The 46,520-nt window shown below is 71.6% G+C and carries 49 protein-coding genes and 3 tRNA genes (1 of these 52 only partly in view); 29 read left to right on the forward strand and 23 right to left on the reverse strand.

Annotation, left to right across the window (positions count from 1 at the left end; all coding sequences use genetic code 11):
* A protein-coding gene (locus MUE36_13730) for a bifunctional glycosyltransferase/class I SAM-dependent methyltransferase (GenBank protein MCU0311992.1) crosses the window boundary here: on the reverse strand, positions 1-549 show its beginning. It extends 978 nt beyond the left edge of the window; 549 of the gene's 1,527 nt are visible here — the first part of the coding sequence; the start codon lies at positions 547-549; its stop codon lies beyond the left edge, outside the window.
* Positions 550-713: 164 nt separating this feature from the next.
* Between MUE36_13730 and MUE36_13735 the strand changes: the two genes are divergently transcribed.
* The 5 genes from MUE36_13735 (at position 714) to MUE36_13755 (ending at position 6,854) form a co-directional block, all read left to right on the forward strand.
* Complete coding sequence (locus MUE36_13735) at positions 714-1,994, forward strand: adenylosuccinate synthase (GenBank protein ID MCU0311993.1); 1,281 nt, start codon at positions 714-716, stop codon at positions 1,992-1,994.
* Between the two features lie 61 nt (positions 1,995-2,055).
* Entirely contained in the window at positions 2,056-3,267 is a 1,212-nt protein-coding gene (gene purD / locus MUE36_13740) for a phosphoribosylamine--glycine ligase (GenBank protein MCU0311994.1), read from the forward strand.
* A gap of 58 nt (positions 3,268-3,325) precedes the next feature.
* Positions 3,326-4,702 (forward strand): glycosyltransferase family 39 protein, encoded by a 1,377-nt coding sequence (locus MUE36_13745; GenBank protein ID MCU0311995.1) that lies wholly within the window; start codon positions 3,326-3,328, stop codon positions 4,700-4,702.
* Positions 4,699-6,108 (forward strand): glycosyltransferase family 39 protein, encoded by a 1,410-nt coding sequence (locus MUE36_13750; GenBank protein ID MCU0311996.1) that lies wholly within the window; start codon positions 4,699-4,701, stop codon positions 6,106-6,108. The genes MUE36_13745 and MUE36_13750 overlap by 4 nt, the downstream gene beginning before the upstream one ends.
* Positions 6,109-6,110: 2 nt before the next feature.
* On the forward strand, positions 6,111-6,854 hold the full coding sequence (locus MUE36_13755; GenBank protein MCU0311997.1) for a glycosyltransferase family 2 protein: 744 nt from the start codon (positions 6,111-6,113) through the stop codon (positions 6,852-6,854).
* 8 nt (positions 6,855-6,862) lie between these two features.
* Here MUE36_13755 and MUE36_13760 read toward each other — a convergent pair whose 3' ends face one another.
* The 6 genes from MUE36_13760 to MUE36_13785 form a co-directional block, all read right to left on the reverse strand.
* A complete protein-coding gene (locus MUE36_13760; GenBank protein MCU0311998.1) occupies positions 6,863-7,747 on the reverse strand; it encodes an NAD(P)-dependent oxidoreductase in 885 nt (294 codons plus the stop codon).
* Positions 7,748-7,749: 2 nt separating this feature from the next.
* Positions 7,750-8,307: a dTDP-4-dehydrorhamnose 3,5-epimerase family protein gene (locus tag MUE36_13765; GenBank protein MCU0311999.1), complete on the reverse strand. Its 558-nt coding sequence runs from the start codon at positions 8,305-8,307 to the stop codon at positions 7,750-7,752.
* Entirely contained in the window at positions 8,304-9,650 is a 1,347-nt protein-coding gene (gene rfbH, locus MUE36_13770) for a lipopolysaccharide biosynthesis protein RfbH (GenBank protein MCU0312000.1), read from the reverse strand. The genes MUE36_13765 and rfbH overlap by 4 nt, the downstream gene beginning before the upstream one ends.
* Positions 9,650-10,630 (reverse strand): GDP-mannose 4,6-dehydratase, encoded by a 981-nt coding sequence (locus tag MUE36_13775; GenBank protein ID MCU0312001.1) that lies wholly within the window; start codon positions 10,628-10,630, stop codon positions 9,650-9,652. Before MUE36_13775 ends, rfbH begins: the two co-directional genes overlap by 1 nt.
* Positions 10,627-11,400, reverse strand: a complete 774-nt coding sequence (gene rfbF, locus MUE36_13780; protein MCU0312002.1) for a glucose-1-phosphate cytidylyltransferase — start codon at positions 11,398-11,400, stop codon at positions 10,627-10,629. Before rfbF ends, MUE36_13775 begins: the two co-directional genes overlap by 4 nt.
* A 136-nt stretch (positions 11,401-11,536) precedes the next feature.
* Positions 11,537-11,962 carry a hypothetical protein gene (locus tag MUE36_13785; protein MCU0312003.1) on the reverse strand — a complete coding sequence of 142 codons (426 nt, stop codon included), beginning with the start codon at positions 11,960-11,962 and terminating at the stop codon, positions 11,537-11,539.
* A gap of 161 nt (positions 11,963-12,123) precedes the next feature.
* On the opposite strand from MUE36_13785, the gene purB reads away from it, so the two are divergent.
* Genes purB through purQ form a run of 4 tightly spaced genes read left to right on the forward strand, consistent with a single transcriptional unit; the run spans position 12,124 to position 15,390 of the window.
* Positions 12,124-13,551 (forward strand): adenylosuccinate lyase, encoded by a 1,428-nt coding sequence (gene purB, locus MUE36_13790; GenBank protein ID MCU0312004.1) that lies wholly within the window; start codon positions 12,124-12,126, stop codon positions 13,549-13,551.
* Positions 13,552-13,567: 16 nt separating this feature from the next.
* The gene (locus MUE36_13795; GenBank protein ID MCU0312005.1) at positions 13,568-14,446 is read left to right on the forward strand and encodes a phosphoribosylaminoimidazolesuccinocarboxamide synthase; all 879 of its coding nucleotides are present in this window, start codon (positions 13,568-13,570) and stop codon (positions 14,444-14,446) included.
* 18 nt (positions 14,447-14,464) lie between these two features.
* Complete coding sequence (gene purS / locus MUE36_13800; GenBank protein ID MCU0312006.1) at positions 14,465-14,737, forward strand: phosphoribosylformylglycinamidine synthase subunit PurS; 273 nt, start codon at positions 14,465-14,467, stop codon at positions 14,735-14,737.
* Positions 14,734-15,390, forward strand: coding sequence for a phosphoribosylformylglycinamidine synthase subunit PurQ (purQ, locus tag MUE36_13805; protein ID MCU0312007.1), 657 nt, complete (start codon positions 14,734-14,736; stop codon positions 15,388-15,390). Before purS ends, purQ begins: the two co-directional genes overlap by 4 nt.
* 3 nt (positions 15,391-15,393) lie before the next feature.
* Here purQ and MUE36_13810 read toward each other — a convergent pair whose 3' ends face one another.
* Complete coding sequence (locus MUE36_13810) at positions 15,394-15,807, reverse strand: hypothetical protein (GenBank protein MCU0312008.1); 414 nt, start codon at positions 15,805-15,807, stop codon at positions 15,394-15,396.
* A gap of 154 nt (positions 15,808-15,961) precedes the next feature.
* Here MUE36_13810 and purL point away from each other — a divergent pair, with 154 nt between their 5' ends.
* From purL to MUE36_13840, 6 genes are all read left to right on the forward strand, one after another.
* Entirely contained in the window at positions 15,962-18,205 is a 2,244-nt protein-coding gene (gene purL, locus MUE36_13815) for a phosphoribosylformylglycinamidine synthase subunit PurL (protein MCU0312009.1), read from the forward strand.
* A gap of 52 nt (positions 18,206-18,257) precedes the next feature.
* Positions 18,258-19,886, forward strand: coding sequence for an amidophosphoribosyltransferase (purF, locus tag MUE36_13820; protein ID MCU0312010.1), 1,629 nt, complete (start codon positions 18,258-18,260; stop codon positions 19,884-19,886).
* Positions 19,879-20,931, forward strand: a complete 1,053-nt coding sequence (gene purM / locus MUE36_13825) for a phosphoribosylformylglycinamidine cyclo-ligase (GenBank protein MCU0312011.1) — start codon at positions 19,879-19,881, stop codon at positions 20,929-20,931. Before purF ends, purM begins: the two co-directional genes overlap by 8 nt.
* Positions 20,932-20,933: 2 nt before the next feature.
* Positions 20,934-21,497 (forward strand): orotate phosphoribosyltransferase, encoded by a 564-nt coding sequence (pyrE, locus tag MUE36_13830; protein MCU0312012.1) that lies wholly within the window; start codon positions 20,934-20,936, stop codon positions 21,495-21,497.
* Positions 21,498-21,557: 60 nt separating this feature from the next.
* Positions 21,558-22,961, forward strand: a complete 1,404-nt coding sequence (locus MUE36_13835) for an NAD-dependent malic enzyme (GenBank protein ID MCU0312013.1) — start codon at positions 21,558-21,560, stop codon at positions 22,959-22,961.
* Positions 22,962-23,070: 109 nt separating this feature from the next.
* Positions 23,071-23,991, forward strand: coding sequence for an alpha/beta hydrolase (locus MUE36_13840; protein ID MCU0312014.1), 921 nt, complete (start codon positions 23,071-23,073; stop codon positions 23,989-23,991).
* A 27-nt stretch (positions 23,992-24,018) separates the two neighbouring features.
* Here MUE36_13840 and MUE36_13845 read toward each other — a convergent pair whose 3' ends face one another.
* The 4 genes from MUE36_13845 to MUE36_13860 form a co-directional block, all read right to left on the reverse strand.
* Complete coding sequence (locus MUE36_13845) at positions 24,019-24,273, reverse strand: hypothetical protein (protein ID MCU0312015.1); 255 nt, start codon at positions 24,271-24,273, stop codon at positions 24,019-24,021.
* Positions 24,274-24,401: 128 nt separating this feature from the next.
* Positions 24,402-24,477, reverse strand: a tRNA-Phe gene (locus MUE36_13850).
* 30 nt (positions 24,478-24,507) lie between these two features.
* A tRNA-Asp gene (locus MUE36_13855) sits at positions 24,508-24,585 on the reverse strand.
* 36 nt (positions 24,586-24,621) lie between these two features.
* Positions 24,622-24,694, reverse strand: a tRNA-Glu gene (locus tag MUE36_13860).
* 106 nt (positions 24,695-24,800) lie between these two features.
* Between MUE36_13860 and MUE36_13865 the strand changes: the two genes are divergently transcribed.
* A complete protein-coding gene (locus tag MUE36_13865) occupies positions 24,801-26,327 on the forward strand; it encodes a hypothetical protein (GenBank protein MCU0312016.1) in 1,527 nt (508 codons plus the stop codon).
* A gap of 39 nt (positions 26,328-26,366) precedes the next feature.
* Here MUE36_13865 and MUE36_13870 read toward each other — a convergent pair whose 3' ends face one another.
* From MUE36_13870 to MUE36_13880, 3 genes are read right to left on the reverse strand one after another with little or no spacing between them, the layout of a single operon-like run.
* On the reverse strand, positions 26,367-26,846 hold the full coding sequence (locus tag MUE36_13870; protein MCU0312017.1) for a DUF2017 domain-containing protein: 480 nt from the start codon (positions 26,844-26,846) through the stop codon (positions 26,367-26,369).
* 2 nt (positions 26,847-26,848) lie between these two features.
* The gene (clpS, locus tag MUE36_13875; protein MCU0312018.1) at positions 26,849-27,175 is read right to left on the reverse strand and encodes an ATP-dependent Clp protease adapter ClpS; all 327 of its coding nucleotides are present in this window, start codon (positions 27,173-27,175) and stop codon (positions 26,849-26,851) included.
* A gap of 41 nt (positions 27,176-27,216) precedes the next feature.
* On the reverse strand, positions 27,217-28,164 hold the full coding sequence (locus MUE36_13880; protein MCU0312019.1) for a COX15/CtaA family protein: 948 nt from the start codon (positions 28,162-28,164) through the stop codon (positions 27,217-27,219).
* Between the two features lie 127 nt (positions 28,165-28,291).
* Between MUE36_13880 and MUE36_13885 the strand changes: the two genes are divergently transcribed.
* From MUE36_13885 to MUE36_13920, 8 genes are all read left to right on the forward strand, one after another.
* Entirely contained in the window at positions 28,292-29,188 is an 897-nt protein-coding gene (locus tag MUE36_13885; GenBank protein ID MCU0312020.1) for a heme o synthase, read from the forward strand.
* A gap of 141 nt (positions 29,189-29,329) precedes the next feature.
* A complete protein-coding gene (locus tag MUE36_13890) occupies positions 29,330-30,904 on the forward strand; it encodes a cbb3-type cytochrome c oxidase subunit I (GenBank protein ID MCU0312021.1) in 1,575 nt (524 codons plus the stop codon).
* A 2-nt stretch (positions 30,905-30,906) separates the two neighbouring features.
* Entirely contained in the window at positions 30,907-31,503 is a 597-nt protein-coding gene (locus MUE36_13895) for a cytochrome c oxidase subunit 3 (protein MCU0312022.1), read from the forward strand.
* A gap of 7 nt (positions 31,504-31,510) precedes the next feature.
* On the forward strand, positions 31,511-32,365 hold the full coding sequence (locus MUE36_13900; GenBank protein MCU0312023.1) for a hypothetical protein: 855 nt from the start codon (positions 31,511-31,513) through the stop codon (positions 32,363-32,365).
* Between the two features lie 188 nt (positions 32,366-32,553).
* Complete coding sequence (gene coxB / locus MUE36_13905; protein MCU0312024.1) at positions 32,554-33,756, forward strand: cytochrome c oxidase subunit II; 1,203 nt, start codon at positions 32,554-32,556, stop codon at positions 33,754-33,756.
* Between the two features lie 134 nt (positions 33,757-33,890).
* Entirely contained in the window at positions 33,891-35,861 is a 1,971-nt protein-coding gene (ctaD, locus tag MUE36_13910) for a cytochrome c oxidase subunit I (GenBank protein ID MCU0312025.1), read from the forward strand.
* Positions 35,854-36,486: a heme-copper oxidase subunit III gene (locus tag MUE36_13915; protein MCU0312026.1), complete on the forward strand. Its 633-nt coding sequence runs from the start codon at positions 35,854-35,856 to the stop codon at positions 36,484-36,486. The genes ctaD and MUE36_13915 overlap by 8 nt, the downstream gene beginning before the upstream one ends.
* Positions 36,487-36,494: 8 nt before the next feature.
* A complete protein-coding gene (locus MUE36_13920) occupies positions 36,495-36,869 on the forward strand; it encodes a cytochrome C oxidase subunit IV family protein (protein ID MCU0312027.1) in 375 nt (124 codons plus the stop codon).
* On the opposite strand, the gene MUE36_13925 is transcribed toward MUE36_13920, so the two are convergent.
* On the reverse strand, positions 36,870-37,601 hold the full coding sequence (locus MUE36_13925) for an ABC transporter permease (protein ID MCU0312028.1): 732 nt from the start codon (positions 37,599-37,601) through the stop codon (positions 36,870-36,872). It abuts the gene before it with no gap.
* Positions 37,598-38,581 carry an ABC transporter ATP-binding protein gene (locus tag MUE36_13930; GenBank protein MCU0312029.1) on the reverse strand — a complete coding sequence of 328 codons (984 nt, stop codon included), beginning with the start codon at positions 38,579-38,581 and terminating at the stop codon, positions 37,598-37,600. The genes MUE36_13925 and MUE36_13930 overlap by 4 nt, the downstream gene beginning before the upstream one ends.
* 92 nt (positions 38,582-38,673) lie before the next feature.
* Between MUE36_13930 and serS the strand changes: the two genes are divergently transcribed.
* The 4 genes from serS to pdxH are packed head-to-tail and all read left to right on the forward strand — an operon-like array spanning position 38,674 to position 41,439.
* Positions 38,674-39,960 (forward strand): serine--tRNA ligase, encoded by a 1,287-nt coding sequence (serS, locus tag MUE36_13935; GenBank protein ID MCU0312030.1) that lies wholly within the window; start codon positions 38,674-38,676, stop codon positions 39,958-39,960.
* A gap of 6 nt (positions 39,961-39,966) precedes the next feature.
* Positions 39,967-40,365: a fluoride efflux transporter CrcB gene (crcB, locus tag MUE36_13940; GenBank protein ID MCU0312031.1), complete on the forward strand. Its 399-nt coding sequence runs from the start codon at positions 39,967-39,969 to the stop codon at positions 40,363-40,365.
* Entirely contained in the window at positions 40,362-40,748 is a 387-nt protein-coding gene (locus tag MUE36_13945) for a CrcB family protein (protein ID MCU0312032.1), read from the forward strand. The genes crcB and MUE36_13945 overlap by 4 nt, the downstream gene beginning before the upstream one ends.
* 49 nt (positions 40,749-40,797) lie before the next feature.
* Positions 40,798-41,439: a pyridoxamine 5'-phosphate oxidase gene (gene pdxH, locus MUE36_13950; protein ID MCU0312033.1), complete on the forward strand. Its 642-nt coding sequence runs from the start codon at positions 40,798-40,800 to the stop codon at positions 41,437-41,439.
* Positions 41,440-41,607: 168 nt separating this feature from the next.
* Here the strand turns inward: pdxH and MUE36_13955 are convergent, their stop codons facing one another.
* The 5 genes from MUE36_13955 to MUE36_13975 all read right to left on the reverse strand — a co-directional run bounded on the left by MUE36_13955 (position 41,608) and on the right by MUE36_13975 (position 45,007).
* A complete protein-coding gene (locus tag MUE36_13955; protein MCU0312034.1) occupies positions 41,608-42,528 on the reverse strand; it encodes an LLM class F420-dependent oxidoreductase in 921 nt (306 codons plus the stop codon).
* Between the two features lie 76 nt (positions 42,529-42,604).
* Complete coding sequence (locus tag MUE36_13960) at positions 42,605-43,522, reverse strand: cytochrome c biogenesis CcdA family protein (protein ID MCU0312035.1); 918 nt, start codon at positions 43,520-43,522, stop codon at positions 42,605-42,607.
* 2 nt (positions 43,523-43,524) lie between these two features.
* Entirely contained in the window at positions 43,525-44,160 is a 636-nt protein-coding gene (locus MUE36_13965; GenBank protein ID MCU0312036.1) for a TlpA family protein disulfide reductase, read from the reverse strand.
* Positions 44,161-44,365: 205 nt separating this feature from the next.
* A complete protein-coding gene (locus tag MUE36_13970; protein ID MCU0312037.1) occupies positions 44,366-44,704 on the reverse strand; it encodes a WhiB family transcriptional regulator in 339 nt (112 codons plus the stop codon).
* Between the two features lie 117 nt (positions 44,705-44,821).
* Positions 44,822-45,007, reverse strand: a complete 186-nt coding sequence (locus MUE36_13975) for a hypothetical protein (protein MCU0312038.1) — start codon at positions 45,005-45,007, stop codon at positions 44,822-44,824.
* Positions 45,008-45,078: 71 nt separating this feature from the next.
* Between MUE36_13975 and MUE36_13980 the strand changes: the two genes are divergently transcribed.
* A complete protein-coding gene (locus tag MUE36_13980) occupies positions 45,079-45,942 on the forward strand; it encodes a thioesterase (protein MCU0312039.1) in 864 nt (287 codons plus the stop codon).
* Here the strand turns inward: MUE36_13980 and MUE36_13985 are convergent.
* A partial coding sequence (locus MUE36_13985) for a hypothetical protein (GenBank protein ID MCU0312040.1) occupies positions 45,912-46,520 on the reverse strand: 609 nt, incomplete at its 5' end. The genes MUE36_13980 and MUE36_13985 overlap by 31 nt on opposite strands.

Genomic DNA, 46,520 nt, shown 5'->3' on the forward strand with positions numbered 1-46,520 from the left:
GCGCGCCAGGGCCTTGACCGAGAACGCGCGATACCCGGAGTGCCACTCCGACAGGTCGAGGCCGCTGACGGCGTTCTGGTAGCGGGTCAGGATGCGATTGCCGACGAACTTGTAGAGAGGCATGCCGCCGGCCCGGGCCCCGCCGGCGGTGAGCATGCGGGACCCCATGACCACGTCGGCATCGTCGGCGAGGAGCGGAGCCACCATCGCGGGGAGCAGCTCGGGTGCGTACTGGCCGTCGCCGTGGACCATGACCACGATGTCGAGGCCCTGGTCGATGGCCCAGCGGTACCCCACCTTCTGGTTGCCGCCGTACCCGAGGTTGCGGGACTGGCGGACCACGGTGATGGGGAGTTCGGGGTATCGGTTCGAGTAGGCCACACCCACGTCGTAGGTGTCGTCCTCGGAGTGGTTGTCACTCACCAGCACGGCCGACAACCCGGCGATGTCGGAGGGGATGCGGTCGAGCACCCCGGCGAGCGTGGCCGCCGTGTTGTAGGCGACGATCAGGATGCCGATGCGGGGGTGGGCTTGGTGCTCGGGGTCCACGGCAGTCCTTTCGGCAGATCGGACGTGACCTGCGGGTGCGATCCGGGTCGCGTCGCCGGCTCGAGCCGGCAGAACCCCACGCAGCGCTAAGGTTATCTGTTCGCCGCGGCGGGGAACCGGACGTGACCGACGTTCCCGGGCCCCGCCCCGTAGAGGAGTTCGCCGTGCCAGCCACCGTGGTCGTGGGCACCCAGTGGGGTGACGAGGGGAAGGGCAAGTTCACCGACCTCGTCGCCAAGGAGATGGCGCTGGTCGTGCGCTACCAGGGCGGTCACAACGCCGGCCACACGATCGTGGTCGACGGCGAGAGCTTCGCGCTCCAGCTCGTGCCCAGCGGCATCCTCTACGACCACATCGTCCCGGTCATCGGCAACGGGGTGGTGGTCGACCCCCGGGTGCTGATCGCCGAGCTCGACGTGCTGGCCGCCAAGGGGGTCGACACGAGCCGCCTGCGGATCAGCGGCAACGCCCATCTGATCCTCCCGTACCACCAGGAGCTCGACAAGCTCACCGAGCGCCACCTGGGCCGCAACAAGGTCGGGACCACGAAGAGGGGCATCGGCCCCGCCTACGCCGACAAGGCCACCCGTGTCGGCCTGCGCGTACAGGACCTGCTCGACCCGAAGATCTTCCGGGAGAAGCTCGACGCGGTCCTCAAGGAGAAGAACGCCGTCCTGGCCAAGGTGTTCAACCAGCTCCCCCTCTCGGCCGACGACATCGCCGACGTGTACCTCGGGCAGTGCGCCCCGCGGCTGGCGCCGATGATCGCCGACACGGTCAACCTGGTGCACGAGTCGCTCGACGCCGGCCAGGAGGTGCTCCTCGAGGGCGCCCAGGCCACGTTCCTCGACCTCGACCACGGCACCTATCCGTTCGTGACGTCCTCCAACCCGGTGGCGGGAGGGGCCTGCACCGGGGCGGGCGTGGGGCCGCGTCACATCGACCGCGTGATCGGCATCGCCAAGGCCTACGTCACACGGGTGGGAGCGGGACCCTTCCCCACCGAACTGCACGACGAGGTCGGCGAGCTCCTCGTCGACCGGGGCCACGAGTACGGCACCAACACCGGGCGCCGCCGTCGCACCGGCTGGTTCGACGCGGTGATGCTGCGCCACGCGGTGCGCCTCAACTCGCTCTCCGACCTCGCCGTCACGAAGCTCGACGTGCTCGACACGCTCGACACGGTGAAGGTCTGCGTGGCCTACGAGGTCGACGGCGAGCGTGTCGAACACCTCCCCTACCACCAGTCGGTGCTGCACAAGGCGACGCCGGTCTACGCGGAGCTCCCCGGGTGGACGACCGACCTCAGCTCGGTCACGCGCCGCGACCAGCTCCCCGGCGAGGCCCTCGACTACATGATCTTCCTGCAGGAGCAGGTCGGGGTCCCGATCTCGCTCGTCGGTGTCGGTCCCGGCCGCGAGCAGTTCCTCCACTTCGACGGCTGATGCGGGCACTTCGACGGCTGATGCGGGCCGGGGTCCGACAGGTCGACGGGAGGCGGGGTCGGTGAGGATCTGCGTCGTCGGCGCCGGTGGGCGTGAGCACGCGTTGGCCGAGGTGCTCGGGCGCCATCACGACGTCGTCGTGACCCCCGGGAACCCGGGCATCCCCGGATCGGTGCCCACCGCGCCGGAGGATCTCGACGCCGACCTCTACGTGATCGGGCCCGAGGCCCCGCTCGTCGACGGGCTGGCCGACCGCCTGCGGGCCGCCGGGCGGCTCGTCTTCGGGCCCGGAGCCGACGGCGCCCGCCTCGAGGGCTCGAAGGCGTGGATGAAGGAGGTGCTCGTCGACGCAGGGGTGGCCACCGCGGCGCACGGCGCTTTCGTCGACGAGGCCGCGGCCTTCGCTTTCCTCGACACGATGCGCCCGCCGTACGTCGTCAAGACCGATGGCCTCGCCGCCGGGAAGGGCGTGCTCGTCACCGACTCCCTCGCCGATGCCCGGGCCGCCGTCACCGACTACCTGTCGGGGTCGGCCTTCGGCGACGCCGGGCGCACCGTGGTCATCGAGGAGGGCCTCACCGGTCCCGAGCTGTCCGTCCTGGCGGTGTGCGACGGTACCCGGGCGGTGGCGCTGGCCCCCGCCCAGGACTACAAGCGCCTCGCCGACGGCGATCAGGGCCCCAACACGGGTGGCATGGGGGCGTACTCGCCGGTGCCGGCGGCCGACACCGAGCTCGTCGACCGGGTGATGCGCGAGGCGGTCGAGCCCACCCTCGCCGCGCTCCGGGGCCGGGGGATCGACTACCGCGGTGTGCTCTACGCAGGACTCATGCTCACCCCCGACGGGCCCAAGGTGCTCGAGTACAACGTGCGCTTCGGCGACCCCGAGACCCAGGTGGTGCTCCCCCGACTCACCAGCGACCTGGGTGAGCTGCTGGCGTCGGCGGCGCGCGGCCACCTCGGGCCCGCCCCGACCTTCGACGACGGTGCCGCCGTCACCGTCGTCTGCGCCAGCGAGGGGTACCCCCGCCAGGTGCGCGACGGCGACCGGATCGACGGGCTCGCCGACGCCGCCGCCGTCGAGGGGGTCAGCATCTTCTGCGCCGGTGTGGCCGCCGGGTCCGACGGGGGTCTCGTCACCGCGGGCGGCCGCGTGCTCGCGGTCACCGGGCGGGGACCCACGACGGCGGAGGCCCGGCGGCGGGCCTACACGGCGGCCGCCTGCATCTCCTGGCCGGGGCGCCAGATGCGCACCGACATCGCCGCCGGCTGAGGTCGCCCGACGGCCCGATCGGCGGGCACGGCCCCACTACCCTGAGGCGGTGGTCGGCGTGAGCGAGCCCGGGGACACGACGGTCCGAGACGACACCGAGGGGGCGCCCGGTCCCGCGGCGACGACGCCCTCGCCGGGTCCTCCCACCCGAGGTTTCGTGATCGCCGTGGGCCTGGCGGCGGTACTCGCCGCCGTGGTCCGCCTCGTCTACATCTGGTTCGACCGGCGGGACTTCGTCTTCGGAGGCGACGCGTACTACTACCACCAGGGCGCGAACCTGCTGGCCGACGGCGAGGGCTTCATCCACCCCTTCGGCTGGCTCGAGGGCAAGTCGGTCGAGTCCGCCGACCACCCGCCGCTCTACATCGTCTACCTGGCCGGCTGGTCGCTGATGGGGGTGCGCACCACCACCGGGCACATGGTCGCCAGCGCCCTGATCGGGGTGGCGTCGGTGGTGGTGGCGGCGCTGGTGGGGCGCCGCGTCGGCGGCGAGCGGGTGGGCGTCGTGGCCGCCGTGCTGCTCGCGCTGGCGCCGAACGTGTGGCGCTACGACGGCATGTTGATGTCGGAGACCATGGTGATCCTCGTCGTGCTCGTCACCGTGTTCCTGGCCTATCGATTCTGGGACCGCCGGACGCCGGGCCGACTCGTCGTCCTGGGTGTGGCGGTCGGCGTCGCGACCCTGGCCCGCTCGGAGCTGCTGCTCCTGGGGCCGCTGCTGGTCCTGCCGCTCGCGTTGTTGACGAAGGAGCGCTCGTGGGGGTGGCGCATCGGCTGGCTGGCGGCATCTGCGGGAGCGGTGGTGGCTGTCCTGACGCCCTGGCTGGTGCTGAACCAGACCCGCTTCGACGAGCCCGTGTACCTGTCCCAGAACCTCGGTGGGACGATCACGGTGTCCTACTGCGACACCGTCTTCGAGGGGCCGTTGCTCGGCTACTGGGACTTCAACTGCGGGCCCCGGGTCCTCGCCCCGCTCGGGCTCCTCGAGCTCGGTTCACCGGGTGTCGACGCGGCCATGCGCGAGGCCGGCCTGGAGTTCGCCTCCGAGAACCTCGACCGGCTCCCGGTCGTCGTGGCGGCCCGCCTCGGTCGGATCGTGGGGGTCTTCCGCCCGCAGCAGCAGCGCGACCTCGACGTGTTCATGGAGAGCACCACCCGTACGGTGGCCACCGCGGGGATGATCACGCTGCCGTTCTCGATCGTGGGTGCCGTCGCCGGCGCGGTGGTGCTGCGGCGCCGCCGGGTACCGGTGATCCCCCTCCTCGCGCCCATCGCCTGCGTGGTCGTCACGGTGGCGCTGTTCTATGCGGCCACCCGCTTCCGGGCCACCGCCGAGGGGCCGATCTACGTCCTGTCCGCCGTCGCGCTCGTCGCGCTGTGGGACCAGGGGCGCCGCTGGTTGCGGAGATCGCCGGCCGCCCACGACGGGGGTTGACCGCCGAGATGCCCGCCGCGGTGGTGCAGCAGGGCGGACGACGCAGCGAGACGGGCGAGGACCGGCCGACGAGGGGTTTCGTCATCGCCGTGGCAGTGGTCGTGGCGGCGGCGGCGGCGGTGCGGCTGGCCGCCATCCTGGGTGACCGGGCCGGCGTGGAGATCGGCGGCGACCCGTTCTACTACCACGGCGCCGGGCGCCTCCTCGCCGACGGCGAGGGCTTCGTGAACCCCTTCGCAGCCATGGGCGGTGAGTCCATCGAGTCCGCCGACCACCCGCCGCTGTACATCGTCTACCTGGCCGGATGGTCGTTGCTCGGCGTCCGCTCGACCACCGGGCACCTGCTGGTGAGCGCCGTCCTTGGTCTGGTCTCGGTGGTGCTGGCTGCCGTGGTGGGTCGGCGGGTCGGCGGTGAGCGGGTGGGGGTCGTGGCCGCCGGCATCGTGGCGATCAGCCCGAACGTGTGGCGCTACGACACCATGTTGCTCTCCGAGACCGTCGTCATCGTCGTCGTCCTGGCGACGGTGTGGCTCTCGTACCGCTTCTGGGACCGTCCCGGTCCGCTCGGACTGGTCCTGTTGGGTGCGGCGGTCGGCCTCGCCGGCTTGGCCCGGTCCGAGCTCTTGTTGCTCGGGCCGTTCCTCGTCCTCCCGCTGGCGCTGCTCGTGCCGGGACGCTCATGGGGGTGGCGGGTCGGTTGGCTCGCGGCCGCCGGTGGGGCGGCGGTTGCGGTGCTGACCCCGTGGCTCGTGCTGAACCAGGTCCGCTTCGACGAGCCCGTGTACCTGTCCCAGAACCTCGGCGGCACCCTGGCCGTGTCCTACTGCGAGCCGGTGTTCGACGGTCCGCTCGTCGGCTACTGGGACTTCGCGTGCGGAGTCCGGGCGCTCGACGACGCCGGCATCACCGGCCTCGGCCAGCCGGGGTACGAAGCGGCGATGCGCGAGGCGGGCCTCGAGTTCGCGTCGGAGAACCTCGGCCGTCTCCCGACGGTGGTGTCGGCGCGGGTCGGCCGGATCCTCGGGCTGTACCGGCCCGACCAGCAGCGGGACCTCGACGTCGACGTGGAGGGCATGACGCCCTGGGTCGCGACCGCCGGCGCGATCGCGTTCCCCCTCACCGCCGTCGCGGCGGTGGCCGGCACCGTGGTGCTCCGCCGGCGCCGTGTCCTCCTCCTCCCTCTCCTCGCCCCGCTGGCCTGTGTGCTGGTCACCGTCGCCGTCTTCTACGCGGCGACGCGCTTCCGGGCCACTGCCGAGGGACCGCTGGCGGTCCTGGCCGCGGTCGGCGTCGTCGCCGGCTGGGACGTGCTGCGGCGTCGCCACCCGCCGGGCGGCCGCAGACCGGCGAGCGAGGGGTCGCCCCCGGTGCCGGTACAGTCGCCCGGTCCGCCGGTGAGGAGGTGAGCATGGCGTCGGGAGAAGGGTCGCAGGCGACCGATCAGGCCTGCCTGAGCGTGGTCATGCCCTGCTACAACGAGCTGGCCACGGTGCGCGAGTGCGTGGCTGCGGTCCTGGCGAGTCCGTACACGGCGGAGCTGGTCATCGTCGACGACGGCTCGACGGACGGCACGCGCGACGTGCTGGCGGAGCTCGAGACCGGCGACCCCCGGATCCGGGTGCTGCTCCAGGCCCGCAACCAGGGCAAGGGGGCGGCGCTGCGTCGGGGCTTCGCCGAGGCCTCTGCACCGTTCGTGATCGTCCAGGACGCCGACCTCGAGTACGACCCCTCCGAGTACCCGGTGCTCATGGCCCCGTTGCTCGACGGGCGGGCCGACGTCGTGTTCGGGTCGCGGTTCGTCGGTGGTGACGCCCACCGCGTCCTCTACTTCTGGCACACCGTCGGCAACCGGTTCCTCACGGTGCTCTCGAACGCGTTCACCGACCTGAACCTCACGGACATGGAGACCTGCTACAAGGCGTTCCGGCGCGAGGTCCTGGAGTCCTTCGAGCTCCAGGAGGACCGCTTCGGCATCGAGCCCGAGCTCACCGCGAAGGTGGCCGCCGGGCGGTGGCGGCTCTACGAGGTGGGCATCTCCTACTCGGGTCGCACCTACGACGAGGGCAAGAAGATCGGCTGGCGCGACGGCATCCGTGCCGTGGTGTGCATCGTGCGGTACTCGCCCGTCGGACGCCGCGTCCGGCGGTCCTGAGCCGTCGGTCAGCGCCCGCCGAGGGCTGCGGCGAGGCGGGCCAGGCCGTCTCCTCGGTCCGTCGCGGGTCGCCATCCGGCGAGGTCTGGCGCCGTCGCCCACGGCGTGAACATCTCCTTCGGCCGGTACGGGAGGGCCCCGAAGTCGACCGGGGCCCGGCGCCCGACGACCTCGGCCACCTCCTCGGCGAGTGCCCGCAGGGTGACCGGGTCGTTCGACCGGACCGAGGCCTCCGACCACCCCGGGCCGGGCGCGTCGGCCGCGGCCACGAGGAGGGCGTCGACGACGTCGTCCACGTAGACCAGGTCGAGCAGCTGCTCGCCGGGGGAGAGCTCCACCGGGCGCTGTTCGAGGGCGCTCGTGACGAGCAGGGAGGTGATCCGCGACGCGGGCTCGCCGGGCCCGTAGCTGCTGAACAGCGTCAGGGCGGTGACGGGGACCCCGGCGCAGTCGGCGTGGTAGCGCAGGACGTCGGCACCGGCCTGCTTGGTGGCGGCGTACAGGCTGGTCGGTGCGTAGGCCGCTCCGTCGTGGTGCTGCCAGTACGAACCGGTGTAGACGACGTGACACCCCGCCACCGCGGCGGCGCCCTCTCCGACCAGCGCGGCGAGCGTCACGTTGCCCTCCACGAGCGCGACGACGTCCTCGGGGCGGTGGGAGGGCTGGAACCGGGTGGCGAGGTGGAAGCACACCTCCGGTCGGATCTCCGCGAACCGCTCCACCGCTTCGGAGCCGGTGCGCGGCCACGCGACGGTCGGGCAGGGTGCCTCCGCACCAGGGTCGCGGACGAACGCCACGACCTCCCATCCCTCGTCGACGAGTCGGCGGACGAGACGACCCGACACGAAGCCGGTCGCCGCGGTGACCACCGCCCGGCGGGGGGGCGTCACCACCGTCACGACCGCCAGGGGCGGGGATCGTCCACGGCGAACGCGGCGAGCCCCGGCAGCGACCGGTCGCGGTCGGAGACCGACGTCGGCGGCAGCGGCCAGCGGCAGCCGAAGGAGTCGTACCGCACGCCGCCGTCCGCCTCCGGGGCGTGGATCGAGGACACCAGGTACAGCATGACCGTGTCGTCGGTGAGGGCCTGGAACCCGTGCGCACAGCCCGGGGGGACCACCACCACGGTCGGCTCGGCCTCGTCGAGCTCGATCACGGCATGGCGACCGTGGGTCGGTGAACCGGCCCGCAGGTCGACCACCACGTCGGCGGCCCGTCCCTTCAGGCAGTGGACGGCCTTGTGGTGGTCGTGCGGAGGGAGCTGGAGGTGCATGCCTCGGACGACCCCCTTCGACGAGGTCGAGTAGTAGACCTCGTCCCACGCCACCCCGCCGGCGGCACCGCTGCCCGCCGAGTGGATCTTGACGAACCTCCCCCGGTCGTCGTCGGCGCGGAAGGCGCGGTCGACGGTGAGGCCGGGCACCTCGGCGGGGTCGACCACACCCTGGTTCATCGCGCCGGGCGTGGCAGCGCGACGCCCGACTCCGGGCCGACGAGCGCCGCTTCGAGGGTGGCGGCGACGAAGTCGAGCATGTCCTCGGTGAGCCCCGGCCACACCCCGAGCCAGAAGCTGCGCTCGCTCACGACGTCGGCGTTGGCGAGGGTCCCGGCCACCCGGTGGGGGATGTCGGCGTACGCCGGCTGGCGCAGGAGGTTGCTGCCGAACAGCAGGCGGGTGCCGATCCGAGCGGCCTCGAGCCGGGCGAGGACGTCGGCTCGGGTGACGGGGGCCTCGGGGCGGAGCGTCACTGCGAAGCCGAACCAGCTCGGCTCCGAGCGGGGCGTGGCTTCGGGCAGGACCAGGAGGTCCTCGAGGTGGGCGAGCCGCTCGCGCAGGTCGTTCCAGTTGCGGGTCCGGGCGGCCACGAAGCCGTCGAGCTTGTCGAGCTGGGAGAGGCCGACCGCGGCCTGCATGTCGGTGAGCTTCAGGTTGTACCCGATGTGGGAGTACACGTACTTGTGGTCGTAGCCGTGGGGCAGGTCGCCGAGCTGCCAGTCGAACCGGCGTCCGCAGGTGTTGTCGAGACCCGGCTCGCACCAGCAGTCCCGCCCCCAGTCCCGGAACGACTCGACCAGCTTCTTGAGCGGGCCCCGGTCGGTGAGGACGCAGCCGCCCTCGCCCATGGTGATGTGGTGGGCGGGGTAGAAGCTGACGGTGGCGAGGTCGCCGAAGGTGCCGGTGAGGCGTCCGTCGTAGCGCGACCCGAGCGCGTCGCAGTTGTCCTCGATCAACCACAGGTCGTGCTCGTCGGCGAGGGCGCCGACGCCACCGAGGTCGAAGGGGTTCCCCAGCGTGTGGGCCATCATGATCGCCCTCGTGCGGGGACCGACGGCGGCGCGGAGTTGGTCGGCCGGGGTGTCGTACGTCGCCAGGTCGATGTCGACGAACACCGGCACCAGACCGTTCTGCAGGATCGGGTTCACGGTCGTCGGGAACCCCACGGCGGCGGTCAGCACCTCGTCGCCCGGTTGCAGTCGGCGGTCGCCCAGGCTGGGCGACGTGAGCGCGCTGAGGGCGAGGAGGTTGGCGCTCGACCCGGAGTTGCAGAGCATGGCGTGGCGCAGCCCCACCCACTCGGCGAAGCGCTCCTCGAAGGCGGCGGCGAACCGGCCGGTGGTGAGCCAGAAGTCGAGGGCCGACTCGGTCAGCGAGACCATGTCGGCGGCGTCGAACACCTTGCCCGACACGGGGATCGGCGTGGTGCCCGGCGTGAACGCCTGCCGCGGGAACGCCTCGGCGTGGTACTCCCGCACGAGGGCGGCGATGCGGTCCCGGAGATCGTCGGCGGGCGCCATCAGCCGACCGCCGCGAAGTGGTCGCGGTACCACCCGACGGTCCGGGCCAGGCCGTCCTCCAGACCGGTGCGCGGCGCCCATCCGAGGACCTCGCGGGCCTTGGTGGCGTCGAGGTACTGGTCGCGGATCTCCCCGACGGCCTCGTCCAGGACGAGCGGCTCGACGTGGGCGCCGAACGCCGCGCAGGTGGCCTCGTAGATCTCGAGCACGGTGCGCGGCGCCTCGTCGCTGAAGTTGAAGGCCTCGCCGCGCAGGGCCGGGTCGGTGACGGCCTCGGCGAGCGTGAGGTAGGCGTCGACCACGTCGTCGACGTGCAGGTAGTCGCGCACGAACGTCCCGTCGCTGCGCAGGACCGGCTGCTCGTCGCGGCTGAGCGAGCGGAGGGTGCCGGGGACGATGCGGCTCCAGTTGAGGTCGCCGCCGCCGAAGATGTTCCCGCACCGGGCGATGGCCACGGGGAGGTCGTAGGTGAGGGCGTAGGACCGGCTCACCAGGTCGGCGCAGCTCTTCGAGGCCTCGTAGGGCGCGATCCCGTCGAGGGGCATGCCTTCGCGGTAGGGGAGGTCGGGGCTGGTCCCGTACGCCTTGTCGCTCGACGCCACGACGACCCGTTCGACGAGGTCGCGGTGGAGACGGCAGGACTCCAGCAGGTTCCAGGTCCCGGCGACGTTGGTGGCGAAGGTGGCGGCGGGCGAGCGGCGGGCGGCACCGACGATCGTCTGGGCGCCGAGGTGGACGACGGTGTCGGCTTCGAAGCCGACCACGGCCCGGTCCACGGCGTCGGCGTCGGCCAGGTCGCCGTTCATCACGCGGAGCCGGTCCACCGTCCCGCTCCGGTAGAGCTCGGACTGCGGGTCGGCGTCGAGGACGAGGGCGCCCACGTCGGCACCCTCGTCGAGGAGACGGCGGCACAGCCACGAACCGACCATCCCGGTGGCCCCCGTGACGAGGACCCGTCGCCCGGACCACCCGCCCGTCACGCCCACACCTTCCACGGTGCCGCCCCGGACGACCAGAGGTCGTTGAGCATCTGGAACTCCCGGTAGGTGTCCATCGGCTGCCAGAACCCGTCGTGGCGGTAGGCGTGGAGCTCTCCGGCGGCCGCCAGCGCGGCGAGCGGTTCCTGTTCGAGCACCGAGTCCTCGCCGATGTACGCGAACGCGCCCGGCTCGAACACGAAGAAGCCGGCGTTGACGTACCCGTCGCTCTGCGGCTTCTCGCGGAACCGCTCGACCCGCCCGTCGGCGTGGATGTCCATCACACCGAACCGGCTCGTGGGCCGCACGGTGGTGACGGTGGCCAGGCCGCCGTGGGCCCGGTGGAAGGCGAGGAGGGCGCCGAGGTCGACGTCGGCGAGGCCGTCGCCGTAGGTCACCAGGCAGCGTTCGTCCCCGAGGTGGCGCTCGACGCGCTTCACGCGGCCGCCGGTCTGGGTGGCCTGGCCCGTGTCGACGACGGTCACGGTCCAGTCGCTCTCGTCGTGCTCCCCGTGGTAGGTGATCTCGGCCTTCGAGCCGAGGTGGACGGTGAAGTCCTGGTTCTGCGCCTCGTAGTTGAGGAAGTAGTCCTTGATCACCTCGCCGCGGTAGCCGGTGCAGACCACGAACTCTTCGATCCCGCCGTGGCCCATGATCTTCATGAGGTGCCAGAGGATCGGCTTGCCGCCGATCTCGACCATCGGCTTGGGGCGGAACTCGGTCTCCTCCCGGAGCCGGGTGCCGAGACCGCCCGCGAGGATGACCGCCTTCACGAGCCGCCGATCCGGCCGAGGTCGCCGACGGCGGGGCGGACGGGGCCGGCGGTCGGGTTCGCGGTCATGACGGCTGGGAGTCTAGGGCTGGACCCTCCCCACCGGAGTCGACGCACGGGGGCGCCGCCCCGTGGTCTCAGAAGGTGACGATGCTCCCGGACCGGGAGCCGAGGTCGTCGTGCCCCAGCCAGGTGTCGTGGGGGTCGCCGGGAACCGAGGCCGGCGCGATCTGTTCCTCGGTCACCGGCTCCGGCCAGTCGGCGGGGTACGGCGGCGGCGGCAGGGCCGCCTGGCGGGCGGCCTCCCTGGCTTCCTTCTCCCGACGTCGCACCTCTCGTCGCGACACCCTGGTGGGTCGGGCTCCCTTCACCCGGACGCCCGACGCCGCGAGGGCGCAGTTCAGGCAGAACGGAGGCTGCGCCGCGCCGAAGGCGTAGAGCAGGCACTCCCCGCAGAACGGCTCGTCGCACTTCCGGCACCGGTCGATCGCCGACTCGAACTGGTGCCGGACACAGTTGGTGGCGAACGACGATGATTGGTTCGGGATCGTGGGCGAGGTCATCGGTGCAGCGTGTCCCCTGCGGTCGTGGTCCGGACCATCTCTCAACGGCCGATCCGGCTCCGTGCTTTACCCTTTGGTGACGAAGAGGGCCCAGGATGAGCCGCGCGACCTAGTGCGTGGCGACCCACGCCCCCAGCCGGATCGTTTCGAGTCGGAGACCGATGCCCTCACCCGTTCCCAACGTGCTCGCCGCCCGCTACGCCAGCGCGGAGATGGCCGGTCTGTGGTCGCCGGAGCACAAGGTCGTGCTCGAGCGGGAGCTCTGGCTGGCGGTGCTCGAGGCGCAGGCCGATCTCGGCCTCGCCGTCCCGGACGGCGTCGTCGAGGACTACCGGTCGGTGCTCCACGAGGTCGACCTCGACGCCATCGACGCCCGCGAGCGGGTCACCCGCCACGACGTGAAGGCCCGGATCGACGAGTTCTGCGCGCTCGCCGGCCACCAGCACATCCACAAGGGGATGACCTCGCGTGACCTGACCGAGAACGTCGAGCAGCTGCAGGTGCGGCGGGCGCTGCTCGTCGTCAGGGTGCGGATGGTCGCCGCGCTCGCCCGGTTGGCCGAGCGCGCCGCGGAGCAGTCCCTCGTGGTGATCACCGGTCGGACGCACAACGTCCCCGCCCAGGCGACCACCCTCGGCAAGCGCTTCGCCAGCACCGCCGAGGAGCTGTTGTGCGCCCTCGACCGTCTCGACGATCTCCTGGCGCGGTACCCGCTGCGGGGGATCAAGGGCCCGGTGGGCACCCAACAGGACATGCTCGACCTCTTCGACGGCGACCGCGAGCGCCTCGCCGCGCTCGAGGGCCGGGTGGCGTCCCACCTCGGGTTCGCCCGGCTCCTCACGAGCGTGGGGCAGGTCTACCCCCGGTCGCTCGACCTCGACGTGGTGGCGGCGCTGGTCCAGGCGGCGTCGGGACCCGCCAGCCTGGCCCTCACCGTCCGGCTCATGGCCGGTCAGGAGCTCGCCACCGAGGGCTTCCGGCCGGGCCAGGTCGGCTCCTCGGCGATGCCCCACAAGATGAACAGCCGGAGCTGTGAGCGCATCGGCGGCCTGCTCGTCGTGCTGCGCGGTCACCTGGCCATGGTCGCCTCCCTGGCCGGCGACCAGTGGAACGAGGGGGACGTGAGCTGCTCGGTGGTGCGGCGCGTGGCGCTGCCCGACGCGTTCCTCGCCGTCGACGGGCTGTTCGAGACGTTCCTGACCGTGCTCGACGACTTCGGCGCCTATCCGGCGGTCATCGAGCGCGAGCTCGACCGTTACCTGCCGTTCCTGGCCACGACGAAGGTCCTGATCGCGGCCGTCCGCCACGGCGTGGGCCGGGAGGAGGCCCACGAGGTCGTCAAGGAGCACGCCGTCGCCGCCGCGCTGCGGCTCCGGGAGGAGGCCCCCGAGGAGAACGATCTGCTCGCCCGGCTGGCCGGCGACCCCCGTCTCGGCCTCGACCCGAGCGAGTTGGCCGGCGTGCTGGCCGATCCGCTCGACTTCGTCGGCGCCGCGCCCGATCAGGTCCGGGCCGTGGTGGGGCGCATCGAGCGGATCGTGGCCGACGACCCGGTCGCCGCCGCCTACCGTCCCGGCGACATCCTCTAGTGCAGGCGGCTGCCCCGTGAGCGACTCCGAGCTGCGTCCCGTCTACTCGGGCAAGGTGCGCGACATCTACGCCGTCGGCGACGACCGGCTCCTCCTCGTCACCTCCGATCGCCTGTCGGCCTTCGACGTCGTGATGGACGAGCCGATCACCGACAAGGGCCGGGTGCTCACCGCGATGTCGGCCTTCTGGTTCGACCACCTCGGGGACGTGGCGGGCAACCACCTCCTGTCCACCGATCTCGACGACCTCCCCCCGGCGGCCCGGCGGCCCGAGTGGGCCGGTCGGGTGATGCTGTGCCGGCGCGCCGAGATGCTCCCGGTGGAGTGCATCGTCCGGGGGTACCTCACCGGTTCGGCGTGGAAGGAGTACGCCACCGCCGGCACGATGCACGGCGAGGCGCTGCCCGCCGGGCTGCGGGAGGCCAGCCGGCTCGACGCACCCACCTTCACGCCGTCGACGAAGGCCGACGAGGGCCACGACGTGAACATCTCCTTCGAGGCGGCCTGCGAGATCGTCGGGACCGAGCGCATGGAGGAGGCCCGTCGCATCTCCCTGGAGCTCTACTCCGAGGGGGCCGCGTGGGCCGCGGCGCGGGGGATCCTCATCGCCGACACGAAGTTCGAGCTCGGCGTGGTCGGCGGCGAGCTCGTGGTGGCCGACGAGGTCCTCACCCCCGACTCGTCGCGGTTCTGGCCCGCCGACGCATGGAGCCCCGGCACCACCCCCCCGTCGTTCGACAAGCAGCCGGTGCGTGACTTCCTCGACGGCCTCGACTGGGACAAGCGTCCGCCGCCGCCGCCGCTGCCCCCGGAGGTCGTGGCCGCCACGTCGCAGCGCTACGTCGCCGCCTACGAGATGATCACCGGGCAGCGCCTGTCGGACTGGCCGGGCTGAGCGGGTACGGTGCCGCTCATGGTCTTCTCGGTGCACGTCGAGGTCCGGTTGCGACCCGGGATCGCCGATCCGCAGGGCTCCACCGTCGAACGGGCCCTGCCCCACCTGGGCTTCGACGGTGTGAGCGGCGTGAGGGTCGGCAAGAGCATCCGCTTCGCGATCGAGGCCGCCGACGAGGACGCGGCTCGGGCCGAGGTCGACGACATCTGCGCCCGCTTCCTCACCAACCCGGTGATCGAGGACGCCGTCGTCGACGTTCGGCCCGAGGCCACCGCCGGAGCGTCGGCGTGAGTCGACGGGTCGGGGTGGTGCTGTTCCCCGGCTCGAACTGCGAGCAGGACATGGTGGAGGCCGTCGGGCTCGTCGGGGGCACCGCCGAGATCCTCTGGCACGGCGACGCCACGGTGAACGGTGTCGACGTGGTGGTCGTACCGGGCGGCTTCGCCCACGGCGACTACCTGCGCCCGGGGGCCATCGCCCGGTTCTCCCCGGTCATGGCGGCGGTCACCGAGATGGCTCGCGACGGCGGCCCGGTGGTCGGCGTGTGCAATGGCTTCCAGGTGCTGACCGAGGCCGGACTCCTGCCGGGTGCGCTGCAGAAGAACCGGGGCATGAAGTTCCTGTGCGACACCGTGGAGCTCCGTGTGGAGCGGACCGGAACGGCGTTGACGACCGGTGTCGAGCCCGGCTCGGTGCTGCGCATCCCGATCAACCACTTCGAGGGGAATTACACCTGTGATCCGGAGACGCTCGCCGAGTTGCGCGCCGAGGACCGGGTCGTCCTTCGCTATGTGGACAACCCGAACGGTTCGGTCGACGACATCGCCGGCATCTGCTCTCCGCAGGGCAACGTCGTCGGCCTGATGCCCCATCCCGAGCGGGCGACGAGTGCGTTGCTGGGCAGCGACGACGGGCTGGCGCTGCTCGCCTCGTTGGTGGCCTGAGGGTCAGCTCCCCCGGCCGATGCCGGCCGCCTTCAGGGCAGAGGCCGGAACGCCGAGCTCCCGCCAGGCGGTGTAGCTGATGCCCTTTCGCTCGCCGTAGGCCCGGGCGGCGTCCACGAAGCCGGCCTCGAGCGCCGAGAGGTCGACCGTCTCACCGGCCGAGGCCAGTTCGGCTTCGAGATCGAGGCGTTGCTGGACCAATTGCAGGCGCTTGAGGGGGTCGGCTTCGGGGATCTCCCGCTCGATCCTGTCGAGTTGCTTCTGCATCGATTCCGGCGTGCGCTTCCGGCCACGCTTCGGTTTGTGGGCGTCGAGCGCTTCGAGGTACGAGCGCACTGCCCGACCCTGGTTCCGGCCCTCGGCGAGGGCCGCCTTGTGCTCGTCGGACATCTGTCTGGTGCGCTTGGTTGCTGCCATGGGATCCCACTCAATCACACCGACGTGAGGGCGGGCAATCACCCGAATGGGATCGGACGAAACGGTCGTCCATTCTCGCAAATCTCGTCGGGTCCATTCGGGACTTCCGGGGGCCCGGTGAGCGGGTCATCGGGCGGCGGGTAGCGTCACCTCCATGGACGACGGCATCCATCGCGCCCTGGGCCTCACCGACGGCGAGCACGCCGAGATCGTGCGGATCATCGGACGGGCGCCCAACCACCTCGAGCTAGCGATGTACGCCGTCATGTGGTCCGAGCACTGCTCCTACAAGTCGTCCCGGATCCACCTGAAGCGACTCCCCACCGAGGCGCCGTGGGTTCTGGTGGGCCCGGGTGAGAACGCCGGCGTCGTCGACGTGGGCGACGGCATCGCCGCGGCCATCCGCATCGAGAGCCACAACCACCCCTCGGCCATCGAGCCCTACCAGGGTGCGGCCACCGGTGTGGGCGGCATCCTCCGGGACATCTTCACCATGGGCGCCCGCCCCATCGCCCTCATGGACCCGTTGCGCTTCGGTCCGCTCGACGACGCCCGGAGCCGCTGGATCGCCGAGGGCGTCGTGAGCGGCGTCTCGGGCTACGGCAACTCCGTCGGGGTCCCCACCGTCGGGGGTGAGACCGTGTTCGACGAGACCTATCGCGGCAACCCCCTCGTCAACGTGCTCTGCCTCGGGCTGTTGCCCACCGAGCGCCTCGTGCTCGGCCAGGCCACCGGGGTCGGCAACCTGGCCGTCCTGCTCGGCTCCACCACCGGTCGCGACGGGATCGGCGGGGTCAGCGTGCTGGCCTCGGCCGGTTTCTCGGACGAGGCCTCCGACGCCGAGAAGCGCCCGAGCGTCCAGGTCGGCGACCCGTACGAGGAGAAGCGGCTCATCGAGGCCTGCCTCGAGCTCCTCGACGCCCGCCTGGTGGTGGGCATCCAGGATCTCGGCGGGGCCGGCCTGTGCTGTGCCACCAGCGAGACGGCCAGCCGCGGGGGGATGGGGATGGACGTCGACGTCACCGCCGTCCCCCGACGCGAGGAGGGCATGGAGCCCTTCGAGGTGATGACCTCCGAGAGCCAGGAGCGGATGCTGGCCATCGTGGAACCCGAGGACCTCGACCGCGTCCTCGAGATCTGCCGCCGGTGGGAGGTCCGATCCACGGTGATCGGGCGGGTCACGCCCGGGCCGGCCACCGGTGACCCCGACGGGGGTCGCCTGCGCATCCTCGACGGGTTCGACGGCGAGGTGCTCGCCGACATCCCGGCGGCGTCGCTGCACGAGGACGCCCCCCTGTACGACCGTCCCTGCGCCAACCCGGCGGCCTTCGACGAGACGACCCGCATCTCGAGCATCGACGACGGGCCGATGCCCGAGAGCGTCGACCCCGGCGCCGAGCTGCTGGAGATGCTGGGCGACACGCGCTGGGTGTGGTCGCAGTACGACCACCAGCTCTTCCTCAACACGGTCGAGGGCCCAGGCGGCGACGCCGCCGTCCTCCGGTTGAAGCACCCGCTCACCGGCGAGGACACCGGTCGGGGGCTGGCGCTCACCACCGACGGCAACCACCGGTGGTGCGCCGTCGACCCGCGCCGGGGGACGGCCCTCACCGTCGCCGAGTCGGTCCTGAACCTGGCCTGCGTCGGTGCCCGTCCGCTCGCCGTCGTCAACTGCCTCAACTTCGGCAACCCCGAGCACCCCGAGGTCATGTGGCAGCTCTCCGAGGCGATCGACGGGATGGGCGAGGCCTGTCGGGCGTTCGACATCCCGGTGATCGGCGGGAACGTGAGCCTCTACAACGAGTCGCTCGGGTCCGACATCGACCCGACGCCGGTGGTCGGGCTGCTCGGGGTCGTCGACCGGCTCGATCGCCGTCCCCCGGGGGTCGGCCTCGTCGACGGAGGACGCCTCGTCCTGATCGGCGTCACCCAGCCCGAGCTGTCGGGTTCGCGCTGGGCCCGGGCCCGCGGCCGGCGAGGCGGCCGCCTCCCCGCCCTCGACGCCGAGCACCACCTCGCCGTGGCCGGGGTCGTCCGGACCCTCGTCGCCGGTGGGGTGCTGGCCGGGGCGCACGACGTGTCCGGTGGTGGTCTGGGACTTGCACTGGCCGAGATGGCCGTGCGCTCGAACCTCGGGGTGAACGTCGCCCGGGTGCCCGATGCGGCGTCGCTGTTCAGCGAGAGCCCGTCGCGGGTCGTGGTGTGCGTCCGTCCCGACGACGTCACGACCGTGCTCAACACCTGCGACCAGGCCGGCGTCCCGACGGCCCGGATCGGCATGGCCGGTGGCGACCGGATCATCGTGAAGGGCCTGCTCGACGTCGCCCTCGCCGACGCCCGGGCCTGCTGGGACGACCGTCTCCCCCAGGCTCTCGGGGCCGGCAACGTGCAGGCGTGACCCGTCCCCGGGAGATCGCTGGGTGCCCCGGTCGGGCCGCTACCCTGAGATCGTGAGCCCCGAGGGATCGAGCGGTCGACCATCCCCTCCGCCCGAGGAGCGGGTCGACGACGACACCCCGAAGGAGGCGTGCGGCGTCTTCGGCGTGTACGCCCCGGGCCAACCGGTCTCCCACCTCACCTACCTCGGCCTCTACGCCCTCCAGCACCGAGGCCAGGAGGCGGCGGGGATGGCGGTGAGCGACGGCGACACCATCACCGTCGTGAAGGACATGGGGCTGGTGTCGAACACCTTCGACGACCGCACCCTGGCCGCCCTGACCGGCCACCTCGCCATCGGCCACACCCGGTACTCCACCACCGGATCGAGCACCTGGCGCAACGCCCAGCCCGTGTACCGCGACATCGGCGACCACACCGTCGCGCTCGGGCACAACGGGAACCTGGTGAACACCGAGGAGCTGGCCGCCGACGCGGGCATGTTGCCCGGCACGGTCGCCAGTGACAGCGACCTGATGGCCGAGCTCCTGGCCGACGAGTTGGGCAAGCACCCCGAGTCGAGCTCCGACGGTCGGGCCCTCGAGCGGGCCCTGCTCGCCCTCGCCCCCCGTCTCAAGGGGGCGTTCTCGGTGGTGGCCATGGACGAGGGCCACGTCATCGGGCTGCGCGACCCCAGCGGGTTCCGGCCGTTGTGCCTCGGCAAGCTCGACCAGGGCTGGGTGCTCGCGTCGGAGAGCCCCGCCCTCGACGTGGTGGGCGCCCACCTCGTCCGTGAGCTCGAGCCGGGCGAGATGATCGTGATCGACGCCACCGGGTACCGCTCGGTGCGCGCCTTCCCCCCCGAGGCCGTCGACCCCCGTCTCTGCCTGTTCGAGTTCGTCTACTTCGCCCGGCCCGACTCCCGTCTCTACGGCCGCAGCGTCCACCAGGCCCGGGTGCACATGGGCGAGCAGCTCGCCGAGCAGGCGCCGATCGAGGCCGACCTCGTCATGGGCGTGCCGGAGTCCGGCATCCCCGCGGCCGAGGGGTTCGCCCGTCGCTCCGGCATCCCCTACGGGCAGGGTCTGGTCAAGAACCGCTACATCGGCCGCACCTTCATCGCCCCCAACCAGGCCATGCGGGCGCTGGGCGTGCGGATGAAGCTCAACCCACTTCGCGACAACATCGCCGGCAAGCGCCTCGTCGTGGTCGACGACTCGATCGTGCGGGGCACCACCACCCGGGCGATGGTCTCGATGCTGCGGGAGGCGGGGGCCGCCGAGGTGCACATGCGGATCTCGTCGCCGCCGTACAAGTGGCCCTGCTTCTACGGCATGGACACCGGGGCGCGGTCCGAGCTCCTGGCCGCCCACATGAGCGTCGACGAGATCCGCGAGTACCTCAACGTCGACTCGATCTCCTACCTCACCCTCGACCGGCTCGTGGCGGCCACCGGGGCCGTGGGGGCGGGTTTCTGCGACGCCTGCCTCACCGGCCACTACCCCGTCGAGGTGCCGGTGAACCTCACCAAGGGCGTGCTCGAGCTCCAGCCCGACGCACCCTCCGGGGTCCCCGAGTCGGCGTTCGAGGGCCTGCTGGCCGGGGAGGCCGCCCTGCCCACCAGCCAGGTCCGCGGCGAGGCATCACCGTCGCCGGTGAGCGATCCGGCCACGACGTCCGCCGACGGCGAGCACGGTGGCTGACCCCGCCGGCTCGACCGGGGAGACCTACGCCGCCGCCGGGGTGAGCATCGACGCGGGGGAGGAGGCGGTCGAGCGCATCAAGGAGAAGGTCCGCTCGACGTTCCGGCCCGAGGTCATCGGTGACATCGGCGGCTTCGGGGGGCTCTTCGCCCTCGACCTCGACCGCTACCGGCGCCCGGTGCTCGTCTCGTCCACCGACGGGGTCGGGACCAAGGCCCTCGTGGCCCAGGCCACCGGTCGGTTCACCACGATCGGCATCGACCTCGTGGCGATGTGCGTCGACGACCTCGTGTGCCAGGGTGCGGAGCCGCTCTTCTTCCTCGACTACATCGCCGTGGGCCGCCTCGACCCCGGGCACATCGAGCAGCTCGTGGAAGGGGTCGCCGAGGGCTGCCGCCAGGCCGGGTGCGCGTTGGTCGGGGGGGAGATGGCCGAGCATCCCGGGGCGATGGATGCCGGGGAGTTCGACCTCGTCGGCTTCGCGGTCGGCATCGCCGATCGCGACCGGCTCGTCACGGGCGCCCACGTGTCCCCCGGCGACGTCCTCCTCGGCCTCCCGTCGCCGAACCTGCGCTCCAACGGCTATTCCCTCGCCCGGCGGGTCCTTCTCGAGCGGGCCGGCCTCTCCCTCGACGGGCCCGCCTTCGAGGGCGCGGCCCACACCCTCGCCGACGAGCTCCTCGGCCCCTCCGTCATCTACGCGCCGTCGATCACCGCCCTGCTGGCGGCGGTCGACGTGCGGGCCGTGGCCCACGTCACCGGTGGTGGGCTCCCTGGCAACGTCTCGCGGGTGCTGCCCGGTGGCACCGACGCCGAGATCGAGCGCTCGAGCTGGGAGGTGCCTCGTATCTTCGGGGAGATCCAGCGCCTCGGCGGCGTGAGCGACGACGAGATGGCGAGGGTCTTCAACCTCGGCGTCGGCATGGTGGTCGTCGTCCCCGAGTCCGACGCCAACCGGGCGCTCGACCTCCTCCGGACCCAGGGCCACCGGGCCGCGGTGGTGGGGCGGATCGTGCCCGGGCACGGCGCGGCCCGGCTGGTCTGACGGTGGCCGACGCCGCCGCGGCGAAGCGGGCGCTCGTCGAGCACCTGTTGCGCCACTCCGTGCGCACCGGGGAGTTCACCCTCAAGTCGGGACGAACGAGCACCTGGTTCATCGACTCCAAGCAGACCGCCTGTCGACCCGACGGCCTCCTGTTGATGGCCGACGTCGCCCTCCCGCTCATCCCCTCGGACGTCGACGCCCTCGGGGGACTGACCGTCGGCGCCGATCCGGTGGCCTACGGCCTGGCCGCCGTCGGCGCCACGCGCGGCCGGTCGCTGAAGTCGTTCACGATCCGCAAGGAGGCCAAGGACCACGGGGTCGCGGGTCGCCTCGCCGGCCCGCTCGAACCCGGCGACCGGGTGGTGATCACCGAGGACACCGTCACGCGGGGGACCTCGTCGATCGACGCGCTGCGCGTCGCCCGTGAGCTGGGCGCCGTCCCCGTGATGATCCTGGTGCTCGTCGACCGGGGCGGCACCTGTGCGGCGATGGCGGCGGCCGAGGGTGTGGAGTTCCGCGCGCTCGTCACCGCGCCGGAACTCGGCTTCGACTACGAGGGCGCCTGAGCGTTCGGCGCGCGACGGGCTTCGCCCGCTCCCGGTCCGACCGGTAGCGTCGGGCTCCTTATGGCTGACACTCCCACTGCTGCGTTCTCCATCGTGCTCCGTGTCCGGTTCGCCAACGAACCGGGCGCCCTGGGACGCCTGGCGGCGGCGGTCGGGGCGGTCGGCGGGAACATCGTCGCCATCGGCGGCTTCGAGGCCCGCCGCTCCTTCCTCGAGGAGGACGTCGTCGTCGACTGCCGCAGCGAGGCCCACCAGGAGGAGGTCGTCGCCGCGGCCTCCCGCCTCGACGGGGTCGAGGTCCTGTCCTGGGAGGACCGCACGTTCGCACTCCACAAGGGCGGCAAGATCGAGGTGACGAGCAGCATCGTCGTGCGCGACACCGACGACCTCTCGATGGCCTACACCCCGGGGGTGGCCCGGGTCTGCAAGGCGGTCGAGGCCGACCCGCGCCTGGCCCACGAGTTGACGATCCGCAAGAACACCGTGGCCATCGTCAGCGACGGGACCGCGGTGCTCGGCCTCGGCGACATCGGCCCGCTCGGGGCGATGCCGGTGATGGAGGGCAAGGCGCTGTTGTTCAAGGAGTTCGCCGGCATCGACGGCTTCCCGCTGTGCATCGACACCTCGAGCGCCGACGAGATCGTCGAGACCGTCCAACGGGTGGCGCCGACGTTCGGGGGGATCAACCTCGAGGACATCGCCGCCCCGGTGTGCTTCGAGGTCGAGGAGCGGCTGAAGGAGCTGCTCGACATCCCCGTCTTCCACGACGACCAGCACGGCACCGCCGTGGTCGCGTTGGCGGCCCTCGAGAACTCCCTGAAGATCGTCGACAAGAAGATGGCCGACCTCCGGGTCGTGATCGCCGGGGTGGGCGCCGCCGGTGTGGCCATCTCCAAGATCCTGATGGAGGCCGGCGTCCCGTGGATCGTGGGCTGTGACCGCCAGGGCGCGGTCTACGAGGGCCGGGGCGGGCTCAACGTGGCCAAGGAGTGGTTCGCCGAGCACACCAACCCTGATCGGGTCAGGGGAAGCCTCACCGACGTCATGCCGGGCACCGACCTGTTCATCGGGGTCAGCGGGCCGGGGCTCATCACCGTCGCCGACGTCGAGGGCATGGCCAGCGATCCGATCGTGTTCGCGATGGCCAACCCCGATCCCGAGATCCGCCCCGAGGAGATCCGCCACGTCGGCGGCGTGATCGCCACGGGACGCAGCGACTTCCCCAACCAGATCAACAACGTCCTGTGCTTCCCCGGCATCTTCAGGGGCGCGCTCGACGCGGGTGCCACCACCATCACCGAGGGGATGAAGCTGGCGGCCGCGGGGGCCATCGCCCGGTGCGTCGCCCCGACGGACCTCGCCCCCGACTTCGTGATCCCGTCGGTCTTCGACCGCAACGTGGCCCCGATGGTCGCGGCGGCGGCCGCCGAGGCCGCGGTGCGCGACGGGGTCGTGCGGCGCTGATCGAGACCTCGTCCCGTCGGTCGGCGGCCGGATGGGTGCCCGGGTGCGGTGTGGCAGAGTGGGCGCCGCCCGGGCGGCGAGGGGCCGCCCATCTCCCAGGGGGAACTCCGTGCCCGTCGATCCTCAGGCCCAGGTGGTCCTCGACCTGCTCCGCGACGTCGGCTTCAGCTTCACCGGCAAGACGCCGGAGGAGCTGCGGGCGATGGCCGACAACCCGACGCCCACCACGATCGAGCTCCCCAGCGTCACCGACCGCGTGATCCCCGGTCCCGGCGGGGACCTCCCGATCCGTGTCTACCGCCCGAGCGACGAGTCCGGGTTGCCGGTCGTCGTCTTCTACCACGGCGGCGGCTGGGTGCTCGGCAACCTCGACTCCCACGACCACTTCGCCAGGGTCCTGGCCAGCAAGGCGGACTGCGTCGTCGTGGCCGTCGACTACCGACTGGCCCCCGAGGCCAAGTTCCCGGCTGCGGCCGACGACGCCGTCGCGGCGCTCGAGTGGGTGGTGGACAACGCCGCCGAGCTCGACGTCGACGGTGACCGCATCGCCGTCGCCGGCGACAGCGCGGGCGGCAACCTGGCCGCGGTCGTGGCCGTCCACGCCCGGGACAGTGACCGCATCGAGCTCGTCCAGCAGGTGCTCGTCTACCCGGTGACCGACGGCACCTGCGACCGCCCCTCCTGGCACGACAACGCCGAGGGCTACATGCTCACCAGCGAGGGCATGGAGTGGTTCCACGAGAACTACGCCAGCCACGACGACGATCGCACCGACCCCCGCTACTCGCCGATCTTCGCCGACCTCGACGGCGTGGCGCCCGCCGTGGTGGTCACCGCCGAGTACGACCCGTTGCGCGACCAGGGCCGGGCCTTCGCCGAGGCGCTCACCTCCGCCGGGGTCGAGGTCGAGTACCACGAGTTCGACGGCATGTTCCACGGGTTCTTCAGCATGGACGCCGGCATCGACCGCGCCGCCGAGGCGCAGGAACGGGTCGCCGCAGCGTTGCGGGCGGCGTTCGCCGTTCCCTGAACGGCGGACGGCCCGGGTGCCGGGACCTCAGTCAGGCCGCATGGACCTGATCAGTCCCCGGAGCCCCATGATCACCACGAGGCCGATGATCCATGCGATGCCGACGGCAGGAAGGAACTCGATCGGCGACGGGCACTGTGGAGGGAACGAATCGTCGACCCGTGTGACGAACGGGCCTTCGCACACGGGTTCGCCGTCGCTCGTCACCAGGCCCAGCACGGCGACGGCCAGGAACAGCGCCGTCCATGCCCCTTCGGCCCTGCGACCCCGCAACGACGTCATCGATCTCCTCCAGCCGTGCCCGGTCGGGGGGAGCGGTCGGCTCCCGCTCAGAGCGTACGAGGGTTCCGGGAGCGGTCCCGGAGCTGGTCGCGAGAACGCAGGAAACCCCTGCGGAGCAGGGGTTTCGCTGGTGGTCGGGACCGGCGTCGATCCGGTGACCTATCGCTTTTCAGGCGATCGCTCTGCCGACTGAGCTACCCGACCCAGTGCCGCCGTCCCGAGGGAGGCGGCAACTGGCGGTCCCGACGGGATTTGAACCCGCGACCTCCGGCTTGACAGGCCGGCGTGCACTCCAAACTGCACCACGGGACCACTGTTGCGACCTGCGCGAGCGCAGGTGGTGTTGCGTACCCCCAACGGGATTCGAACCCGTGTTACCGCCTTGAAAGGGCGGCGTCCTAGGCCACTGGACGATGGGGGCTCTCTGCCGTGAGGGCTGGGTCACCATAGCAGCCCCCCTGTGGGCCTCCGCCAGACCGACCCGGTGCGTCGAGGGCCTGTCCGCACCCGTCGGTACCGTGTCATCCGTGCGACCGACCAGCCCGCCGACGGGACCGCTTCGTCCCTCTCCGCCGCCGGCGGCGACGGAGGGCGGGTCTGCCCGACGCTCCCCGTGGCAGGTCGGGATCGGGATCACCCTCGTCGTCGTCGTGCTCCTCGCGGCGTCGGGCTGGGCGCTCGTCGCCACCGCCGGCACCGACGTCGTGGCCGCCCCGCCGTCCGACGTCGCCCCCGAGCCCGGCTCGGTGCCGGCCGGGCCGGACGCCTGGGACCCACGGGTCACCGCCCTGGCCGACTTCGTGGCCGACACCCGCGGCCGTCCCTTCCTGCGGCCCGTCCCGGTCCGGTTCCTCGCTGACGACGAGTTCGAGGCCGCCATCGGCGCGGTGGGCGGCGAGCCCACCGACGAGCAGGCCGCGTCGCTGGAGGTCTCCGACGCCCAGCTCCGCGCCCTCGGTCTCATCGGCCCGGACGTCGACCTCGCCGCCGAGGCCGACCAGCTCGTCGCCGAGGGCACGCTGGCCTACTACGACTCCGAGGCCGACGCCGTCACCATCAGGGGCGACGTGCTCGACCCGCTGACCGAGGTCAGCGTGGTGCACGAGCTCACCCATGCGTGGCAGGACCAGCACTTCGACCTCGACCGCCTCGACGGTGACGACGACGTCATCGCCGCGACCCTGCGCACGGTGGCCGAAGGTGACGCCACCTTCGTCGAGGACCGCTACGTCGCCGCCTTCGCCGACGCCGAGCGCGCCGAGTACGACCGCCTGCAGGGGGAGGTCGCGACAGAGGTCACCGGTGGTCTGGCCGGAGTGCCCGAGGTCCTCCAGGCGATCTTCGTGAGCCCCTACGTGGTCGGCCCCGGGCTCGTGCAGGTGCTCGATGCCGAGGGGGGCAACGCCACCGTCGACGAGGCGCTGGTCGATCCGCCGACGAGCGAGATGGAGACCCTCCAGCCCGAGCGCTACCTGGCCGCCGACGCGCCCGTCCCGGTGGAGGCGCCGACGCTCGCCCCCGGTCAGGAGTCGATCGACGTCGCTCCCTTCGGTGCGCTGTCGCTGCTGTTGACCTTCGCCCAGCGCCTCGAGGCGGTCCGTTCTCTCGAGGTGGTCGACGGGTGGGCCGGCGACAACGCCGTGACCTACACCGAGGGTGGGCGTCGGTGCGTGGCGGTGGCGGTGACCGGCGTGACCGGTGCCGAGACGGAGGCCTTCGCCGCCGCGTTCGACGACTGGGTGGCGGCCGGGCCGGCCGGCGCCGGCTCGGTCGATCGCCGCGGGGACAGTGCCGTGCTGCGCTCCTGCGAGGTCGACGAGGCGCCGGCTGCGACCGGCGAGGGCGCGCAGCTCGCCCTCCAGTACGTGGCACTGCGCCTCGACGTGTTCCGTCAGGTCCTCGAGCAACCTCGCACCACGCCCGAGCAAGCGGCCTGCTTCTCGGGGCGGATCACGGCCCAGGTCACCCCCGAGGAGCTCGTCGACGGATCGCTCGTCGACCCTGATGAGGCCCGACGCCGAGGGACCGAGGCCGCCATCGACTGCCTGAACTGAGCTCGTCGTCGAACCGAGCTCGGCGGAGGCGGTCCGAGCTCAGAGCGTGCTCGACAGGGCCTGCACGATCTCGTCGAGGAGGCCGCCGAGGAAGTGGTACACGACCCGAGTGGGGGTGCTGGGGTCGTCCGGGTCGAGTGCGCCGGGGTCGCTCTCGTCGACGTCGAGCAGGGTGCCGAGGACCAGGCGGACGGCGTTGACGGCGGTCATCCACCGTTCCAGACCGGCCCGGTCGAGCTCGCGGGCATCGGCGCCGTCGACGACGGCGCGCAGGTCGGCGAGCCGCTTCGTCCGCAGCTCGTCGTGCACCAGGTCGCGGTAGCCGGCCTCGAGGCCCGGGTCGTCGGGGTGGGCGACCGGGAAGAGCCGTCGGAACGCATCGACCCCCTCGTCCTCGTCGAGCGCCGTGGCGAGCTGGTCGCACACGTCGGCGAGGACCCGTCGTTCGGTGTCGTCGAGGCGCACCACGAAGCGGTCGGGACCGTCGGCGCGCACCTTGCGGCGCGAGAACGGGCCCACCCTCAGTCCTGCTGCATGGTGGCCCACAGGCCGTGCTCGTGGAGGCGGAACACGTCGAGCTCGGACTTCTCCCGGCTGCCCGAGGCGACGACGGCGCGACCCTTCTCGTGGACGTCGAGCATGAGCGACTCGGCCTTCTGGCGGCTGTAGCCGAACAGCTTCTGCAGGACGAAGGTGACGTAGCTCATGAGGTTGATGGGGTCGTTCCACACGATCACGACCCACGGCCGGTCGAGGTCGACCCATTCGCCGACGTCGGGCTCCTCGACCTCGGTCGGCACCGCGGTCGGTCCCGGAGCCATCAGCGGGGGAGGGACACGGACGGCCACGAGTCCGATCTTCCCCCATCGCGGGGCACCGGCGACACCCGTCAGGTCGCCGCGACGGGTGCACCCTCGTCGGCGGGCCGACGCCTCGCCGTCTCGGGCGCCGGCGCCACCTCCTGCGGATGAGCGGTCAGCCCCAGGTGGAACCGCAGCACGGCGACCCAGACGACGATGCTCCCGGCCACGTGGACGAGCACCAGCCACGGGGGGACGCCCGTGAAGTACTGCGTGTAGCCCACGACCCCCTGGAACACGATCGCCCCCACGAGGAACCTCGCGCGGCGGTCGACGCCGAGCGGGGCCCCCGAGCGGTGCAGCTCCCACAGGGCCCAGGTCGCCAGCCCGAGGAACACCCACATCATGATGCTGTGGATCCGGACGACCTCGGTGATCTCGAACGGAAGCCGCTCCACGGTCTCGTCGCCGCCGTGGGGGCCGGTGCCCGTCACGATCGTCCCCGACAGGATGACCACCGCTCCGGCGGCCACGAGCGCCCGTCCGAGCGTGCGGAGCCGGGGCGGCACCAGTGGGAGCCCGGGAGAGCCGTCGTGGCCGGCCCGCTCGTGGAGCACCACCGCGTTCCACATGAGGACCATCGAGAGCAGGAAGTGCCCGATCACGAACGGAGGGGCCAGGTGGAACAGCACGGTGAGGCCCCCGAGCACGATCTGGGCGAGCACGCCGGCGACGAGCCCCAGCGACCAGAGCGTGAGGTCCCGGCGCCTCGGCACCCGGACGAGGGAGCCGAGCACGGCGAGCATCACCGCCACGGAGACCAGACCGGTGATGAGCCGATTCACGAATTCGATCATGGCATTCACCTCGAGCGGGGCCACGAACTGGTCCTGCTCGCAGGTCGGCCAGTCGGAGCAACCGAGCCCCGACCCGGTGAGGCGGACCCCGGCACCCGTGACGATGATGAACGCCAACGCGAGCCCGGCGACGAGCGTGATGCGCCGGTAGGTGGACGGGGAGACGCGTGGCAACCGCACGGCGTCGATCGTAGGAGAGGCCCCGCGGGCCGCCCAATCAGGGGCGGTGCCCGTCGGTCGACCCTCCCACCCGTTCGTCCGCCGCGATTGTCGGCGCCTCGGGCCCTCCGCCTAGCATCGGCGGGCAATGAAGACCGTGGCGCGACCAGCGATCTCGACGCGGCTGCGGGGCTATGTGGCGCTCACCAAGCCCCGGATCATCGAGCTCCTCCTCATCACCACCGTGCCCACGATGGTCCTGGCCGAACAGGGGCTCCCGTCGTGGTGGCTCGTCGTCGCCACGGTGGTCGGCGGGACACTGGCCGCCGGCGGGGCCAACGCCATCAACATGTACGTCGACCGCGACATCGACGCCGTGATGAAGCGCACCCGCAACCGCCCCCTCGTCACCGGTGTGCTCACTCCCCGGGCGGCCCTCGTCTTCGCCATCGGCCTCGAGGTGGTGGCTTTCGCCTGGCTGTGGGGTTTCGTCAACCTCCTGAGCGCCGTGCTCGCCGTGGCCGCGTGCCTCTTCTACGTGTTCGTGTACACGCTCTGGCTCAAGCGGTCGTCCACCAGCAACATCGTCATCGGCGGCGCCGCCGGAGCCGCCCCGGTCCTCATCGGGTGGTCGGCCGTCACCGATTCGCTCGCGTGGCCGCCCGTGCTGCTGTTCGCCATCATCTTCTTCTGGACACCCCCGCACTTCTGGGCCCTCGCCATCCGCTACAAGGACGACTACGCCGCCGCCGACGTCCCCATGCTGCCGTCGGTCACCACCCTGCACGCCACCTCGGTGCGCATCCTCGTCTACACGGTGTGGCTCTGGTTCCTCACCCTGCTGTTCGTCCCCGTGGGCGGGATGGGTTGGATCTACGGCGTCGCGGCGACGGCGCTCGGTGCGGTCTTCACGCTGTTCTCCGTGCAGTTGCTGCGCACCGGGTCGACGGCGGTGGCCATGCGCCTCTTCACCTTCTCGATCACCTACGTGACACTCCTGTTCGGGTCGATGGCGCTCGACGAGCTCGTCCGGTCCGGGCTCTGAGCGCCGTTCGTGACCGTTTTCGATCGGTCTGAGCGGCGTGTGTAGAGTCGATCGCCGGAGGGCGTCCCCGGGCGCCCCGGTGTTGGTTGCCGGTTCTCGGACCGGCCCGAGTTCGGTTGCTCGAGCGAGGTCTCTGGAGATATGGCGATAACCGACACGAGACCCGAGGTCGAGACCGGCGGGGACGCAGAGGTCGACGCCGAGGTCCTCACGACGTCGCCCGAGACGGTCTTCGGCAGCGGCGACCACCTCACGCTCGGTCGCCTGTGGATCGGTGCTTCCCTGGTGTTCGGCGTCGCCGGTTGGGTGCTCACGGCCCTGGTCGGCGCGAACCAGGTCGGCGACGACATCTTCACCGAGCAGGCGGCGTCCACGATGTTCACCCTCGGCCAGCTCGGGCTCGTCCTGTTGGTGCTCGTCCCGCTCATGCTCGGCATCCTCACGTTCGTCGTCCCGCTGCAGGTCGGCGCCAACACGATCGCCTTCCCCCGCGCAGCCGCACTGGCGTTCTGGACCTGGCTGATCTCGGCCGGCGTGCTCATCACCGCCAACGCCATCGACGGCGGGTTCGGGGGCGGCCGTCCCGAGGCGGTCGACCTCATGCTCGTCTCGCTCCTCGGCGTCGTGGCGGCGCTGGTGCTGGGTGCCGTCTGCGTGATCACGACGGCCATCACCCTGCGCACCCCGGGCATGTCGCTCGACCGGGTGCCCGCCACCACCTGGGCGGGGATGGTCGGCGCCTCGATGTGGGTGCTCAGCCTCCCGATCCTCGCCGCGAACCTGGTGCTCGTCTACATCGACCACCGCTACGGGCGCCCGAGCGACTTCGGTGTCGGGGCCAACCAGTTCGCCCAGGTCTCGTGGGTGCTCACCCAGCCCCAGACCTACGCGTTCCTGATCCCGGGCCTCGGCATCCTCACCGACCTCTTCACCACCCTCGGCGGCACCCGTCAGGCCAACCGGGGCTTCGTGCTCTTCGGCATCGGGGCCTTCGCCGCCTTCAGCTTCGGTGCCTTCGCCCAGCCGTACTTCTACCCCGACGTGGCCGACCACGCCGTCTGGGCGGGCTACTCGATCCTCATCGTGCTGCCCGTCCTGTTGCTCGTCGGGGCGTGGGCCGCGACGTTGCGAGCCGGGCGGCCGCCCGCCAAGGCGGCGGTCGGGCTGGGGATCGTCGCCGTCCTGTTGCTCCTGACCGTCGCGGTGGCCGGCGTGCTCCACGTCATCACCCCGCTCGATCTGCGCCAGTCCGCCGACTTCGCCAACGGCATGCTCGCCCTCGTCGTGGCCGCCGGGCTGAGCGCCGCGACGGCCGGCCTCTACTACTGGTCGCCCAAGATCCGGGGCCGATTCGCCAACGAGGGGATCGCGAAGCTGTCCGTCCTGGCGTTCCTCGGCGGCGGCGTCCTCGCCGGCCTCCCGCTGCTGGTCCTCGGGTTCGCCAACCGCTTCGACGGCCTCGCCGACGCCGCCGACGCCCTCAACGGCATCGCCGCCGCAGGGGCCGCCATCATGGCCCTGGCCGTCGCTGCCGCCGCAGCCGCACTCCTCCTCGGCACCAAGGGCGAGGCGCCCGCCGACGACGCATGGGGCTCGGGCCAGTCGCTCGAGTGGGCCACGGCGTCGCCGCCGGTGCCCGGCAACTTCGGCGAGCTCCCCGTCGTCGGGTCGCCCGAACCGCTCCTCGACACGGCCGGCACGGCCGAGGAGGCCTGACGATGGTCGCCGTCACCCGTTCCCTCCCACCGGCGCCGCCCGTCCAGCGTCCGCGGGTGCTCATGGTCGGCACCGCGTTCACCGTCGCGGCCGCCACGATGGCGCTCCTCGCACTGCTCGCCATCTACCTGACCGAGCGGTCCGCGGTGCTCGCCGTGGGCGACACCTGGCTCCCGGACGGCGTCGTCATCCCGCTCAGCCAACCCAACATCATGATGGCCACCCTGCTGATGGGGGTCATCTCGGTCCAGTGGGCCGTGTACGCCATCGCCCGCGACGACCGCGTCAACGCCTACCTGGCGCTCGGCCTGACCCTCGTCTTCGGGATCATGGTCGTCGTCATGACGAGCTACCTCTACTCGATCATGGGTCTCGACGTCGCCGCCAACCCCCAGTCGGTGCTCATCTACGCCGTCACCGGCGGGCACCTGGTGTTCCTGATCGCCACCATGGTCTTCCTGGCCCTCATGGCCATCCGGGCCCTCGGCGGCCAGTTCACCAGCCGCCAGCACGACGGCATCTCCGCCGCGGCCCTGGCGTGGCACGTGCAGACCGCAGTGTTCTTCGTCATCTGGCTCGCCATCTACATCACCAAGTAGGCCGACCGTGCTCCGATCCCGCGCCTTCACCCCTGCCTTCCGCTTCTTCGCCGGCCTGTCCGTCCTGGCCCTCGTGTCGGCTTTCGTGGCCGGCTTCACCAGCGAGGCCCAGGACCCGATCGACCGCGTGCTGGGACCGCTCTCGATGGGCTGGAAGGGGGGCGTGGGCAACCACGTCGCCTACGTGGCCTTCCTCTCGCTGTTCGCCGTCTCCGCCGCCCTGGCCGGGATCCTCGTCGCCTTCCGGGACGCCGACCCGGAGGCCGAGGCCGAGGTGGTCCGCACCGACAGCGTGCCCCTGACGCGGGCCCCGGCGGGCATGAACTACCTCCCCGCCTTCGCGGCGGTCGGGCTGGCCGTCGTGCTCATCGGTATGGCCACGGCGAGCACAGGGCTGGCGCTCGCCGGCGTCGCGTTCCTCGTCATCATCGGCTTCACCTGGACGCTGCGCACGTGGGCCGAGCGCGCCACCGGCGACGACGCCACCAACGCGGAGCTCTACCACCGCATCATCGACCCGTTGCGGGTCCCGGTGGTGGCGATCATCGCGGTGGGTGTCGTGGTCATCGGCGTGTCCCGGGTCCTGCTCGCCGTCTCCAAGACGGGTTCGGTGGTCGTCTTCTCGCTCATCGCCATCACCATCTTCTCCATCACCGTCCTCCTGGCGTTCGTCCCCCGCTCGGGGCGCTACGTGCTCACCGGGCTGGTGGTGCTGGGGGCCGTCCTGGTCATCGCCGGCGGCATCATCGGCGCGGTCGCCGGTGAGCGTGAGTTCGAGAAGCACGGCTCGGAGCCGACCGAGGAGCCGGCGGCCGGGGAGTCGGTCGAGAGCAGCATGGCCCCGATCGTGGTCACCTCGTGAACGCCGGTCGCCCCTCGGCCCCCTGCCCGTCGCGCGTGGGTGACGGGAGAGTCAGCGCCGGAGTGGCGCGCCGTTCCGGACATGGGCGACACTTCATTCGGTTCAGCACCGCTCGTCGTCACCAGAGGGCCTGTCGCCCGAGTCCGACCGCCTCGCCGTCGTTCGGCCCCGCCCTCCGAGGAGAGTAGATGTCACGCCGTTCCGTCGTCGTCAGGGTCCTGCAGATCGTGACCCTGGCCGTCGTCACCGTGTTGTTCGTGGCCCTGATCGTGGCGGCGTTCTTCAACGACGACAAGCCCCTCACCACCCTGCGACCCGAGGGGCCGTCGGCGCAGTCGATCCAGGACCTCATGGGTCCCGTCTTCTTCATCGCCCTCCTCGTGGGCCTCGCCGTCTTCGGCGTGGTCTTCGCCGCCATCTTCAAGTTCCGCGAGCGTGACTCCGACGATCCCGAGCAGTTCCCCGACCAGATCCACGGTCGCACGGGCCTCGAGATCGGGTGGACGATCCTCCCCGCCCTCATCCTGGCCGGCGTGGCGGTGGCCACCGTCATCACCATCATCGAGCTCGAGTCCCGCGAACCCGACGCGCTCAAGGTCGAGGTCTACGGCCAGCAGTGGTGGTGGGGCTACAGGTACGACCTGAACGACGACGGGATCTTCGAGATCGACACGGCGACCGAGATGGTCATCCCGGTCGGCCGACAGGTCGACCTGAAGGTCGCCTCCAACGACGTGATCCACTCGTTCTGGATCCCCGGGCTGAACGGGAAGAAGGACGCAGTGCCGGGTCAGCTCAACGACCTGAAGATCGAGGCCGACGTCGAGGGCGTGTTCCTCGGGCAGTGCACCGAGTTCTGCGGCCTGTCCCACGCCAACATGCGGATGCTCGTGCGGTCGGTGCCCACCGAGACGTTCGACGAGTGGGCCGACAACCAGGTCCAGGACCAACGGGCCGAGCCGACCGACCCGGTTGCCGCCGAGGGCAAGGCCGTGTTCACGGCCCTGTGCGCCCAGTGCCACGTGATCGACGGGGTGAACGACGACCCGGAGGCGGCGCCGGTCCCGCTCGTGGCGGGTGTGGCACCGAACCTCACCCACTTCATGACGCGCGGCACGTTCGCCGGCTCGATCTTCAACCTCTACGCGCCCGACGGCGAGCCGGTCGCCGGCGACCCGGAGCTGACCGCCAATCCGGGCGACCCGGGTGACGCGCTCGTCGGCGGTCCCGTCGACACCGAACGGGTCAACCGGGCGGTGCTCGAGGCATGGCTGCGGAACCCTCCGGCGATGAAGCCGGCCTACGCCCAGGGAGGCCGGGGCATGCCGAACCTGGCGCTCACCGAGGAGCAGATCGACCAGCTCGTGGCCTACCTCTACACGCTGAACTGACGTGACCCCCGCCGCCCTCGCCCTCATCTCGCCGCCGACGATCCTCGCAACCGGAGCACTCAATGGCCATCACTGATGCAGGTCCGCTCGCCCTCCCGACGGGGGACGGCGGGTCGGACTTCAAGCCTGCCGGCGTGTTCACGCGCCCGACCGCGTCAACCGGCTGGCGGTCGTGGTTGACGACCGTCGACCACAAGAAGATCGGCATCATGTACGGCGCGGCCGCGCTGGTGTTCTTCATCATCGGTGGCGTCGAGGCGCTGCTCATCCGGGTGCAGCTGTGGGCGCCGCGGGGCACGCTGCTCAGCGCCGACCTGTACAACCAGGTCTTCACGATGCACGGCACGACCATGGTCTTCCTGGTCGTCATGCCCATCGGCGCCGCGTTCGCGAACTACCTGATGCCCCTGCAGATCGGCGCACGGGACGTGGCCTTCCCGCGCATCAACGCGCTGAGCTTCTGGGTGTTCCTCTTCGCCGGCATCTTCATCAACTCGAGCTGGTTGCTCGGCGGCGGCGCCGACGGGGGATGGTTCAACTACGCGCCCAACAACGGGGTGATCTTCTCCCCGACCCACGGGATCGACTACTGGAACCTCGGTCTCCTCATCGCCGGTATCGCCTCGCTGGCCGGCGCGGTGAACCTGATCGTGACCGTTCTCAACATGCGGGCCCCGGGGATGACCCTGATGCGCATGCCGGTGTTCACCTGGATGACCCTGGTCACCCAGTTCCTGCTCCTGTTCGCCATCCCGGTCCTGACCTCGGCGCAGGTCCTGCTCATGATGGACCGCCTCTTCGACGCCAACTTCTTCAACGTCGCCAAGGGCGCGAGCCCGTTGCTCTGGGAGCACCTGTTCTGGATCTTCGGGCACCCCGAGGTCTACCTGATGATCCTCCCGGCGTTCGGCCTCGTGTCCGAGATGCTCCCCACCTTCTCCCGCAAGCCCATCTTCGGCTACCCGTTCATCGTCTTCTCCGGCGTCGCCATCGGGTTCATGGGCTTCGGCGTGTGGGCCCACCACATGTTCGTCTCGGGCATCGGACCGATCTCGGTCACGACCTTCTCGCTCACGACGATGTTCATCGCCGTGCCCACCGGCGTGAAGATCCTGAACTGGACCGCCACCATGTGGGGCGGGAAGCTCCGGTTCACCTCGCCGATGCTCTTCTCCATCGGGTTGGTCACGATGTTCACCCTGGGCGGCCTCTCCGGCGTCACCCACGCCATCGCCCCCGGTGACACCCAGCAGACCGACACCTACTACATCGTCGCCCACTTCCACTACGTCCTCTTCGGCGGGGCGTTCTTCGGCTTCGTCGGCGGCATGTACTTCTACTGGTCGAAGGCCTTCGGCTACATGCTGAACGAGACCCTGGGCAAGGCCCACTTCTGGTTCATGCTGCTCGGCTTCAACCTCACGTTCGCCCCGATGCACGTGCTCGGGCTCCAGGGGATGAGCCGGCGCATCTACACCTATGACGCCGGCTACGGGTTCGAGTTCTGGAACAAGGTCGCCACGATCGGCGCCTTTATCCTGGCCAGCAGCATCGCCCTGTTCGTCTTCAACATCTTCTACAGCAAGGTGAAGGCCAAGAGCCTCCCGCCGGTGCAGGCCGACCCGTGGGACGGCAGGACGATCGAGTGGATGACCCCCTCACCGGTGCCGGCCTACAACTTCGACCCGATCCCCACCGTCACCCGGGTCGACGACTTCTGGTACCGCAAGTACGGCGAGACCAAGGATGGCGCCCTGGTGCGCATCGCCGACACCGAGGACGTCGTGCAGAAGCGCTCCGACGGCAAGCACATCCACCTCCCGTCACCGTCCTACTGGCCGATCGTGGTCGCCTTCGGCCTGCCGATCGTCGCCTACGGGTTGCTCTACACCCTGTGGCTCTCGCTGATCGGTGGCATCATCGTCGTCGGTGGGCTGTTCGGCTGGGCCCTCGAACCGCCGGACGACCCGGCGGCGGCCCACGACGACGACCACGCGCCGGGCGGTGCCTCCGCCTCGGGCAGCGAGCTCGACACCGCCGAGTCCACCGAGGAGCCCGCCGACGAGGCGGACGTCTCCGACAAGGAGGTGGCTCCCGTTGGCTGAGACCGTCACCTCGCACCTGAGCGGCGCGTCCGCTGACGCTCATGCCCCGGTGGCCCACATCGAGCACGACACCAACACCGGCATCTCCAACACCAAGCTGGCGATGTGGCTGTTCCTGGCCTCCGAGTGCCTGCTGTTCGGGGGCCTCATCACCACCTACCTCCTCTACCGCGATCCGCTCGAGGGGCCGAGCGGGGAGGACCTCTTCGACATCCCGTTCACCTCGGCGTCGTCGTTCGTGCTGTTGATGAGCTCGCTCACGATGGTGCTGGCCGTGTCGGCCATCGAGCGGGCCGACCACCACCGGATGCGGGTGTGGCTCGGCGCCACCGCGCTGCTCGGCGCCACCTTCATCGCCGGGCAGGTCTACGAGTTCACCGCCTTCGTGCGTGAAGGCCTCGGTTTCACGACCAGCCGCTTCAGCTCGGCCTTCTACACTCTCACCGGCTTCCACGGCGTGCACGTCACCATCGGCATCATCATGTTGATGGCGCTGCTGCTGCTGTCCATCCGCGGGAACCTCCCCGAACACCGCTCCGAGACGGTCGAGGTCGTCGGCCTGTACTGGCACTTTGTCGACATCGTCTGGATCCTGATCTTCGCGATCGTCTACCTGATCCCGTAGGAGACCCGATGAGCACCACCATCTCCCCGCACGATCCCGTCCCCACCGAGGTGCTCGACGGTGCCGTCGCGCCGTACTCCCGGGACAAGGTGTACGTGTTCACGGCCATCTTCCTGGCGGTGGTCACCGTGGTCGAGGTCCTCGCCGTCGAAGTACCCGACTTCCCGCTGTGGTCGGGCAGCCTCCTCGTTCCGGTGCTGTTGCTGTTGATGGGCGTGAAGTTCTTCACCGTGGCGTGGATCTTCATGCACCTCAAGTTCGACAAGCCCATCCTGACCTGGGCGTTCTACTCGGGGCTGTTCGTGGCGCTCGGCGTGTACATCGCCATGCTGGCCATGTTCCGGCTCTGGGGTGGCGACTCCGCCGTCGCCGTCGACGGCTGATCAGGGTTCCCAGCGGAAGAATCGCCCCGCGGCGAGCGGAGCGACCACTGCCCACACGACGAGTACGACCCACGCCGTGCCGCCGGCCGGGGCTCCCTCCCGGAGGGTGGCCTGCAGCGTGGTGCTGAGCGCCGCCGCCGGGAGGAGCTCGCCGACGCCGGCCATGGGCCCCGGCAGCTCCTCGAGCGGGATCACCATGCCGCCGGTCAGGAGCAGCACGAGGTAGAGGCCGTTGGTGACGGCGAGGTTCACCGTCCCGCGCAGCGTGCCTGCGAGCACCAGGCCGATGCCGCCGAAGGCGAGCGCCCCGAGTCCGATCGCGCCGATGGCGAGCACCGCTCGGGGGTCGGGTGACCAGCCGAGGGCGGCGCCGACGGCGGCGACCACCACGACCTGGATGGCGAGCAGCGCCAGGACCATGAGGATCTTCGCGGTGACCCAACGGCCCCGACCCAGCGGCGTGGTGCCGAGGCGCTTGAGGACCCCGTACTGGCGCTCGAAGCCGGTGCTGATGCCGAGGCTCACCATCGCGCTCGACATCACGGCGAGGGCCAGCACCCCGGGGGTGAGGAAGTCGACCGCGTCGTCGACCCCGTCGGGGAGCGGGAGGACGTCGACCGTCGAGAAGAACACCAGGAGCAGGACCGGGATGGCGATCGCCACGAGGAGCTGCTCGCCGTTGCGCAGGTTCAGGCGCAGCTCGGTGCGCGCCTGGGTGACGAGGGCGTTCACCGCCGGTCCCGACGGCGTCGGCCGGTCGGTGCCGTCGTCCCTCCCCGTGCGGAGGCCGGGTCGGCGTCGGCGGTGAGGCGCAGGAAGACGTCCTCGAGGGACTGGCGGCCGGCGCGCAGGTCACCGAGGGGAAGGTCGTGCTCGGCCAGCCAGGCGGTCAGCGCGGCGACGGTGGTCGGGCTGGCCTCGGCCCCGACCACGTACTCCCCGCCGGGCCCTTCGCTCACGGGCGCCCCCAGCACCCCGGCCAGTGAGTCCACGTCGATGCCGCTCGGTGCCCGGAAACGGAGCTCACCGCCGCGTTCGCTGGTCATGAGCGCGGCCGGGGACCCGGTGGCCAGCAGGCGTCCGCGGTCGATGATCACGATCTCGTCGGCGACCCGCTCGGCCTCGTCGAGGTCGTGGGTGGTCACGAGGACGGCGACGCCCTCGTCCCGGAGGCGCTGCATCACGTCCCGGACGACCTGGCGCCCGAGCGGGTCGATGCCCGAGGTCGGCTCGTCGAGGAACACCACCTCCGGGCGACCCACCAGCGCGAGGGCCAGGGAGAGGCGCTGTTGCTCGCCGCCGGAGAGGCGCCGCCACGACGAGCGCCGACGCTCCTCGAGGCCCACCAGGGCGAGCAGCTCGTCGGGGTCGACGGGATCGTCGTAGTACGACGCGAAGAGGTTCACCACCTCCTCGGGGCGGATGCCCGGCGCAACGCCTCCTTGTTGGAGCATCACGCCGATCCTGGGCACGAGCTCGCGCCGGTCGGCGACGGGGTCGAGTCCGAGCACCCGCACGGTCCCGGCGCTCGGCCGGCGGTAGCCCTCGAGCGTCTCGACGGTCGTCGTCTTCCCGGCGCCGTTCGGTCCGAGCACGGCGGTGATCCGACCGGTGGCAGCGGTGAAGGAGAGCCCGTCGACCGCGGTGATCGGGCCATGGCGGACGACGAGGTCGGTCACCTCGACAGCGGGTGGCGGGGTCGGCTCGGACACGCACGCCGACGCTACTGGGCGACCTCCCACGCTCCGGCATCGGCGCGGAACCCGGCGAGGGGGCGCTCGATGCGCCGCTAACGTCGGCGCCGATGATCGACATCCGCCGCGTCCGCAACGAGTTCGACGTCGTCGAGGCGGCGTTGGCCCGGCGCGGGGGCGATCTCGCGGAGCTGTACGAGGTGCGCCGCCTCGACGAGCGTGCCCGCCAGGTCGGCGCCGAGCGTGACGACCTCAGGGCGGCGATCAACACGCTGTCGAAGCAGGTCGGAGCCCTGCGGCGGGACGGCGAGGTCGCCGCCGCCGAGGCCGCGCAGACCGAGAGCCGCGAGCTCGGGGAGCGGGAGAAGGCGCTCGCCGCCGAGGCCGACGAGCTGGCCACCCAGGTCCGCGACCTCCTCCTCGTGATCCCCAACGTCCCCGCGGAGGCCGCCCCCGACGGCGCCGGCGACGCCGACAACCCGGTGATCCGGGTCGTCGGTCCCGGTGATACCGCCGGCGCCTACGGCGAGCACCAGCGGGTCCCCCACTGGGAGATCGGGACCGAGCTCGGGATCCTCGACGTCGAGTCGGCGGTGCGGATGAGCGGCGCGATGTTCACCATGTTCCGGAAGCAGGGGGCCACGCTCGCCCGGGCCCTCTGCCAGGTCGCACTCGATCGCAACAGCGATCTCTACGAGGAGATCCGACCCCCGAGCCTGGTCACGTCGGCCACCCTCACCGCCAGCGGCCAGCTCCCCAAGTTCGTCGACGACGCCTACCAGGTCCCCAGGGACGACCTGTGGGCCATCCCCACCGCCGAGGTGCCGCTCACCTCGATCGCCCGTGACGAGGTGCTCGCCGAGGGCGAGCTGCCGGTCCGGTTCATGGCCTCCACGCCGTGCTTCCGGCGCGAGGCCGGGTCGGCCGGACGCGACACCCGCGGGTTGCTGCGCGTCCACGAGTTCGACAAGGTCGAGCTGCTGGCCTACGCCACCGCGGAGCAGGCGCCGGGGATCCTCGAGGAGATCCTCGCCCGCGCCGAGGCGCTGATCGTCGCGCTGGGCCTCACCCATCGCGTGCTCGACATCTGCACCGGCGACATGGGTCAGTCGCACCACCGTTCCTTCGACGTCGAGGTCTACGCCCCGGGAGTCGACCAGTGGCTCGAGGTTTCGTCGGTGTCGTGGTTCAGCGACTACCAGGCCCGCCGCGCCAACATCCGTTACCGGCCGGCCGGCGCGAAGGGCACCGAGGTCGTGCACACGCTCAACGGGTCGGCGCTGGCCGTGCCCCGGGTGTGGGCGGCGCTCGTCGAGACGCATCGGCGCCCCGACGGGTCGGTGGCACTGCCCGAGGTGCTGTGGCCGTACCTGCGCGGCTCCACCGAGATCCGCTGACCGGACGTGCGTCGCACCGATCCCCTCCGCATGGCCGCGGTGGCGCTCGGCGGCGCGCTGGGGGCGTCGGCGCGCTGGGTGGTGGCGACCAGCTGGCCGGTGGCCCTCGACCGCTTCCCCACCACGACGCTGGCCGTCAACCTGATCGGTGCGTTCTGCCTGGGTCTCGTCGTCGCCGGGCTCCTCGAGCGACAGCCCTCCGCCCCGGTCACCCACTCGTTGCTCGGCACCGGTGTGCTGGGTGCGTTCACGACCTTCTCGACCCTGACGGTGGAGGCGGTGGTCCTCGTCGACGCCGGGCAGGTGTTGCGGGCCGGTACGTACCTTGCGGTGTCGCTGGTGGCGGGTGTGGCGGTCGCGGCCGCCGGGCTGGCGCTGGGTCGACGATGGTGGGTCCGTTCGTGACCGGTCTCGTGCTGGTCGGCGTGGGGGGCGCGCTCGGCGCGCTGTGCCGACATCTGCTCGACGTGGTGATGCGTCGACGAGGAGGTCCGATCGGACCCTCCTACGGGGTGCTGGCCGCCAACCTCCTCGGTTCGGCGGTGCTCGGTGTCGTGATCGGCTGGTCCACCGGCCACACCCTCGACGCCGACGTGCGACGCTTCGTCGTCGCCGGGTTCCTCGGGGCGTTCACGACGTTCTCCACTCTCATGATGGAGCTGGTGAACCTCGCGGAGGGATCGGGCGACCACCAGGGTGCGGGGCCGGCGTTGGCCTGGGCCCTCGTCTCGGTCGTGGGGGGCGTGGGCGCCGCGGCCGTGGGCTGGACCCTCGGGACGGGGCTGTGACCCCCGCCCGTGTCGCCTCCGAGGGTCCGGATGGGGTTGACTCGTCGTCATGACGAGCGACCTCGCCGCGCAGCGGGCCGTGCTGCAGTCCGCCGGCGTCGACGAGGCCGACCTGGCCGACGACCCGTTCACCCAGTTCCACCGCTGGTTCGAGACGTGCGTGGCGCTCGGCGTGCACGAGCCGGAGGCGATGGTCGTCTCGACCGTCGCCGCCTCGGGCCGACCGTCGTCGCGCCACGTGCTCCTGCGCGGGCTCGACCACGGCTTCGTGTTCTTCACGAACGCGACGAGCCAGAAGGGCAGGGAGATGGCGGAGCGGCCGGTGGCGGCGATCTGCTTCCCGTGGAACGTGCTCGCTCGTCAGGTCCGTGTGGCCGGGACGGTCGAGGCGGTCAGCGCCGCCGAGTCGGACGAGTACTTCGTCTCCCGACCGCGGGGCAGCCAGGTCGGGGCCTGGGCCTCCCGGCAGAGCGAGGTCATCCCCGACCGGGCCACCCTCGACCGACGCGTCGCCGAGGCCGAGGCCCGCTTCGCCGACGGCGCCGTGCCTCGGCCGCCTCACTGGGGCGGGTACCGGGTCCTCCCCGAGGAGGTCGAGTTCTGGCAGGGCCGCCCGTCCCGCCTGCACGATCGGTTCCGCTACTCCCGGCGCAGCGACGGCTCGTGGCGACGGGAGCGCCTCAGCCCCTGACAGCCGCCGTCGCGCCAGCGAGGAGGCTCGGGACGGGTGGGCGTGTCGGCGAAGCCGGCGAGGCGGAGGCCGAGCGCTCGGGGGGTGACAGCCGACGTCGCGCCAGCGAGGAGGCTCGGGACGGGTGGGCGTGTCGGCGAAGCCGGCGAGGCGGATGCCGAGCAAGTGTTACGGCAGAAGGCGCATGACCTCTTCGGCGACGAGGCGGAGGTGGTCGAGGTCGTCGAGGTCGAGGACCTGGAGGTACACGCGGTCGACACCCGCTTCGGCATAGGACGCGATCGTGGCGAGGACCTCCGCCGGGGTCCCGGCGGCACCGTTGGCCCGGAGCTCGGCGGCGGCCCGTCCGATCGCTCCGGCGCGGTGCTCGACCTCGGCGTTGGTGGCGCCGCAGCACAGCACGAGTGCCACCGAGAAGACCATGTCCTCCGGGGGACGGCCGATGGACGCGCACGCCGCCCGCACCCGGTCCCGTTGGGCGGTGAACACCTCGATCGGGGAGAAGGCCACGTTGAACTCGGCGGCGAAGCGGGCAGCGAGCATCGGCGTGCGCTTCGGGCCGTGGCCGCCGATGATCACCGGGGGCCCACCCGGCTGCACCGGCTTCGGGAGCGCCGGTGAGCCGACCAGGCCGTAGTGCTGCCCTTCGAAGGTGAACTGTGATCCCTCGGGGGTGCTCCACATCCCGGTGATGATCTCCAGTTGCTCCTCGAGGCGGTCGAAGCGCTCGCCGAGCGTGGGGAACGGCACGCCGTACGCGGTGTGTTCGTCGTCGAACCAGCCGGCGCCCAGGCCGAGCTCGATCCGCCCTCCGCTCATGTCGTCGACCTGCGCCACCGTCACCGCCAACGGCCCGGGGAGTCGGAACGTGGCCGAGCAGACCAGGGTGCCGAGGCGGATGGTGGTCGTCTCGCGGGCGATGCCGCCGAGCGTCACCCAGGTGTCCGTCGGGCCGGGTCGGCCGTCCCCGTGGCCCATCCGCAGGTAGTGATCGGATCGGAAGAAGCCGTCGTACCCGCACTCCTCGGCGACCCGGGCGACGTCGAGCTGTTGGGCGTAGCTCGCTCCTTGCTGGGGTTCGACGAACACGCGTAGGTCCAAGGTCGGCCTCCGGGAGGTGGTGGTGGCGGTTCCCGAAGGATGCCACGCGTCGCCGACGAGTGGCTCAGGGGACCCGTCGGGAGTCGGGGCCGGGGACGGCGGTTTCGTCCGATCCGTCCGGCCGATCCTCACGGCGGGCACGGAGCACCAGCACGACGAGCACGACGACGGCGATCGCCAGGGCCAGCACCAACCCCAGGCGGGTCGGCCCCACGTCGGTGATCCACGTGCTCACCGTGCCGTTCAGGTCGAACACCCAGCGCGCCGGTCCGCCGGGGTCGAGGTCGCCGCCGAGCACCTGCAGCTCGTACCAGCCGTAGTACGCGACGTAGAGGCCGGCGACGATCAGCAGGGCACCCGACACCCGGTTCACGTAGGGGAGGACCCGGCGCAGACGACCCACCATGGACTGGCGGGCCAGGGCCAGCGCGACCGTGAGCACGGTGAGCACCAGGCCCATGCCCAGCGCGTAGGCGACGAACGCCCCGACGCCGACGGCGAAGCTCTCCGTGTCGATCGTCGTCACGACGGCGGCGATGAACAACGAGATCGTGCACGACAGCGAGACGATGGCGTAGGACACCCCGAAGAGGAAGACGGAGGTGAGCTCCCGGGAGTCGGTGCCCTTGTTGAGCTTGGGCAGGTTCACGGTGAACGTCCGCCCCCGGAGCATCATCACCCCCACGACGACGAGACCGACGCCCAGGATGATCGTCACCCACGGCAGACGGGACTGGACGGTGGAGAGGATCGGTTCGAGGCCCAGCCCGAGCAGCGCGAAGACGGCCACGAACCCACCGGTCATGGTGGCGCCGACGGCCAGGGCCCGTAGGACCGCCGCGGTGAGGTCCCGCCCCTCCGGGTCGACCTTGTTCTCGAGGCCGAGGAAGTACGAGAGGTAGGCGGGCAGCATCGCGAACCCGCACGGGTTGAACGTGGCGACCATCCCGACCCCGAACGCGTAGACGAGCGAGGGGTTCACGCTCAGGCCGGCAGGTGCTCGTCGATGAGCGCCTGCAGTTCGGGCGCGGTGACGGCCCCGACGTGCACGTCGGTGATGGTGCCGTCGGCGGCCACGAAGACCGTGGTGGGCAGGTTCATCCCGCCGAGCTCGCGCACGAGCTCGCCCTTCGGGTCGCGACCCAGCGGGTAGGTGACGCCGGTCTTCTCGGCCAGCGGCAGACCGAGCTCGGCGGCCTCCTGCACCTGCAGGCCGAGCACCCCGATGCGGTCGCGGTTGGCCTGGTAGACCTGCTCGATGGCCGGCATCTCGGCCACGCACGGGCCGCAGTACGAGGCCCAGAAGTTGATGACCAGGGGGCGGCCGTCCGTCGAGAGCGGGGCGGTGCTCCCGTCGAAGTTCGTCACGGTGAAGTCCGGAAGGGGTTGTCCCGCGACATCCTCACCGGCGTCGAGCCCGTTCGTACCGAACGCCCCCGGGGCCAGGGTGGCGCCGGGCGTGAGGGTCTCGGTGGTGTCGTCGTCGGATCGGAACGCGGTGAACGTGGCCACGGCCAGGACGACCACGGCCAGAGCGACCGCGGCGATCAGACCCCGCGACACCCGTCGGGCGGGCGGGGCCGGGGCTCGGTCCTCGGGCGGAAGGGGGGACGTCTCCATCGGCGGCACCACGACCGACGGTAGCGGCGTGCGGCGGCGCTCCCCAATCAGGGCGCCCGCGCCGACCGTCGGTCGACCCGACCCCCTGTCCCGCCCCGGCCGGCGGGCGGCGCCGGCTCGGAGCCGCGGCGCCACCCGGGTTCGGGCGGGAGCAGGGGGTCGGTGGGGCCTCGGTCCGGTGCCGCCGGGACGGCACCGGACGGGTTCACGCGGTGCGGAGGTAGCCCCTCAGGTGGACCGGCACCGGGATGTCGGGAAGCTCGTCCTCGGGGCGGGGCACCTTGGGGGGACGTCCCGCCCGTCGCTTGGTGGTCAGGATCCGCCCGTTGAGGAACAGGTGTCCGCCCCAGACGCCCCACGGCTCGTGGCGGGCGATCGCCCCCTCGAGGCACGGCACCCGGACCGGGCACTCCGCGCAGATCCGCTTGGCCCGGATGACGTCGTGGAGGTCCTCGGAGAAGAACACGCCGGTCGGCGCGCCCTCGAGGTCTCGGCAGGCGGCCTCGGCCTGCACGACGGGGGAGATGTCGAGCTCGGCGAGCATCGGGAGGTTCCTTTCGTGGGTGCTGCGCGGGGTGGATCGGGATGGGGCGGGAGGGGGCGACGCAGAAAGGCCGCCGGGAGAACCCGGCGGCCTGTGGCGGTCTCGTCGCTTCGAGCGTTACGAGACGGGGATCACGGGCCGCCGGGTGAGGCGCTTGTGGTTCACCGGGAAACCGAAGCCGTCGATGTGGCGGTACCACGAGGCGGCGATGACGGTGGTGGTGAGCACGGCGGAGCCGGTGGCGGGCACGACGACAGCCGGCGCGGCACCGGTGGTGCAGGCAGAGGCGTCGGTCGTGAACATGGTGACAACGAAAGCACGCCGCGTCCTGCGCCGTCAACGAGGTTTCGGCGCGGCCGTTAGCGTCGGCGGCCATGAGCGTCACGGATCCCTCCGGACGGGGACGTCGTCGGGACCCCGGCGCCGTCGTCATGACGGCGCTCCCGCCGACCGGGCGGGTGTACCGCGCCCGGCGCCGTGTCCGGCTGGCGGACGTGGGGACGGACGGGCAGGTGCGCCTCGACGCCCTGGCCCGGTACCTCCAGGACGTCGCCGGCGACGACAGCGACGACGCCGCCCTCCCCGACCCCCTGTACTGGGTGGTGCGGCGGTCGGTGATCGAGCAGTCGGCGCCGCTGCGGTTCCGCGAGCAGGTCGAGCTGGCCACGTTCTGTTCGGGGCTCGGGTCCCGGTGGGCGGAGCGACGCGTCACGATGACCGGCGAGGCCGGGGGACGGGCCGAGGCGGTGACGGTGTGGGTGCACGTGGATCCCGTCACCGGCCGCCCCGCGCCGCTCGGCGACGCCTTCGAGGACCTCTATCGAGAGGCGTCCGGCGGTCGTGAGGTCGACGGGCGGCTCCGCCACGTCGCCCTCGACGGGGACGAACCCGGGGTGGTGGTCGTGCCGTGGCGGTCGCGGCTCGCCGATCTCGACGTGCTCGACCACGTCACCAACGCCGTGGCCTGGGCCGTGGTGGAGGAGGCGGTGGTCCGGGTGGCCGCCTCGGTCGGCGGCGGCCCACCCTGGGCGTCGCTCCCCCGTCGTACCGAGGTCGAGTACCGCGATCCGATCGATCGTCGCCTGGTGACGGACGGTCCGGGCCCCGTCGTGCTCGCCCGTGCCGGGAAGGATCGTCTGGAGGTGACCGTGCGGGGTGGGGAGGGACCGCGCTCGCCGGTGTTCGTCACCGCGCTGGTGACCCCGCCTCAGCCCCTCGGAGCCACGACCCGCCCGTAGAACAGGGGCACCCTGGTGTCGCGGTCGGTGACCAGAACGAGGAAGGGGCGGTTCGCCACGATCGTGCGGGGCGTGGTCGGGGAGCTGAGGGTGCGGCCGTCGACGCCCGCCGGTGCGCTCGTGGTCGCCGGTCGTGAGCCGGCGGCCTCGGTGCCCTCCTCGTCGATCGCGAAGAACGTCTGGTGCGCCACCCCGGCGAGGGCCAGCGGCTCCTCGGAGCTGGCCCCCGAGAAGTCGGCCGCCAACGTGTCGAAGGCGTCCACGACACCGAGCGTGCGCAGTGCGTCGGTCAGCTCGACGTCGGTGGTGAACCCGACGCGGGGGAGCGACACATCCACCGGAACCTCCGTCATCGTCGTGCGGAGGCCGGCGAGCGTCGGGCCGTCGAGGCGGGCCTCCACCTCCCGGAACCGACCGTCGTCGGGCACCACGATCGTCATCTCGAGCTCCCCGGCCAGGTAGGGGAGGCTCACCGCCTGCCATCCGGGCGCCTCGGTCCAGGAAGTCCCGGTGGCGTCGATCCGGCGCATCATGGGCACGGCGACCTCGGTGCCGTCGAGGCGCCGGAAGGGTGAGAG

The organism is Acidimicrobiales bacterium, assembly GCA_025455885.1.
In the GTDB taxonomy this organism is placed as follows: Bacteria; Actinomycetota; Acidimicrobiia; order Acidimicrobiales; family Acidimicrobilacustridaceae; genus Rhabdothermincola_A.

What these genes read in the sequence shown, in the direction of transcription:
- MUE36_13920 (MCU0312027.1), top strand. Translation starts at nt 36,495, where the DNA reads ATGAGCACCACCATCTCCCCGCACGATCCCGTCCCCACCGAGGTGCTC.
- coxB (MCU0312024.1), top strand. Translation starts at nt 32,554, where the DNA reads ATGTCACGCCGTTCCGTCGTCGTCAGGGTCCTGCAGATCGTGACCCTG.
- MUE36_13885 (MCU0312020.1), top strand. Translation starts at nt 28,292, where the DNA reads ATGAAGACCGTGGCGCGACCAGCGATCTCGACGCGGCTGCGGGGCTAT.
- MUE36_13890 (MCU0312021.1), top strand. Translation starts at nt 29,330, where the DNA reads ATGGCGATAACCGACACGAGACCCGAGGTCGAGACCGGCGGGGACGCA.
- purL (MCU0312009.1), top strand. Translation starts at nt 15,962, where the DNA reads ATGGACGACGGCATCCATCGCGCCCTGGGCCTCACCGACGGCGAGCAC.
- MUE36_13970 (MCU0312037.1), bottom strand. Translation starts at nt 44,704, where the DNA reads ATGCTCGCCGAGCTCGACATCTCCCCCGTCGTGCAGGCCGAGGCCGCC.
- rfbH (MCU0312000.1), bottom strand. Translation starts at nt 9,650, where the DNA reads ATGGCGCCCGCCGACGATCTCCGGGACCGCATCGCCGCCCTCGTGCGG.
- MUE36_13965 (MCU0312036.1), bottom strand. Translation starts at nt 44,160, where the DNA reads ATGGAGACGTCCCCCCTTCCGCCCGAGGACCGAGCCCCGGCCCCGCCC.
- MUE36_13785 (MCU0312003.1), bottom strand. Translation starts at nt 11,962, where the DNA reads ATGACCTCGCCCACGATCCCGAACCAATCATCGTCGTTCGCCACCAAC.
- MUE36_13895 (MCU0312022.1), top strand. Translation starts at nt 30,907, where the DNA reads ATGGTCGCCGTCACCCGTTCCCTCCCACCGGCGCCGCCCGTCCAGCGT.
- serS (MCU0312030.1), top strand. Translation starts at nt 38,674, where the DNA reads ATGATCGACATCCGCCGCGTCCGCAACGAGTTCGACGTCGTCGAGGCG.
- MUE36_13765 (MCU0311999.1), bottom strand. Translation starts at nt 8,307, where the DNA reads ATGAACCAGGGTGTGGTCGACCCCGCCGAGGTGCCCGGCCTCACCGTC.
- MUE36_13980 (MCU0312039.1), top strand. Translation starts at nt 45,079, where the DNA reads ATGAGCGTCACGGATCCCTCCGGACGGGGACGTCGTCGGGACCCCGGC.
- MUE36_13835 (MCU0312013.1), top strand. Translation starts at nt 21,558, where the DNA reads ATGGCTGACACTCCCACTGCTGCGTTCTCCATCGTGCTCCGTGTCCGG.
- purB (MCU0312004.1), top strand. Translation starts at nt 12,124, where the DNA reads ATGCCCTCACCCGTTCCCAACGTGCTCGCCGCCCGCTACGCCAGCGCG.
- MUE36_13975 (MCU0312038.1), bottom strand. Translation starts at nt 45,007, where the DNA reads ATGTTCACGACCGACGCCTCTGCCTGCACCACCGGTGCCGCGCCGGCT.
- MUE36_13845 (MCU0312015.1), bottom strand. Translation starts at nt 24,273, where the DNA reads ATGACGTCGTTGCGGGGTCGCAGGGCCGAAGGGGCATGGACGGCGCTG.
- MUE36_13755 (MCU0311997.1), top strand. Translation starts at nt 6,111, where the DNA reads ATGGCGTCGGGAGAAGGGTCGCAGGCGACCGATCAGGCCTGCCTGAGC.
- pdxH (MCU0312033.1), top strand. Translation starts at nt 40,798, where the DNA reads ATGACGAGCGACCTCGCCGCGCAGCGGGCCGTGCTGCAGTCCGCCGGC.
- purS (MCU0312006.1), top strand. Translation starts at nt 14,465, where the DNA reads ATGGTCTTCTCGGTGCACGTCGAGGTCCGGTTGCGACCCGGGATCGCC.
- MUE36_13810 (MCU0312008.1), bottom strand. Translation starts at nt 15,807, where the DNA reads ATGGCAGCAACCAAGCGCACCAGACAGATGTCCGACGAGCACAAGGCG.